Source organism: Paenibacillus naphthalenovorans (genome assembly GCF_900099895.1).
Lineage (GTDB): Bacteria > Bacillota > Bacilli > Paenibacillales > NBRC-103111 > Paenibacillus_G > Paenibacillus_G naphthalenovorans.
This window is the reverse complement of the sequence record NZ_FNDY01000014.1, coordinates 57280-109897: the sequence shown is the minus strand read 5'-3', so window position 1 is coordinate 109897 and position 52618 is coordinate 57280. Positions and strand designations below refer to the sequence as shown.

Below are 52618 nucleotides of genomic sequence, written 5' to 3'. Positions count from 1 at the left end.
GAAAGAACGAAGCAAAGCGCTTACAAGGAAGAGGTTCCTTCGGGGTTCGCGTTCCAGGCATCTTAAATGACTGCCCACGCTAGCTTGACACTGACTGTAGGATTTTGTCATTTGACATAAGGGACGGATTATGGTAATGCCATAACATAGCAAGACTTTCGACGTAAACCGGAGAATTGGGTATAATCCGGGAGGATATGCCGGGAATAAGGAGTATAGGGCAGATGAGCTTTCCTTACCCTAGGAGAAGAGGGATAATCTGGAATAATGCTGGGATATCCGACATGACCCACAGATGAGATCATGTTAGCATTTAAAGTGATCGCGATCAAAAACATTTGGAGGGATGTGGGACAGCTTGAGGCAATGGTTGAACATTCCGCTCATTCTTTTATTGTTTGCGGCAGTGGCAGGATGCGGAACTGTAAATGATGCCGGAGCTCCTGAGGGAGACAGACCGGCTGCCGCCGGAGGCAATAAAGAGGGCACATTAGCCAGAGCGCAAGAACAAGGTTATGTCACAGTAGGATTCGCCAACGAAAAACCTTACGCCTACCAAACGGCGGACGGGGAACTGACCGGTGAAGCGGTAGAGATTGCACGGACCGTATTGAAAAATTTAGGTATTAACGAAATGCGCGGTGAATTGACCGAATTCGGTTCGCTGATCGCCGGCTTGCAGGCCAAACGGTTTGATCTGATTACTGCGGGTATGTTCATTCATCCGGACCGCTGCTCGGCTGTCGCTTTTGCCGATCCGGAGTACAGCATCGGAGAAGCGATTGCCGTCAAAAAAGGGAATCCTTTAGCTTTATACAGCTACAAGGATATTGCCGGGAATAAGAGTGCCCGTGTGGCGGTTATGGCCGGTGCGGTGGAAATCGGGTATTTGGAAGCATCCGGCGTGCCCAGGGATCGCATACTGGTCGTCCCCGATCAGGCAACCGCCATCAGCGCCCTGCAAGCAGGACGCGCGGAAGCGATTACGATGACTGGGCCATCGCTGCAGTCCATGCTGGATACGGCGAATGACAGCAATTTGGAACGGGTGTCCGACTTCCAGCAGCCGATCGTGGACGGCAAAAGTGTCAGAGGATATGGAGCTACCGCTTTCCGGCAGGATGACCAGGAGTTTAAAGACGCATTCAATGCAGAATTGAAGAAGCTGAAGGAGTCGGGCGAGCTTCTGACGATCCTGCAGAAATTCGGATTCACGGAGGATGAGCTTCCGGGCGACATGACGGCCGCGAAGCTGTGCGGTCAATAACATGGATGTTTCCGTAATGAGTATGCTGCCGCAGCTTCTGGAAGGAGCTAAAGTAACGGTCTTGGTAGCTGTGCTTGCCGGATGTCTTGCTTTTGGAGCCGCCGTGACGGCGGGACTCTGCAGGCTGTCCGGATGGCGGACCGTACGGACGGCCGCAGCGGTTTACGTTGAGCTGTTCCGCGGAACCTCGCTCTTGGTGCAGTTATTCTGGCTTTACTTTGCACTGCCGTTCCTGGGGGTGGAGCTTCCGAAGCTGCCGTCGGCCGTGCTTGCCGTCGGGCTCAATTTTGGCGCATACGGGTCGGAGATCGTCCGCAGCGCGATTCTGGCTGTTCCCAAAGGGCAGTGGGAGGCGGCGACTGCACTGAATATGACATCTTATGATCGGATGACGAGAATTATTTTTCCCCAAGCTTTTGTTCGTATGCTGCCCCCATTCGGCAATTTAATGATCGAACTGCTGAAATCGACCTCTCTTGTATATTTCATTACGCTCGCCGATATGACGTATCAGGCGATGCTGCTCCGAAACCAATACTACCCGATGACGCCGTACATTTTTGCGCTGCTGCTTCTGTTTTACTTTGTTTTGGCCTATATTGTGTCCTTATGCACCCGGTGGGCTGAACGAAAAGCGGCGTCGGGGAGGATATAGCCGATGTGGAATTGGGAATATACTCTGCAAATCCTGCCGGAGCTGCTCAGGGCATTAAAGATGACGGTTGCGGCAACGGCAGGGGGATTTGCCTTAGCCTGCGCAGGCGGCCTGGTTCTGGCCCTGGCTGCCAGATCGCGCCGGAAACCGTTGGCTTTGGCGGCAAAGGCCCTGACGGAATTCGTGCGAAATACGCCATTGCTGGTACAAGTGTTTTTCCTGTATTACAGCTTGCCCTTGATAGCGAATATTTCGCTTTCGGCTTTTGCCGTCGGGATCATTGGCTTGGGGCTTCATTACAGCACCTATTTATCCGAAGTGTACCGTTCCGGCATCGAAGCCGTCCCCAAGGGGCAATGGGAAGCGGCGACTGCGCTGAATTTTTCTAAACCGAGAACGTGGTTTTCCATCGTATTGCCCCAAGCCATACCGCCGATCGTGCCGATCATGGGCAATTATTTGATCGTGATGTTCAAAGAAACGCCAGTCCTTTCTGCGATTACGCTGGTGGAGCTCTTGCTTACGGCCAAAAATATCGCTTCGGTTTCGTACCGCGTGTTCGAGCCGTATACGCTGGTCGGCATACTGTTTCTGCTGATCAGTTTTCCGGCCTCTCTGCTGGTCAGGAGACTGGAAATCAGGCTGAATCGTCAAAGAGGACTTTGACGTGAGGCGAGGAACAGGAGATGAAACAAAATGACGGATTATCCTGTAGTAAGATACTTGAACATTCGGAAAAGCTTCGGCGATATCGAGGTGCTTAAAGGAATTGATTTGGATATCGCCCCTGGCGAGAAGGTCGCCCTCATCGGCCCCAGCGGTTCGGGCAAAACGACACTCGGCCGCCTGCTGATGACGTTGGAGGAGCCAACCTCCGGCACGATTGAAGTCAACGGCGAATCGCTTTGGCATATGAAGTCGGGCGGCAGGCAGGTGCGCGCGAATGAGAAGCATCTGCAACAGATGCGCAGCAGCATCGGGATGGTGTTTCAGCATTTCAACCTGTTTCCTCATATGACCGTACTTCGCAATGTAACGGAAGCCCCGATTCGTGTACTGGGACTTGCCAAAGAAGAGGCGCGGGAGCGTGCGGTGCTCATGCTGCGAAAGGTGGGGCTGGAGGAAAAGCTGGACGCCTACCCCGCGCAGCTTTCCGGAGGACAGAAGCAGCGTGTGGCGATCGCGCGGGCTTTGGTTATGCGTCCGAAGGTGATGGTATTTGATGAGGTAACCTCCGCGCTCGACCCTGAGCTGGTAGGCGAGGTGCTTGAAGTCATCAAAGAAATTGCAAGCGAGGGCGAAATGGCGATGCTCCTCATCACCCATGAGATGGAGTTTGCCCGCGATGTGGCCGACCGCGTCGTATTTGCCGCCGACGGCCGGATCGTGGAGGAAGGAACACCCGAAGAGGTGTTTGAACATCCGCAAAGTGAACGTCTTCAAGCTTTTCTCAGGAGGTTTCGTTCAACGGTCAGTGTATGACAAAGGAGGGATCGGATGTCTCATACCGATACGAAAATTATTCGATACCGAAAGCCCCGCAAAGAGGACGGGGGCAAGGTATGGGAGTTGATACGCTCGGCAGGTGCGTTGGACCTCAATTCGGCTTACTGCTATATCATGCTGTGCGATTATTTCCGCGACACCTGTCTTGTGGCGGAGCAGGGCGGGAGGCTGGCGGGCTTCGTATCCGCTTTTCGTCCCTCTGGTCGTGAGGATACGCTATTTGTCTGGCAAATTGCGGTCGCCTCGGAATATCGCGGCCGGGGAATCGGCAAAACGCTTCTTGACAAGCTGTTGGCCCAATGTGGAGAACGCCCCGTTCATTACGTGGAAGCGACGATAAGCCCTTCCAATCAGGCTTCCCGGCAGTTGTTTGGCAGTTTGGCAAGACGGTATAATATCGCTTTCATAGCGAGGAAGGGCTATCCGGCCGAGATTTTCCCGGGCCATGGTTCTCATGAAGAAGAAAGCTTGTATCGCATTGGACCGCTTCAACCTAAACCCGTATCCGTTTAAACCCGAAAAGGAGGAGGATGACGAATGACGCAAACGATGAAAGAAACCGCGGAAATGACATCCCTGCACGTTTTTGAGGAGCTGGAATCGGAGGTGCGGAGCTATTGCAGGAGCTTCCGTACGGTTTTTTCGAAAGCGAGCAATGATAAGCTGTGGGATGTGGCCGGACGGGAATATATTGATTTTTTCGCCGGTGCAGGGGCATTGAATTATGGGCATAACAACGAGCGAATTCGACAAAAGCTGGTTCAGTATTTGCTGGAGGACGGCATTACCCACAGTCTGGACATGGCTACGAAAGCGAAAGAGGACTTTCTTATCCGGTTTCAAGAAGTGATATTGAAGCCGAGAGGCCTGCAATATAAAGTCATGTTTCCGGGACCTACGGGAACCAATGCAGTGGAAAGCGCGATGAAAATCGCCCGTAAAGTCACGGGCCGTGAAACGGTGCTTTGCTTTACGAATGCGTTCCACGGCATGTCGCTGGGATCGCTGTCTGTGACCGGCAACAAGTTTAAGCGCAAGGGGGCCGGCGTGGCTTTAAATCATTCAGTATTTATGCCGTACGACGGCTATTTCGGCGCTGACACTGATACAGTGGCTTATATGGAGAAGCTGCTGGATGATCCGGGCAGCGGCGTTCCTCTTCCGGCGGCCGTTATCGTGGAGACGGTACAAGGCGAGGGCGGACTGAACGTGGCTTCGGTTCCATGGTTGAAACGGCTGGAGAAGCTTTGTGATCAACGGGGTATTTTGCTCATTATCGACGACGTTCAGATGGGCTGCGGCCGGACGGGGACGTTCTTCAGTTTCGATGAGGCGGGGATTCGCCCGGATATCGTTTGTTTATCCAAATCGATCGGCGGCTATGGCCTCCCGATGGCCTTGACACTTATCAAGCCTGAGCTGGATGTATGGGCTCCGGGAGAGCATAACGGCACATTCCGCGGGAACAATTTGGCCTTTATCGCCGCCACGGAGGCTTTGTCGTATTGGGAAACCGATGCATTTTCGGTAGAAGTGATACGCAAGGCGAAACGGGTGCGTACGTTTTTGGAAGAACAGGTGAAGCTGTACCCTCAGCTGCAAGGGGAAGTGCGGGGCAAAGGCTTCATTCAAGGCATTGCCTTTGCGGACGCCAAGAAGGCCGGATTGCTCTGCGAAGCGGCTTTCAAGCGCAGAGTCATCATGGAAACCTCCGGACCGGACAGCGAAGTGGCGAAGCTGATGCCTCCATTGACGATAGATCATGAAGTATTGGATCAAGGGCTGCAGCGGGTCTCCGATAGCATGAAAGAGCTGGCGGCAAGCATTTCGTCTCAAGAGAAGGGAGCGTAAATATATGATTGTAAAATATTTGGAGCAGGTTGTGCATACCCAAGACGACGTCGACACACCGACCTGGAATTCCCGCAGGCTGCTGCTTGAAAAGGACGGCATGGGGTTTTCCATGCATGACACGATCATTAAGGCGGGAACGGAAACGCTGATCTGGTATAAAAATCATGTGGAAGCCGTGTACTGCATTGAAGGCGAAGGAGAAATCGAGGTCATTGGCGGCCAAACGTATCCGATCCGTCCGGGAACGCTTTATGCGCTCGACGGGCATGAAAAACACTACCTTCGGGGGAAGACGGATATGCGGATGGTGTGTGTATTTAATCCTCCTTTAACGGGACGCGAGGTTCATGACAAAGACGGGGTGTATCCGGCATCTGTGGAAGCAGCTGAAGCACGCGGGTAAAGACGAGTACTACAGATTAGAAAAGGAGCTGGTAACGGTGGCTTTTGATGGATCGAATGCTCGTACAAAAGATGGAATAGCGGCGGTACATCCCCGTTCTTACGAAAATGCAGAGGACGCTTATCCTTCCAGAATCAAGCCTGTGGCCGAATTTATTAGCCGTAAGGATCCTGTCGTATATTCAGAGTGGACGCAGGAGAGCCCGATTGCCAGGGAGCAATCCGATTTTTATGAGAAGAACGGGTATTTGTTCCTTGAGGACTTTTTTACGGATGAGGAGGTTGACGTTTGGCGTAAAGAGCTGAAGAGGCTCCAGGAAGCCGGGCGGCATTCGGATAAAGACGAGGTGATTCGAGAACCGGAGAGCAGGGAAGTACGATCGGTGTTTGCGGTGCATCGCGATAACCCGGTATTCCGCAAGCTGTCCGAGCATTCCAAGCTTCTTGGCATCGTTCGTTATTTGCTGGGGAGCGATGTTTACGTGCATCAGTCGCGTATTAATTTCAAGCCCGGCTTTAACGGGAAGGAATTTTACTGGCATTCGGACTTCGAGACATGGCACGTCGAAGACGGTATGCCGAGAATGCGGGCGCTAAGCTGCTCGATAGCGCTTGAAGACAACAGCTACTTTAACGGTCCGCTGATGGTCGTTCCCGGTTCTCATCGTACGTTCGTGACCTGCGTGGGCGAGACGCCGGAAGACCATTACCGAAGCTCTCTCCGGCGCCAGGAATACGGCGTGCCCGACCAGACCAGCCTGACTGAGCTTGTCCGCCAAGGCGGCATTGAGGCTCCGGTCGGCAAAGCAGGTTCGATTCTGCTGTTCGATTGCAACCTGATGCATGGCTCAAGCAGCAACATCTCACCGATGCCGCGCAGCAACGTGTTTCTGGTGTACAACAGCACGGAGAACCGGATCGTCGATCCGTTCTCCGGTCAAAAGCCTCGTCCGGATTATATCGCTGCCCGCTGATCGCCATGCTCCGCTGCCTGACATTTATTTCATGTGCAGAAAGAAATAATCCGGATCTTAGGCTGGGCGCTGACTTGGGGTAACGGTTGACTTTCCGTTAGGACTGTTGGAGGCGTTATTCGGGCTTATCTTGCTCGGGGGGATCCCTCGCCGGCTTTGGATTTTGTGTTCCGGGAAAAACGGCGGTCTTGCTTGCAGCGGACCGGTTTGATTACAGCGTCGATGAATCAAGCGGTTAGCCGACTGGAATGTCCGGGGCTGTCCGAAAGAGTAAAGGATTTTATGCGAAAAAGCTTCCAGAACCACTGTTAAAGTGGAGCTGGCAGCTTTTTTTCTTAAAGATCGAACGAACGGCCAAAGCGGAGAGTGGACAATCATGGCTTTTGGGATAGCACTTGGGGAAATACCTCGTACTAAAAACAGTCCTTCTTCTGCAGCATTCTTCTACAGCAAAATTTGTTCCAGTCTTCCACACCCAAGTTCAGACAATCGACTACCAACTTCCAGATGCATATATCCGGTGAAGAAATATGTCCATTCGATTTGACGGACGCGCGAATTATGAAATGAAAATGGAAGCATCTGCTGTCCGCCCCCCTATGATTTTTGTAGAGATGCATTAGAACTTGTCGATGCTTTTCACTATCGCTTGGATTTGGAGATAAACTTTTAAATGGCTTCTTCTTTATTTAACAATCGCTTCTGATTAGCAGCGAAATCTCGGGCATGGGACTATTCAATCTAGTGGGTATGATCTCCGGAGCCGTCGGGATGGCTGTCGTGGCGCGTGAACTGGACGAACAAATGTTTAGTTTTCCCTTAATTCCGCTTAAATTCCGGCGCTTGGATATACAGCAACCTGCTTTCCCAGTTCGGCGTCATCGCTGCGGTCGGTGTTTCTGTTTATTATTGCAGCTTTGGCAGAGCAAACGGGAGGCTAGTTTTGCAAAAAAAGAGCCCCGTGTACGACACAGGGCCTGCTGATTATCTGTGGCAAAAGAATGATTCGATGCGGCGCAAATCGAGACCGAAGTAAACCCAGTGTCCGAAATTTCCCCGGCCGAACCAACGGAATCCGGCTATGGAGTTGCGTCCGACAAACGTAAGGTAGATCCAGTACTGATCTCCGTTGGTTTGCCAGATATACACAAACCGGAATAGGCAATTCCGGATACCGCCCGGATCAACGGCAAACAATTGTGCCGACTGCTTTTGCGGAGTGAAGGGTGGCGGAGGCGTTTGAGGCGCGCCCGTTTGAGGGGCCCCCGGTTGGCCGACTCCGTAAGGCGAGACCCCGCCCGGGAACCCGCCTGGGAATCCGCCCGGGAATCCACCCGGGAATCCACCCGGCTGTCCGCCCGGGAATCCGCCTGGGAATCCGCCCGGGAATCCGCCCGGCTGTCCGCCCGGGAATCCACCCGGCTGTCCGCCCGGGAATCCGCCTGGGAATCCACCCGGCTGTCCGCCCGGGAATCCGCCCGGGAACCCACCCGGCTGTCCCCCGGGGAATCCGCCCGGCTGTCCACCCGGGAACCCGCCGGGAGTTGCGCTCCGATACGGATCATAATAAGCACCGAAATAAACCATCTGTACATCTCCTTTTCAGTGAAGTAGGCAGACGTTATGTACGAATGCCTATTGACAGTACCAATATATGTTATTGTTACTTAAAGGTGACTAAGAAAAAGGGAGATGCTTGCACCTTTTTATCCGCTCGGGCCTATACCGGGAGGCTCCCGTGTTGTAGGAGGCGCAGGATGGACTTAGCCGCGGCCGTCATAACGGCAGTTCCGGTACAACCGGCTTCAGGCTGCGCCTGGATTACTTGAACGGACGGATACCGCGAATTTCGGCGTACGGGATCAGAGTCCGCGGGATCAGCGTGTCACCGCCAACTTGGATCGCTGCAATTTGCCCGAGCGCGTCCAGCGTGACAGTACCGCTGCCGGACGCGGGAGAGCAGGGTAGAGATGGCTCTGGCCATTACATGAAATGGTTCGGTTCGGTTTCAAACAACCCTAAATACAAAAAAAGCAGATTGCCGCAATGACAACTGCTTCTTGTTTTTAAATACGGGCCTTCCTTGTTTATGCCGCTAAAAGCCAAAGCCATATGCAGGAAGCACATGCGCTTATTGAACATGCGGCCGATGATGGCACGGTGATTTCTGCAGGCTGGGGGAAGCGTGTGATGGGATAGGCGTTCCGCCTCCATAAGAGCTTCGTCTCGTTTTGCGGCGGTATGGCAATCTATATGTATACCCTGTTTATCCTTTACGCGGTTTGCAGGATGAACTTCTCCACAACATGCTTGATTCCGTCATCATTATTGCTCAATGTGACGTAATCGGCAATTTCCTTCAGAGCATCGACGGCATTCCCCATCGCTACGCCGAGCCCGGCTACCTCCAGCATCTCGCGGTCGTTCCAGCTGTCCCCGATCGCGATGACCTGGGATAGCTCCAGGCCGAAATGCTGCGCCAAATGAGATAACGCGTGCCCCTTGGTCCCCTCGGCATGGACGATTTCCAGAAAATGCGGCTTTGACTTCGTCATGTGCACGCTGCCGCCTGCAAGCTCGCGCAATGAAGGGGCAATCCGGTCCAGTACCTCCGAGTCGTCGATAATCAGAAGTTTGGCCGACGGCATGAGGACAAGCTTTTCGAAATCAGGGTATACCGTATACGGAATTTTCGATAGTGCCGCGTACGCCTCGGCTTTCTCGTTGCTTTCTTGCACGTATAACACATCATCCACATAAGTTTGCAGGTGCAGGCCGCGGTCACGGCAGAACTCAAAGATGGCCCGGGCGGCGTCCAAAGGCACGGTACGTTCGTACAATACCTGGCCGTCGAGCGCGTTCTTGACCAACGATCCCATATAGGTAATCAGCGGCACATTCAGCGAGAGCTCAGCTGCCAGCTGCTTGGCGGAAGCATACATGCGGCCGGTGGCCAGCGTGACGATCACCCCTTGGGATACAGCGGCGGACAGTGCTTGTTTGGTTCCCTCCGTAATTTGTTTCTTATCATTAATCAGCGTATCGTCGATATCAATGGCAAGCATTTTGTACATGGATTCTCCACCCCTGTTTTCTCTAATTCCCTCATTATATCCTAAGCCGGGAAGGATGAAAATGGTCCGAAAGAGGTTTACAGCCTATGTTCACATGATCCCTTTCCATGGACAACCTCCGCTGTGAGGCAATGCTGTCGTTTTTAATCCATGCATGTTGACAATACTTTAAATGAAGCGTATATTTATCTTAAATTAAAGACTTTTAAATTTAATATTTTGAGGATGAAGAAAGATGACAAATGGGAACGAGTCCAAACCGGCGAATAACCGGGAGCTTTCGCTAAAATTGCTGGTTGTGCTTTCCAAAGCGTATAAAGTGATTATGGATCGCGCAATGAGAGATATGAAAAAATACGGTCTCTCCGCGACGGAATTTACCGTGCTGGAACTGCTGTATCACAAGGGGAAAATCCCGCTTCAGCAGATCGGTGATAAAATTTTGGTGACCAGCGGAAGCATTACCTACAATATCGATAAGCTGGAAAAGAAAGGATACCTGAAAAGGGTTCCTTGTTCCGAGGATCGCAGAGTGACGTATGCCGTTATCACCGATGCGGGAACCGATTTTATTCGTGAGATTTTTCCGGACCATGCCGACGTGATCGAGTCCATCATGGGGGGACTCACACCGGAGGAAAAAGCAGACGCCATTGTGCTGTTAAAAAAACTGGGGTTGGAAGCCCAGAAGATAGAATAGCCGTTTTTGTTTTACAGAGTCACCATTAACCAAACAGGAGGGTGAAATCACATGCTTCAACAAACCATGGGGATCCATCACATTACCGCTTTTGTTACAGACGCACAGGACAACGTTGACTTTTATGCCGGGGTGCTTGGCCTTAGGCTCGTCAAAAAGACGATCAACTTTGACGCACCGGAAGTATATCATTTGTATTTCGGCAACGAGGTAGGCAGCCCGGGCACCGCGATCACGTTCTTCCCGTGGGCTGGTGCACGGCGCGGGAGGATTGGAGGAGGTCAGGTCGGATTCACCACGTTTGTCGTGCCGCAGGGCGCGCTCGCCTTCTGGGAAGAGCGACTGCAGCAATTTAACATCCCGTTTACCCGGACAGAGAGGTTTTCTGAAGAGTACCTCCAATTTAAGGATAAAGACGGCCTGCAACTGGAGATCGTCGAGCGGGAGGAGGGTCCCCGGAGTCAGTGGGCGTTCGGAGGCGTAACGCCGGACAAAGCCATCAAAGGCTTCGGAGGCGCCGTGCTTTACAGTAACGCGCCTGATAAAACCATGAATGTGCTGCAGCAGGTGATGGGCCTTGAAAAGATAGGTCAAGAAAACGGCTTTGTCCGCTTTAAAGCCATAGGCGATCTGGGCAACGTGATCGACATCAATGCTGCGCCCGTAGGTTCAGGTATTGGCGGGGCCGGTACCGTTCATCATATTGCATGGCGTGCGAAGGATGATGAGGACCACCAATTGTGGAGAACCCGGCTTCTTCAGAACGGGTTTCAGCCGACTCCTGTCGTAGACCGGCAGTATTTCAATGCGATTTATTTCCGCGAAGAAGGGGGAATTCTCTTTGAAATCGCTACGGATCCGCCGGGGTTTGCGCTGGATGAGCCGGTTGACGCCTTAGGCGAAAAGCTGATGCTTCCCGAATGGTATGAACCGCATCGCGTCGCCATCGAACAGGGGCTGCCACCTATTCAAATTCGTGTTTTGGGGGAGGATAAACCATGAAGCATATTTTTCAAAAAGGAACGGACCCCTCATTGCCGACGCTTGTCCTTTTACACGGAACGGGCGGAACCGAAAACGATTTGCTGCCGCTGGCTCAGATCATTGCACCGGCTGCATCCGTATTGAGCGTAAGAGGCAATGTGCTTGAAAACGGCATGCCGAGGTTTTTTAGACGACTTGCGGAGGGCGTATTTGACGAGGAGGATCTGTTGTTCAGGACGAAGGAGCTGAATGATTTTCTGGACCAGGCTGCGGATGAATACGGGCTGGATCGCCACAATATGGTGGCCGTCGGATATTCCAATGGGGCCAATATCGCGGGAAGCCTCTTGTTTCATCACAAGGATTCCTTAAAAGGAGCCGTTCTGCATCATCCGATGGTGCCGCGCCGCGGCGCAGAGTTGCCGGATCTGACGGGCACACCGGTCTTTATCGGGGCAGGCAGGAACGATCCGATCTGTGCTCCGCAGGAAACCGAAGAGCTGCAGCACCTGCTGGAAGGAGCCGGTGCAAGCGTTACCGTACATTGGGAAAACCGGGGCCATCAGCTGACGGGCTCGGAAGTGCAAGCGGCCGCGGATTGGTTCAGTCCATATTTAGTAAAGCAATAATGAACGGGACCATGATGCCGAAAGGAGAATGAACGTGATATCGATCGATCCGCTCAGCCAGAGCGATAGGGAAAACTATAAGTTAATGATCGGGAGCATTATACCCAGACCCGTTGCGTTTGTGACCACCCTTTCCAAGAAGGGGGTGATGAACGCTGCCCCGTTCAGTTATTTTAATATCGTTACATCGAATCCTCCGATGGTATCCGTATCGGTGCAGCGCAATCAGGGTCTGCTTAAAGATACGGCCAGGAATGCGCAGGATACGGGCGCTTTTGTCGTTCATATCAGCGACGAATCCTATATCGAAAAAATTAATCAAACCGCCGCCAGTTTGGGGCCGGAGGAGAGTGAAGTTCAATTAGCCGGGCTTTCACCTGTCCCAAGCGAGAAAATAGCGGTGCCTGGTGTAGCTGAAGCGAAAATCCGCATGGAGTGCGTGCTTGAACGGTCCATTCCTCTCGGCGGATCCGAAGAGAGGCCCGCCTGCGATTTGTTGATTGGCCGCGTCGTATTTTTTCACATTGCCGATGAGCTGGTTCGGAACGGGCAGATCGATCCGGAAGGGCTTAAGCCGGTAAGCCGGCTTGCCGGCAGCAGCTACAGCAAGCTGGGAGACATTTTTTCGCTTGAACGGCCTGTATAAACGGAGGTAAGACTGTAAAAGAGATTGTCTCGGACAACAAGATGCTGGTGGAGAAAAGCCGGTGGAATATGGGAAGCTGGGCATAACAAAGGGATCAAGCACAGCGGATCACCGGGGTCAAAAAAAAGAGACCCGCAAGCTACGGGCCACGGGTCTAAGGGTTATATATAAAAAAAGGGGGGTCACTAATAAGTATAGGCTACTTATATTAAAGAATGATGATAATAAGATTTCAATTCGATTACAATTTCAACCCGTTCGATTCCGCCCCATTGCAACAATTATAAATCTCATTACGTCTAAACATGGAGGTGATCGGTTTATGCGAAAAGGCAGAATGAAATCTGTACTGTGTTTCATCGTCATACCGGCCGTACTTATGGCTTGTTCCCATGATGGGCAGCAAAACAACTTTTCCGCTGAATCCAGTCCCTCCAAAACGGCAGAGGTGCATCCGGGAGGAACGGAGGAGTTGGAAAAAGAGGAAAAACACGAAAAAGAACCTGCCAAGTCCGTTACAGGCTATTTTGATACGACACTGGAAGCAAAACAGGAAGGCGATCGCATGAAGTTCAGCTTTTCTGTCCGCAACACTTCCGGCAAGGACCTGCAAATATCTTACAGCTCCGGCCAAAAGTATGATATTTATGTATATAACGAGGCCAATGAGGAAATATACAGATGGTCCGTCAATAAAGCCTTCACTCAAGCGCTGATCGTCAGTTCATTGAAGAAAGCCGATACGCTCTCATTCACAGAAGTATGGGATCTCAAAGACAACCAAGGGAAACGTGTTCCCAAAGGACGCTATACCATCCAGGTTAGAGTCATGCTGAACCTTGAAGACCGGCATGCTCCATTAAGCATAAATCCCGATGATTTATCGGACAAAATGGAAATGGAATTAAACTAAGAGCGGCGTAAAATGTAGAACACAAGCAAGCGCAGGGTGTAGGCTGTTGACATTCTTTTGCGCTGGAACTATAATGGTTACAACAAGAGGGTGAAACATATGAAAAAAATCAGCAGCCGCTTTTCGATCGCGGTCCACATCTTGTCGCTCGTATCGCTGAGCTCATCGCCGTGCACGTCGGATTTCATCGCCGCAAGCGTAAATACGAATCCGGTCATTATCCGAAGAATCATCGGACAGCTCAAGAATGCCGGCTTGGTTTACGTAAAGGCCGGAACCGGCGGAACTTATCTGCGCAAAGAGCTGGATGAAATCACTTTACTTGATGTCTATAAAGCGGTTGAAGTCGCCGAGAAGGGCGGTCTGTTCAATTTCCACGAGCATCCTAACCCGGTTTGTCCGGTTGGAGCCAATATCGAATCGGTTCTGCGAAAGAATATGATAGAGGCCCAGAATGCCATGGAACAGCGATTGGCTCAAGTGACGTTAAAGCAGCTGGTGACGGAACTTAGCGAGAAAAAAGGCTTTTGACAAGTTCAATGGTCAACTGCCGCCGTTAAAGGTCTGTCTGAAAGGACTCGATGTGAGGGTTTTTAATATGTGCTGTAACCGATCTTGTTCTCTATTTTTTTGCATTCGTTGTAACCAAATTGGTTATAATAAATTCACCCTTAAATTATAATCCAAAGAAGGGAAGGAATGTCTCATGTCTATTTTTATTACCGGCGCTACAGGTGAGCTTGGAGGTCAGGTGATTCAGCACCTGCTCAAAAAGGTACCCGCCAATCAAATCGTTGCTGTTGTCCGTAATGTGGAGAAAGCCTCCGCTCTCGCCAATCTGGGAGTAGAAGTTCGCCATGGGGATTATTCGCAACCGGAATCTCTTCAAAAAGCGTTTGCCGGCGCCGATAAGCTGCTCTTTATTTCCAGCCCCGATTCGGATGACACGCTGCGCATCGTTCAGCATGCGAATGTCGTAAAAGCGGCCAGAGATGCAGGCGTAAAATATATCGCCTATACCGGTTTTGCTTTTGCCGAGGAATCCAATATCCCTCTGGCTCATGTACACCTGGCTACAGAGTATATGATTCGTACGACGAAAATTCCTTATACATTCCTGCGCAACTCTTTATATACGGAAGTGTTCGTGAACCCGGGCTTGGGCGCATCCCTGGAGCAAGGGGCCATCGTTACGAATACGGGAAGCGGAAGACTGAATACGGTAACCCGAGGTGATTTGGCCCTGGCTGCGGCGGAGGTTCTTGCAGGGGAAGGTCATGAGAACAAAACGTATAATCTGGTGTCGAATCAAACGTGGAGCTATGATGAGCTGGCTCAAATCGTCTCCGAAGTGGCCGGTAAGAAAATCGTGCATCAGTCCGTATCCTTTGAGGAGGAGAAAAATATACTCCAGGGCGCCGGTTTTCCTGAACCCGTTGCCGCACTGTTTGCCGGTATCTATCATGCGGTTTCCCAGGGCGAAACGTCCAGAACGTCTGACGATCTCCGGAAGCTGATCGGATCGGAGACTCCTCTGAAAGAAACCGTGAAACAAGCTTTGCAAGGATAATCATTAAAACAAATTACAAAAGATTGCAACAAAAACAGGTCACCGTTCGTCTGACATGGGTGACCTGCTTTTTATTTACCGCTTTTTCATCTCAAAAAATTCACATGCATTCCGCTGATGATAGGTTACATCGCTGACGCCGGACTGGGTCACAATGGACGTATCGGTAAAACGAATGATGATTCCGCCCGAATCTACAATATGGTCATTCTGAAAAACACGTACAGCGACCTGCCGATCCATCGCCTCCTGGAAGTCTTGATCGGTCAGTAATCTTCGTTGAGCCATGAGTTGTATCTCCTTTATTATCAGTATAAAGAATGCCGGACCTTGCGCCGCATGAAATTTTCTATATCATAGATGGAGCTTTGCTGAACTGTCAAGGCAGCTTCATGCGGCGAAGCGTTCAGGAGATGTTTAATCTTACAAATTGACTTTTAGTTAATCCGTCAATTATTCTGTAGGATGGGATGGAATTCGTACCTGCTGTTACAGTTATTTGGATAGGTAGTAAGGAGAGTAAAAATGAAACAAAATAATAACGCAGCTTTGATCATGCTGATGATCAACATGTTTATCGCTATGCTTGGGATAGGATTAATCATTCCCGTATTGCCGGATTTTTTGAAGGCCTTTGACGCCGGAGGCAAGGCGGCGGGCTATCTGGTTGCCGCCATGGGATTGACCCAGTTTTTGTTTTCACCCATTGCGGGGGAATGGTCGGATAAGTATGGCCGAAAGCTGATGATTGTGTCGGGACTCGCGCTTTTCAGTTTTTCCAATTTTTTATTCGCTGTTGCTCACGAGATGTGGCAGCTGTACGTTTCGCGTTTGATCGGAGGCATTGGGGCCGCGGCCATGATTCCCGCTATGCTGGCGTATGTAGCCGACATTACCAGCGAAGAGAGCCGGGGCAAAGGTCTTGGGATGCTGGGCGCCGCGATGTCGCTGGGCTTTGTCATCGGTCCCGGGATCGGCGGTTTTCTTGCCGAGCTTGGCATTCGCGCACCATTCTATGTATCTGCGGCGGTAGGCGGCTTCGCGATGCTGCTTTCCTTGAGCCTGCTTAAGGAGACCCGGTCGGTCGAGCAGCGGCAGGCGGCCAGACTCTCGACGGAAAGAAAAGAGAACATCTGGCGGCAGTTCGGCAAATCGTTCAAAGCGCCGTATTTGATCCTGCTGGTGCTTATTTTCACGCTGACGTTCGGCCTTGCCAATTTTGAAGCGGTCTTCCCGCTGTTCGTGGATCATAAGTACAGCTACACCTCCCGCGATATCGCGGTACTCATTACCGTAGGAGCCTTGATCGGCGCAGTGGTGCAGGCGGTGCTCATCGGAAGGCTGATTAACCGTTTCGGCGAAAAGACATTGATCAACTTGACGTTCTTTTTGTCCGCGTTGACTATGGTGCTGATGCTGCTGTCCGGGAACTTCTGGTACATCCTTGTGCTTACGACTTTGTTTTTTTCCTTCACGTCCATCCTGCGTCCTGCGATCAATACGCTGCTTTCCAAAATGGCGGGGGACGAACAGGGATATGTTGCGGGCATGAACAATGCGTATATGAGCATCGGCAATATTTTCGGTCCGGCCGTGGCCGGCATCCTGTTTGATGTTCATGTCAATTTCCCTTATTTGTTCGGGGCAGTCATTCTGATCATCAGCTTGGCCATGTCTTTAAGCTGGGGAAGAAGAAAAATGAGCGCTGCGGTCAGGTAAAAGAGGGAATTCCACAGCCCTCATGCTTGCGCCGGCATCTATTTTGAATCCAGGAATTGACACGGGAAGCCATTGTAGCATATGATGAATATAATCACATGTGATCATTCGCGTCTTGCTTGCCAGCCCTTGCAAGATCCGTGAATGAAAAGCGGCAGCACCACCCTTATCATGGAATAGAAACGCTGAGAAACTTGTTGAACTCTGATCCACAGAGAATGGAAGCAGGTTTAAGCCAGCACGATCATTCGTCGTTGAATGATCTGCTGGCTTTTTGCGTTTTTTAGCACATCGATAAGGCGGTGCCCGCATCATATCAAACCTACAGGAGGGATTTGGTTTTATGAGTATGTGGGTAAGCCATCGGGACAGGACTTTTGTACAGAAACATCCGGGGTTTGAAATCGTACCCCATCCGGAGCATTCGCGGCTGTATCATATTGAATTGGATAACGGACTTTTGCAAACGTTTTTCTCCTCGTTTCGGGATGTGGGCACGCAAGCGCTGGAGTACGTGCCGTATAAGCGGTTTATATTGGCCGCAAGGCTGGAGGAATTGTTCGGCGCATCGCTCGGGCAGGCTATACGCCATATTCTGCATGACCGCCAGTCCGGCGGGTTCACCATCGGCGTTCAGGGGCAAACCGTCGATCCGGAAGATTATGTTAAATTCGGCACCGCTGTCAGCCACTTGGTTGGAACCCCCAATTTTGACGCCATGACCGGCACCTATTACGCCCGGTTCACCGTCAAGGATACGGACAACAGCGATTCATATTTGCGTCAGGCTTACCGTCTGTTCACTCTTCATACCGACGGGACGTTTGTGGAAGAAGCCACCGATTGGCTGCTGATGATGAAATTTGAGGAGCGCAATGCGGTGGGAGGAGAATCCAGAATTCTGCACCTGGACGATTGGGAAGAGCTGGAGAAGTTCAGCAGCCATCCGCTGGGGTCTTATCCTTTCACTTATAAATCGCCGCCAAGCAAAAATACCAGTATAACGGTGAAGCGAAAAACCTTCTTCAAACAAAACAACGGCATTTGTGTCTGCTTTATCGATCAATTCGTTTATCCCGAAACGATTGATCAAGCCGTCTATCTGCAGGAGTTTTCCGACTCTTTGGAGAATAGTCCCGCTACCATTGCCATGCCTCTGCCTGTAGGACAGCTCATTATGCTGAACAATGGATTTTGGATGCATGGAAGGGCGCCTTTCGAGAAGCATCCTGAGCTGTACCGGGAGCTGATGCGTCAGCGCGGAATTTTCTCGGAAGTATAATTCTTAAAAGAAGCCCTTTTTCCAATGGGTAATTCCTTTACTTCACCATTGGAGAAAGGGCTTTGGGTTGGACACGAAGCATGCTAGGTTTTTCCCTTGAGATGTTCGTACTGCAAATGCAGGTCTTTCAAGGCGGCGGCCAGAGCGTTGGCGGCCCTGCCGCGATAATGATGCTGAAGGACTCTGATCGGTTCTTCTATGCCGTCTTGAAGACTGAAGCCTCTTAACAGGCTACTGACATAATCTCGTCCATGCTCTGTGGCCAACGTGCAGGAGGCTTCCAGAATAACGCCGTATTTTTTGTCGATCTCCGCTGTGATGGTGAGCGAGTCATATACATTTTTGGCGGCCATGCCTGTGGGCAGCTTGGCGTGTCCTGCGATAAACAAAGTGTTTATCGGAATCATGAATGAGTCCCCTCCGCCTCATGAATGGGATTTTCCGATCATTCTCCCTACCCCATGGATTTTCTCCAGGACGAGGATCAGCGCTGCCGAGATAAAAATAACAATACCGGACACGGATGCGATAAGCGGGCTGTAAGCATCCTGCATCTGGGAGAAGACTTCCAGCGGAAGTGTTCGCATACCCGGCGATACCATAAACAGGGATACTGTAACATTATCAAAAGAAGTGAGAAAAGAAAATAGCGCTCCCGATAAAATGGCCGGCCGAATCAAAGGCAGGGTGACCTTCCAGAATACGGTGATGGGCTTGGCGCCCAGGATCATGGCCGCTCTTTCCAGTGTATAGTCGAATCCGCTCAGCCCGGTGATGACGAAGCGGACGACATAAGGCACGCAAATAATGATGTGTGCGATCAAAAAGCCGGTTGACGTACCCGCGAGAAGCATCGGGGTAAAATAAATTAACAACGCGACGCCTAAAACAAGCTGCGGGACCGTCAGAGGAGCCGTCAGCAGCGATACCAGATACGTTTTGCCGGGCATATCATACTTCGCCAATGCGAGAGCGGCCAGCGTACCGAGCATGACCGAGATCAGCGAGGCCAAGAGCGCGAACTTGGTGCTGTTCAGGAACGCCTCAATAAATTCGGGCCGGTCGAGCAGCATCACGTACCACTGGAATGAAAATCCTTGCGGCGGAAAGCTTGGGAAGCTTGCGCGGGTGAAGGAGGCCGGAATGATGACCAGAAGCGGGAGAAGGATATAGACGATGACCAGCACAGTAATCAGCATACGGACTTTTCCGGTTATTTTCATCAACGGAACGCCTCCCTGAATCGTCCTTTTTCAAACATCCGCGTAAACACGGTCACCATGATCAGCGTGATGCCAAGCAGCACGTAGGAGATGGCTGATCCGTAAGTCCAGCGCAGCAAATGTAGAATCTGATCATAGACCACCACAGGCATCATCGGCACGTTGGGCCCCCCCATGAGGGCCGGCGTCACATAAGAGCTCATCGACATGCTGAATACAAGCGCTACTCCGGAAACGATGCCCGGGAGGCTGAGCGGCAGCGTGACCGACAGAAAGGTGCGAAATGGATTGGCGCCCAGAATGGAGCTCGCTTTTTCCAGCGACGGATCGATATTGTACAAGCTGGTCGCAATGGCCAGAATCATGAACGGCAAATAGGCGTTGGACATCCCGATGACGACCCCAATCTCTGAAAACAACAGCTTCAGAGGGGAATCAACGATACGCAGGGAGGTCAGGATTTGGTTTATCGTTCCGTTAGGCATAAGCAGCAAAAACCAGCCGAAATTTCTCACCACAATACTGACTAGCAGCGGCGAGGCTACGAGCAAAGCCAGCAATCCTCTTACGCCCGGCGAGCATTTGGACATCGTTAAGGCTACCGGATAACCGAGAACAAGCGAGACGATCACCGTGTATACGCTGACTTTGATCGTAAGCCAAAGCGAATTCATATAATACGGGTCGGTGAAAAATTTAATATAATTTTGAATGCCGTACGCTGCATGACCTGACGCTTCGTCCACCTCAATAAAACTTAAATAAAAGATATAAAGCATAGGTACGACGAAAAATCCAATGATGAAGAGCAAGAGCGGAGCCAGCATCAGCCATCCGGACACCAGTCTTGCATGTCTTCTGCGTCTTTTCGGCAGATCGGGCGGGGAAGAAGGCTGAGCGCCGGCGTCTACTGCTTGATTAGCATGACGTCCGATGGTTTCCATCCGATCTTCACCTCGCTTCCAATCGTCCAGGCGGGATCAATATCGCTGCATTGCACCTGTAAAGAATCTCCTTGAAATGATGTGAATATTTCCCAGGAAGACCCCAAATAATTCATTTGCGTGATACGCACGGTATGCAGATCGTAATCGGCATCGGAGACCGGACCGATGGCTACTTTCTCCGGCCGGATATAGAGCTTGACTTGATCCCCGATGGAGCATAAACGGTCTGCTCCCATCACATTCCCGGCTTCCACAAGCATTTGTTCTCCATTTTCCCGCTGTACCGTAATGTTATTCGCATCGATATGGACAATAGAACCGTGCATACTATTGGATTTACCAATAAAATTGAACACGAATTCGCTTCTGGGGTTCGCGTAAATTTCAGTGGGCGTTCCCACCTGTTCGACTTTTCCCCGATCCATGATGACGATCCGGTCCGACATCGACAAGGCTTCTTCCTGATCGTGCGTGACGAAAATCGTTGTTACGCCTACCTCCTTCTGCAGACGCTTGATTTCCATCCGCAGCTCCTGGCGTAATTTCGCGTCCAGATTGCTTAACGGCTCGTCAAGCAGCAGCAGCTTAGGCTGGACAACCAGCGCCCGCGCGATCGCTACGCGCTGCCGCTGGCCTCCGGAAAGCTCCCTCGGATAACGCTGCTCGAGCCCCGTCATTTTCACAATCTCCAGTGCGTTCTTAATGCGGCTGCCGCTTTCCGTTTTGTCTACTTTATGCAGCTTCAGACCAAACTCCAAATTTTCGTAAACCGTCATATGCGGAAACAGGGAGTACCCCTGGAACACCATGCCCAGGTCACGCTTATAAGGCGGAACGCCGTTCATCCGCTTTCCTTTAATATACAGTTCGCCCTGATCGGCATCGATGAAGCCGGCGATCAAATTGAGCGTTGTTGTTTTGCCGCAGCCCGAGGGGCCAAGCAGGGTGAGCAATTCACCCTGCTTGACATCGAGATCGACGCCGCCCAATACCACATTGGTGCCGAATTTTTTATAGGCACCGCGAATTTCAACGTCGTTCATCACTTGCTGCATAGTTTACCTCCGTTATTGCTTATTTTTTTACGCTTTTCCCGAGCTCGGGAGTGACTTCCTTCGTCCATCTGTCCATCCAGGCAGCGCGGATTTCGGAAAGCTTTTTGACATCCGGACGATACACTTTGTCCGTGCCTTTGATGCCGATCGATGCCTGGAATTTTTCAGGAATCTCCATTCCTTGCAATACCGGGTAAAAGCCGCTTTCGGAAATAAGCTTTTGCGATTCTTCGGATATCAGATAATTCAAAAATTGAATGGCTTCCGCCTTGTGCGGCGCGTTTTTGACAACCGTCGCGTTAAATGCCTGAAGAGGCGCCCCCTCTTTAGGAATGACCATTTTTAACGGCACGCCGGATTCGGCTAGATCAGCAATGGCATAGCTGCCCATCACGGTGACATCGGCAGCCCCCTGCTGCATGGCAGGCATCATCTGCGTCGAGTTTTTATAGAATGTATCCGAATAGCGAGCCAGTTCTTTCGCCTTTTCCAGTCCCGGCTCCATATTATCCAGGCTGCCGCCGTTGGCGAAGGCCAGATTATACAGTGTGGTGAAGCTCCAATCGTTGGCGATATCGGAATAAGCGGTTTTTCCCTTGTATTCGGCGCGTATTAAATCGTTCCAGGAGGTGATCGGAGCAATGCCGTTTTGCTCGAACGTCTTCGTATTGTATGCGGGCGCAATCACCAGGCCGAAAGCCGGGACGCCCTTGTTGTCTACCGCGACGAACCGGGAATCGAGCAGCTTCATGTTGGGAACGGTCGCTTCGTCAAGCGTCTCGACCAAATCTTTCTCTACGGCACGCTGCACGTCAAGGGGGACATACACCGCCACATCCAATTGCGGCGCATTTTTTTGCAGCTCCACTTTGGACAGAATCTCGCCCGACAAGGCGGAGAGGAAATTGACTTTAATACCGGTCTCTTCTCTGAATTTCGGTGCAATGACGTCGCGGATCGCTTTTTCAATTTTTCCTCCGTTGGCCGCAACCGTAATTTCTTTATTGGAAGCTGGTGCAGGAGCCGCTGATGGCGGATTTGCCTGGTTTGCATCTTTTGAGGAATTCGGAGTAGGAACACCACATCCCGCAAGCGCTGTCAAAACAAAAATGAGTCCAATGCCAAGCCATTTTTTCATAACACGTTCCTCCCGGTTTTTCAATTTGGGTACATGACTTTCTGGATTTGACACTTGTAAAAGCGCTTTCGCAAATCTTGACCGACCCTCCTTACAAAGCTTTATAAAAAATTTTTTTCTTCTTTCAGTAAGGTAAATGAGCAAATTTCATGCCAATGATTTTTCTGCTGAATTCACCGTTTACCCACAGGGGGGGCGGCATTTTTTGCCGTATTTCCTATCGAGAAGCGGCAGTTTCTGCCTATAATGGAGTGAAGCCTCTGATTTGAAGGGAAAAGATGGCTCTTTTCCGCGCCTTTTTAAAATGCTATCTTTTTATATAAGAGTTGTATTCTTGGAAAAGGTGCCCGAAAATGAGAAAGATTATACTTTGTACACTGATTCTGGTATGGTTTCCTGTGATTTCAGGATGGGCGGCGCAAACGGATCTGCCTTTCCAGCAACATGTATTGAGGGTCGGATTCGAGCGTGATCATCCGCCGTTCTCCTACCTGGACGAGAATGGAAGGCCTTCCGGATTTAGTGTTGAGCTACTAGGGACAATTGCTAGGCATGCGGGCCTGGGACTGAGATATGTCGCCATCGAAACGAGCAATCCCGAACCGCTCGATCAGGGAAACATCGATCTGGTATTGGGCATGAAATACAGCGCCGCTCATAACGAGTTAGTCGATTTTTCAGAATCCTACCTTTCGTTATCCGACGCGTTGGTCGTGCCCAAAGAAAATAAGGAAATCTACAATTTGTCGGGACTCAAAGGGAAAACAGTTGCCGTCCAGCGCGGGAGCAGCGCCTATGACATATTGGAGGACATCCGCAACGTCAGAATGAATATCGCCTCCAGTCAAACGAAAGCGCTGGAAATTTTAAAACATCAAAGGGCCGATGCGTTTGTCGGAAATTATGAAGTGATTCGGCATTATTTTACCAAGCATGACCTCTATTCGGATTATGATGTGAGAGTCAATTCGATTCATTCTTATGAATACGCTTTCGCCGTACGCAAAGGAAATTACGAGCTGGTCCGCCGGTTAAATGAAGGAATCAAGCTGGTGCAGCAAAACGGGGAATACCGCCGGATGTATAATCATTGGTTTCCGCCCTTATTCCCGCAGGATACCCTTTGGAGACAAATCGCCTGGCTCCTGGGATCGGTTTCGATTGCGGTATCCATGTTCATGTTGTTTATTTATATGATGAACAAAAGGTTAAAAAGGGAAATCGGACGACATACCAAAAGGCTCAGAAACTATTTGACCTTTCAACAGCAAATTCTCGATACCATCGATAACGGCATTTTCTCCATCAATAAGGATAAAATCATCCGGCTGGCCAACAAGCGTGCGATGGAAATATGGAATTTGAAGACCGATCCTGTGAATACCTGCATTTCCGGTTCTTCTTTATTCAGGGAAATCGAGCGGATTCTCGATCTGCCTCTGGACGAAAAGGGCCACGAGGGGGAATTCGTGTTGATTCAGGAGGGTTCGGACGAGAAGCTGGTCCATTATTACGCGGCCGTGCTCCGCAACGATTTGGACGGAAAGCTTGGATGGATCATCAGCATGCAGGATCGAACGCAGGAAAAAAACCTGCAAAATAAACTGGTCCTTCAGGAAAAGCTCCGGTCTTTAGGTCAACTTATTGCCGGAATCGCTCACGAGCTGCGAAATCCATTGACGTCCATGAAGGTGTTTATCGAGCTGCTTCCTTATAAAATCGATGATCTTCGCTACAGGCAGGAGTTTATGAAGCATGTACCGGCCGAACTCCGCCGGTTGAACCATGTGGTGGAGGATCTGCTGGATTATACGCGAAGTAAGGTTCCCGTGAAAGAGCGGGTGGATTTGCATGAGTTTCTGTCTTCCGTTATGAAGCCGTTTGAAATTCAATACGCCTCTCAGCCGATTCAATGGATCAACGCGGTGGTTCCGGGCATATCGCTTTATTTTGATAAGCAGCAGATGAAGCAAGTGTTCATTAATCTGATTACGAATGCCATCGACGCCATATCGGAGAGCAATGTGAAAGCGATTACGTTCGAAGCCGAAACGGAGGATGGCTGTACGAGCATTCGGATTATCGATACGGGAGCGGGGATCCCGGACGATGAAATGTCCAGGCTGTTCCAGCCCTTTCATACAACCAAAAGGAACGGAGTAGGTCTGGGTTTATATATTTGCTACAATATCCTGTCCGAGCATGGCGGTGATATCGATGTTCAATCCGTTCCCGGCAAGGGGACGACCTTTACATTAAAATTTCCCGGGGGTGAATTTTAATGAATTCCGTCTTGATCATTGATGATGAACCAGCCATTTGTACCTCCCTGATGTTTGCGTTGGAAGACCAGTATCAAGTGTTTACGACGACTTCACCCGATGAAGGCCTGGTTATGATAGGAAAAGAAAATATCGATGTCGTGCTGCTCGATATGCGGATCGAAGGGGTTGACGGCTTGTCGCTGATTCCTAAGCTGCTCGAAATTTCCCCGAAAACTTCCATTATTGTCATGACGGCGTTCGGAACGATCGAAACGTCGGTGAAAGCGATGAAGCTGGGCGCTTACCATTATTTGACCAAGCCGATTAATTTGGATGAGGTCCGCATTTTAATTGAAAAATCGCTGCACATCAACGATTTGAAACAAGAAGTTAGGCGCCTTCGCGAGGTATTGCGGCCGGAATACAGCTATTGCGGCATTATCGGCAAAAGCTCCGCAATGAGAAGCTTGTTTCAACTCATCGCTAAAGTGAAAAACATTGACTCGAACCTGCTGATCACAGGAGAAAGCGGGACGGGCAAAGAGATGGTGGCCAAAGTATGCCATTCAGAAGGAGCGCGGCATAAATATCCTTTCTCCGCTTTGAACTGCGCGGCTATACCGGAAACCCTGCTCGAAAGCGAACTGTTCGGGCATGAGAAGGGAGCCTTCACAGGGGCGTTTCAACGAAAGGAGGGGGTGTTCGAGCAAACGCATGGCGGTACGATTTTTCTCGATGAAATCGGAGAGCTGCCCCTTCACCTGCAGGCCAAATTGCTCAGAGTCATTCAGGAGCGGGAAGTCGTCCCGATCGGTTCCCACCGGCGCAAGCCCGTTGATGTCCGAATCATTGCGGCGACCAATCGGAACTTGGCCGAGGAGGTCAGCAAAGGCGCCTTCCGCGAGGACTTGTATTACCGTTTGAATGTCATCCCTGTCCATGTGCCGCCGCTGCGCGAAAGAATGGAAGATTTGCCGCTGCTGATCCATCATTTTCTTCAAATCTACGGTGTGAAAATGGGCAAAACCGATGTCCGCTTTCATTCCTCGGCCATGGATGTGCTGTACCGCCATTCTTTTCCGGGAAATGTGAGGGAGCTGTCCAATATCATTGAATATGCAGTCGCCTTGGCCAATGACAGCTTGCTTAAAATTCACGATCTTCCTGTTTATTTGCAGGAGAAGGCTTATGAGAGAAAAGACGGCGGCCAACAGGGAGGGGATGGGATCTTCATTCCCTCAAGACTGACGTTAGAGCAGGCCGAACGGGAGTTTATTTTGCATAAGCTGCAAATTTGCAACGGGCATCGCAAAAAAACGGCTGAATCTTTGGATATCAGCGAAAGAGGGCTCAGGGATAAATTATCCAAGTTTTTGCCCTCCAAGGATTAGCCGGAGAAAGCGGGGAATTCATTATGCGGCAAAGATTTTTATGGGTTCTTGCGCTTATGGTTACGGGGCTTTCTCTATTTGTCTATCATACGATTCAGTCTTCGGGCAATCAACCGGATCGGAGCCATTCTGACGAAACCATCGTGACCATTGCGACAGGCAATGCTTCCGGCCCTTACTTTACGATTGGGAGCGCTTTAGCCAAAAGGTATGAAGAGAAGCTCGGGATCAATGCGTCTGTCATAACGACGGGCGGCTCGGTGGAGAACATGGGACTGATGGAAGCGGGAAAGGCGGATATGGCTTTTGCCATGTCGGACGCGGTTACTTTCGCTTACAGCGGAACCGGGGGAATCAAAGAAATGAAAGATTTACAGGCCATGGCAGGGCTGTATTTGAATTGTGTGCAAATCATTACGCTGCATGGCAGTCCCATTCATACCGTCTCCGATTTAAAAGGCAAACGGGTCGGCGTGGGCGCTCCCGAGAGCGGGGTGGAGGTGAATGCGCGCATGCTGCTTGAGGCCCTCGGCATTACGTATCAGGATATTCAGCCCGAATATTTGTCCTATACCGAAGCGGTGGAGCAATTAAAAAATCAAACCATTGATGCCGCCTTCTTTACTTCCGGGCTGCCTAATCCGTCGGTCACCGAGCTGGCCAAATCGAAACCGGTCACGATCGTTCCTATCCCGATGGAGGAAGTAAGGAAACTGAAGGAAACGTACCCGTTTTTTCAGATGACGGAAATTCCTGCGGGCACATACCGGAACGACGTCTCCATTCCTACGGCGGCCACGCTGAATGTGATGCTCGTAAGAAAAGAGCTGGATGAAGAGCTCGTGTATAAGCTGACCAGAGAGTTGTTTGAAAGCTTGACTTATTTACAAAGGGCTCATCAGGCGGCCCATTCCATTGATATTGGGAAGGCGAGGCAAAACCTCCCGATTCCGGTTCACCCCGGCGCGGAGAAATATTATAAAGAAGCTCAGCTGTCGGGCACATTTTCGGAATCGGGGAGGTGACATGCAGCCGGATTGCGCCAAGAGGATGCAGGTTTTATCATCGGTTAAAACGAAGAGGAGAGGACGTTGATCTTATGGATCTCGGATTAAAAGGAAAAATCGGTTTTGGTACTTCCAAATATGATTCTGTCCATACGATTCGTGCAGGGGTCCATGCTCTTGCCAAAAGCTTGGCCACAGAGCTTGCCGGGGATGGGATCTTAGTCAATACGGTGGCTCCCGGACGCATTATGACGGATCGAACAGCCGAGCTGGATCGGATAAAAGCGGAAGACGGAGGCATGATTAAATCTTTATAGACCGTTAATTACTCCTTTGATGTGAGAAAAACACTTGGGATCTTCAAATTCTCAAGTGTTTTTTTAAAAAATTGGCTATGTTAAATCATGTTGTTGATATTTGATAATTGCGAACATTTGTTCTATAATTAAGGTAATATCATTGTCTCGGAGATGATTTACCAAATGGATTTGAAAGAACTAAAAAGGCTTGCCGATGCCTTGGACGATAGCGGAAAGCGAGAGCTTATCTACTTTTTGCAGTCCCGAACCAAAAGGATAGCGACTCCTATACGGGCGATAGACGAAATTCAAGAGCAGAAGCATAAAGATGGGCTTGTTTGTCCGCATTGTAAAAATCACTCTGTAGTGCGGTTCGGGAAGTACGTTGTGAAAACACACTGGAGAGGTTAAACGTCAACGTTACCGTTGTAAGTCCTGTCGTCAAACTTTTAACGACCTTACGAACACACCTCTCCAACGCACACGCAGACCTCATCTTTGGGTTCGATTCATTGAATGCATGATTGAAGGCTTTTCCCTTCGTAAGTGTGCTGAAATACTGCACGAAGAGGTTACGCATGTTACCTTGTTCTACTGGCGACATAAAATCCTTTCCGCTTTGAAGCAAATTCCAACCGAGGCTTTCCAGGGTATCGTCGAAATGGACGAGACTTATTTCTTGTTCTCTGAAAAAGGTAAACGGAACATCGCCGAACGCAAGCCACGTAAACGTGGTGGCAAAGCCAAATATCGTGGCATCAGTAACGACCAAATTTGTGTACTGGTTGCCCGTGATCGTCAGAAAATGACTTATTCTGGGGTTCTTGGGCGAGGGCGGATTCGGACAACCAAGTTGGATGAGGCAATTGGTGATTACTTATCTGATTCAAACGTACTTTGTACCGACTCGTGGAGGGCATTTAGCTCTTATGCGAATTCAAAAGGGTTGGATCATTACCGTTTCAAGTCGGATGGAAAACAACGTGTTAAAGGCGTGTACCATATCCAAAACGTTAACAGCTACCACAGCCGTCTAAAAAGATGGATGGATCGCTTTAATGGCGTTGCAACAAAGTATTTGCAGAATTATTTGGCTTGGTTTCGTTACCTTGACAGTAAGGAATATGAAAATACAGCGTCAAACAAAAAACAAATGTTGGTCAATTCTTGCCTGTTTACTGTGATGGAAACCAACACCAAACTTCGACGTACAGCTTTTTCTTGTTGAACTTGTAGGATAGAAGAACAAATTTCTTTTTTTTACGTCTAACTCATATGTACTTGAATTATTGAGAAATTTCAGAGATTACTCGTTTAAGGGAGCGTACTGTAATATGAAGAAGTTATTTATTGCAATGGTATCCATGTTCCTATTGAGTGCGTGCTCAGAGGCGTCAACAACCAGTATGAAGCCCCCGACTCCTATAATCACCGAATCCACAGGATCAACCACAACAGATAAATCAACAGTTGAATTGTCCTCGCCTACACCCACATCTAACACAATTCAGATAACGGGACCACTCACATTATCCAGGAACGACCTTTTTCAGTATACAAATAAGCATGAATACTTGAGTGTGGTACTTATAAGCGGAAAGTATTTTGAAGATTGGACTCCAAGTCCGTTTATGGGTCGGAATTGGGTGGGTGAATTTCAAATTCAACTTTCAAATGAAAGCGGCGAAGTGACAAGTGCCTTCGATTTAAACGGCTTTAGCAATGGCGATATTGTGTTTAACTCATTCTTTAACATCGAATTTGATGATTACAATGGGGATGGGAATATCGATTTTACGATTGGTCAATATGCTTCGAGTAACGGAGATGTATTTAAACTGTTTACCCTTGATCAGACTGGACGAATAAAAGATTTGCCGATCAAAGGGTATCCCGACATATTCGTGAGCGGTACTGGGCGTTACTCCACAAAGTTAACGAAAACCAAATTGGGTTTCTCATGCTCGTATTATGACAACAGCATCGGAAAAGACGTGAAACAAAGCTTCGTGTGGAACGGAAAAGAATTCGTCAGTGATAAATAGAGGCGTATTTTCACTCGATTTCATACAGTCATTTACCGCCCTTTTAGTGGGGCGGTTTTCCTTTGGTCGAAAAATCAACATTAAAATTAAACATAGCCAAAAAATTAAAAAGAAGCCCTTTTTGCATTTTTTTAATGGGTATTTCATACTTCACTCTTGGAAAAAGGGCTTTGGGTTGGACACGAAGCATGTTCCTACTATTCCTATTAATCCAACTTGACACATTGGATTAATGAGTTTAATATATATTTTCAGAATGCTGACTCGACAACGGGAAGCTCATTGATCCATTTTTTCTTCCCAAAACAACGAAAGATATGGCAACAACTAAAGAGGTGGAAAATTGATGAAGAAAAGTGACAAAACGTTGCATTTGGGAGCGTTTTTGTATGCGGTAGGCCATCATGCCGGAGGATGGCGGTACCCTGACAACGAAATTAGCAGTCTGCTGGATTTGGAGTATTACAAAAAAGTGGCCGGGATCGCCGAGAAAGGAAAATTTGATCTTATTTTTTTTGCGGACAGATTGGCCATTCCTGACCGTTTCGGCAATAATTTCAATAATTCGATCCGTTATTTTGCCTCTTTCCGGCTCGATCCTGTTGCGCTGATCACTGCGCTTTCTGCGGTTACCAGCCGCATCGGCCTCGTCGCCACGGCATCGACCAGCTATAACGAGCCGTTTGCCGTCGCCAGAGCTTATGCCACGATTGATCATTTAAGCAAAGGAAGAGCGGCATGGAATGTTGTGACCTCCACCAATGACGGTGAAGCGAGGAATTTCGGAAGAGATGCTCATTTTGACCATGCCACCCGGTACGAACGCGCCTAGGAATTTATCGAAGTCGTGACCAAGCTGTGGGACAGCTGGGAAGACGGCGCCTTGGTGATCAACAGGGAAGAGGGCGTCTATGGTAATCCGGAGAAAGTGCGTTATGTGAATCATAAAGGGGAATTTTTCCAGGTAAAAGGTCCGTTGAATGTGCCTCGCGCTCCGCAAGGCCGTCCGGTTTTGGTGCAGGCCGGTTCTTCCGAACGCGGCAGGGATTTTGCCGCCCGCTGGGCCGAAGTTATCTTTACGGCGCAGCCTGCGCTGGAAGGAGCGCGCGAATTTTATAAAGACATTAACGGGAGGCTGGCCAAATTCAACCGGGAGCCGGGATCGGTTAAAATCATGCCGGGCGTTATGCCGATCATAGGTGAAACCGAGGCGGAAGCGAAAAGAAAAGAAGAGCTGCTGAGAGAATTGGTTCATCCGCTTGCCGGGCTTTCCCTGCTTTCCGACAGTATGAATCAGGACTTGTCGCAATTTGATTTGGACAAGCCGCTTCCGGAACTGGATACGATGCGGGGTAACCAAAGCCGCCAGAAAATTGTTGCGCAGCTGGCAAAAGAAGAAGGGCTGACGCTGGCGCAGCTGGGTAAACGCTTCGGAGCAAGCCGCTCACACCGTGTGCTCGTCGGAACGCCTGCACAAATCGCCGACAACTTTGAAGAATGGTTGGAAAAAGAAGCGTGCGACGGGTTTAACATCATGTGCCCCTATTTGCCGGGCGGTTTAAACGAGTTTGTTGAATTGGTCGTGCCGGAACTGCAAAGAAGAGGTATCTTCCGTAAGGAGTATACCGGCGTCACCCTGCGGGATCACTTCGGCCTTGAGCGCCCCGATCCGGCCGTTTAGTATTTGACTGCCTGGGATGCAGCGGATGACCTACAGCATGCAGCCCTTTTCAACGGCATTCCATTTATCCCTCCGCTCATCGGGCTGTCCGCTGTATCGGAGGTTTTTGGACTGCTCGGTAATCACAGCATACGGACGATGGAAAAACCCCAAAATACTCACTTTTCGACGGAAGGAGTTTCTATACTATGAAGACAAAGTGGTTAAAATGGTCATTCATTTTTGTAATCATTGCGCTGTTTACGGCGGCTTGCGCCGGCGGCGGTAATAACACAAGTGATGCGGGAAGCAGTAATACAACTCAGGGGGGAGCCGCAGGCGCCGGTGAAAAAGCGGATAAATGGCCGGAAAAGCCGATTTCGATTATCGTCTGGTCCAAAGCCGGTTCCGGCGTGGATGTGATGGGGCGTCAGGCCGCCAAATTCCTGGGAAATCAACTGGGAAAATCGGTTGTCGTCGAGAATATCACGGGCGGCGACGGAGCTTCCGCCATGCAGACCATCCTTTCCAAACCGGCTGACGGATATACGATCGGCGTCAACACGCGGAGCCAAATGATCAGTTTGAACACCGACTTGAAAAACGATTTTAACCTGAATGACTTCCACTTCATTTCCATAAACCAAGGGGATCCTTACGCCTTGGTCGTCCGTCCGGGTACCGGTCTCGATACGTTTGAAAATTTCGTCCAATCCGCTAAAAACAGCGAAAAATTCGCCATTGGCGGATTCGGCGCCAACTCAGCCCACCAGATTTTTGCCTCGGATCTGGCGAAAGCCGCAGGCTACTCCTTTGAATGGATACCTTATGCCGGAGGTTCTGAAGCGGTGACACAGCTTCTCGGCGGACATATCCAGGCAGCCCTTACGAATGTCGGCCAAGTACTCGAATATGTAAAAGCCGGCCAATTGAAGATTATCGCTGTTTCTAGCGCTGAAAAGATGGATGAAATTCCGGACACGCCTACGTTCACCGAATTAGGATTTCCCGAACTGGAATCGTCTCATTGGCGCGGCTTCTATGTGAAAAAGGGCACGCCGAAAGAGATCATTGCCAAATATGATGAATTGTTCAAGGCCTTATCGCAAGATAAAGAGTGGGTGAATTACCTCGATGCCAACGGATTGACCAACGATTTTCGGCCCAGCAGCGAAAGTCATCCGTTCGTGGAAAAAGAATTTGCCGAGATCGGCAAAAAACTGGCGGGGAACTAGGCCTGTGACCGGAGGGATTTTTACATGAACCATCCCACTGGACGACTGGCTGCGTTCGTCGGGAATACCCGTTATGAAGAGCTTCCCGACGATGTGGTCAAGAAGGTAAAAGAATGTTTTCTGGATACGCTCGGCTGTATTCTGGAGGGAAGCAAGGGCGAAGAATTCCAAAAGGCTTTTACGGCCATGAACCTGCTTGGCGAAGGCAGCTCCAGGATTTTCGGAACAGATGAGCGGACTTCCCTGCAGAACAGTGTGCTGCTGCACGCCCTGATGGCTCATGCCACGGAATTTGACGATTCGCACAAGCAGTCCAAAACCCACCCCGGAGCAGTGATTATTCCTGCTGCTCTTGGGGCCGCATGGCTTCACGGAAAAATCAGCGGAAAACAGCTTATCGCTTCCATTGCGGCCGGGTATGAGGTTACCCTTCGGCTGGGGAAAGCGCTCGGGGCGGGCGAGCACAGGCTTAAGGGATGGCATGCGACAGCCACATGCGGCATCTTTGGCGCCGCAGCGGCGGCAGCCTCGATTCTGGGTCTGGATGCGGAACGGATCATGAGCGCCCTCGGTTCGGCGGGAACCCAAGCTGCCGGAATATGGGCATTCACATCGGACGGGTCGATGAGCAAACCGCTCCATGCCGGAAAAGCCGCGCAGGGAGGGCTCATTTCCGCTGTATTGGCGCAAACCGGCTTTACCGGCTCGCGCTACATTCTGGAGGCGGAGGACGGCGGATTTTTCAAAGCTTTTGCTCCTTACAAAACGTCAGATTGGCAGCAAGAACTTCTGCACGGTTTGGAATCTCCCGATGCTTATGAAATCCTGAACGTTGCCTACAAGCCGTACCCATGCTGCCGCACGACACATGGAGCGATTGAAGCCGCGCTTCATATTCAACAGAAACAGAATGTCCCTGTTGAGCAAATCAAGCGCGTTGTGATACGCACGTATGACGTTGCCGTCAAACAATGCGGTTTTTCCGAACCGCTCAATCCGCGGCTGGCTGCTTTCAGCTTCGCTTATGTTGTTGCAGTCGCTTTACGGTCGAAACGGCCGATTGTATCCGCTGATTTTTCCGAACAAGTGTTTCGCGACACGGAAATACTGGAGCTGCACCGCAAGGTGACCGTTGAACGGTCTGAAGAAATGGACGCGCTGTTTCCAAAATTGTGGCCTTGCGAGGTAGAGGTGGAAACCGCAGCGGGCGAAATCTACAAGCATCGCGTCGATATTGCCAAAGGAGATCCGCTGTCTCCGCTCAGTGATGTTGAGCGGGTCGGCAAATTCAGAGGCTGCGCGGACGGCGTTCTGCCGCCATCGCAAATTGACGGCATCGTCGCTGCGGTTAACCATTTGGAGGACATTGAGGATCTTCGGCCGATCACGGAATTATTGATTTCTGCCAAAAAGATTACCTGATCAACTACTAATAGACTAAACTGCTAAGGCGAAAGGGTACTGCGATGAGAAAGATGCAAAAGGGCCTTATATCTGTCTTGGAAACCGGACTGATTGGCGCCATTGGCGCGGTATTGTTTTCTTTGCTGCATATGCCTCTGCCTTGGATGCTCGGTGCACTTACGTCTGTGATGGTTTCGCGGCTTGGAATTCGCCGGACTTTGGCCTGGCCTTCATCCTTTCGCCACATTGCGCTCGCCATACTCGGTTTTATGCTGGGATCTTCATTTTACAGTGTAAATTTGCGCCAAATGGCGGCCCAACTCCCTTATATGGCCGCTTCAACGGTATTCATCTTATCGGTTGCTTTTGTGACAGGCTATTTACTCTACCGCAAGTTGAATTTAAGCCCGATGAACGCGGTATTTGGCTGCATGCCCGGCGGATTGAACCATATTATCGCCCTCAGCGGCGAATCCAAGCAAATCGACCTGACCACTGTTGTGCTGATGCAGACGATCCGTGTTCTTACCGTAACGTTTATTGTGCCGTTTATTGCGCTGCATACGTTGACCGGCTCAGGCGGATCCGGAAACCATTACAGTTTTCCCGGTGAGGGATCGGCTTCTCTTTTTTCGTTTTTATTATTTGCCGTGGTGGCGGCCGCAGGTTTCTTTGTCGGCAAGAGGATCAGGCTCCCGGGAAGCTCATTGACCGGGCCCTTGCTCGCCACCTCCATTGTTGTGCTGTGCGGCGCCACGCCTCCCCGGGTGCCGGATACGGCGGTGCTGCTTACCCAGCTCAGCATCGGCATCCACCTTGGGCTGCAGATGAAGCCGGACTTTCTAAAAGACATGCGCCGGCTGGGCATATATACGGCGGCCAGTAATGTGATCGTCGTTTTATGCTGTTTGGGCTGCGCTTTGCTGCTGTGGTGGGTCACTCCCATCGATCTGACGACAGCCTTTCTAAGCACATCTCCCGGGGGAATCGCGGAAATGGGAGTCACCGCGGCTGTCGCGCGAGCCGATTTGTCAGTCGTCAGCGCATATCAGCTGTTTCGCTTGTTCTTTATCTTTTTTGTGGTGATTCCCGCGGTGCAGTGGTATTTCACCCGTCAGGATCAAAAAAAGGGCATGACAGCGAATAAGGTCAGAGGCACTGACCCCCAATAACAAAATAAATGTCAATTTAAGCAGCCAGTCGTCGAAATGGAATCGGTGACTGGCTGCTTCGTTTTGAATGCGAAATGTGGCTTTTTAATTACATATATGCATTAAAACATTGCAAAAGATCAATTTTACACATCAATTATTCGAGTGTATTCTAAATAGAAAAAATGAATCTGGAAGGATATGAACTCAAGTGGGGATGACATCAAAGATGCAAGCCGATGTTGGTTTAGAACATCGTGCGGGGATATTGGACACGAGGAGCCGGGAATACCTGAAGCGCGGAAGCAAGGAGTATCAGCAGGGCAGTCTGGCTTTATTCGCTGCGGGGGTGGCCACTTATGCGGTGTTGTACTGTGTTCAACCGTTGTTTCCGGTTTACTCCAGGGAATTCGGTTTATCGCCGGCGGCTGTCAGCTTGTCTTTATCCGTCAGTACGGTGCTGCTTGCCGTCTCGCTGCCGTTGGCAGGCTTTTTGTCCGATCGTATCGGGAGAAAATCACTTATGGCGGCTTCACTCTTTGTGTCTTCGTTTTGCTGCTTGTGCACGGCTTTCGTGCCCAATTTTACAAGCCTGCTTATCGTCCGCGCGATTCAGGGGATTGCCCTTGCCGGTCTTCCTGCCGTGGCGATGACTTATCTGGCCGAGGAAATGGAGGCCAAAAGCCTCGGGTTCGCTATGGGATTATATATCAGCGGGAATACGATAGGCGGACTGTTCGGGCGGGTCGCAGTCAGCATGGTAACCGATGTATATACATGGAGAATGGGCATAGGTGTGTTGGCGGTCATCAGTCTGTTGGCGAGTCTGTATTTTTGGCGCAACCTGCCGCCTTCCCGGCACTTTAAACCGCAGCGGACAGAACCCAAAGCCAACCTCCGTCTTTTTGCCGTACAGTTCCGCGACCCCGCACTAATCCTTCTTTTTGTGTTAGGCGCGATTTTGATGGGGAGCTTTGTCACGCTGTACAATTACTTGGGGTTCCGGCTGCTCGAACCGCCTTTTCGTCTGTCGCAAACGCTGGTCGGATGGATCTTCCTTCTATACCTGGTGGGGACATTCAGTTCTTCGTGGATGGGAAGGGCCAGCGACCGCATTGGGCTGCGCATTGTTTTGTGGATTAATGTCCTATTGATGCTGACGGGAATCCTGCTGACACTCTCGGCGCATTTGGCTGTGCTGATCATCGGCGTGGCCGTGTTCACCTTCGGATTTTTTGGCGCGCACTCCACAGCCAGCTCCTGGGTCGGAAGCAGGGCTTCCATAGGAAAAGCGCAGGCCTCTTCTTTGTACCTGCTGTTTTATTATGTAGGGTCGAGTCTGGGCGGATCCATCGGCGGTTTGTTCTGGAGCCGGTTTGAATGGGCGGGGATTGTCGGCATGATTACCGTTATGATTGGCTGCGCCATGCTGGTTTCCTTTGTATTAACCGCTGTTTTGCCCGAGAAATCTAATCTGCATTCTCAAAGTAATGCATGACAAATTGCAGAAACCGTTGGGCCGGGGGAGACAGATACCGCTCCTTCATCCAGGCTGCGCCGATGATCCGGTAGCATTCGGGCGAGCTTACGCTTAACTTGACCAGTTTCCGGTCGGTCAATCCTTTCACATCAGGAATAAGGGCTACACCCAGTCCGGCGGCAACCAGGCCCGCCACGGTGGGAACCTCTTCTCCCTCAAAAGCGATTTTGGGGGCGAAGCCGGCTTCCATGCACAGACGGTCAATGACGTTCCGGAGTCCGTAGCCTTTCTTAAAGGAAACCATTGGCTCGTCGGCAATTTCTTCCAATGAAACGGCTCCGCGGTTTGCCAGCGGGTGATGGGCGGGGACGAAAATAAACAGCTCCTCGCTCCATAATTTTTTCCATTCCACCGAAGGATTGGCTTCATCCGGAGAAGAAAGCAGACAAAGGTCGATCGAGCCTTGAATGAGCTGCTGTAGCAAGGAAGCGGTATTGCTTTGATTCAGCTGAAAGCGAATATTCGGGTAGCTGGCGCGAAACGTAACGATGAGGTCGGGAATGAGATGGGATCCGAGCGTATGGAGAAATCCCAGCATGACTTCCCCGGCTTCTTCATCCAGCATGTTCCGAATTTCATGCTTTCCTTCCTCGTATTCTTTCATGATGCGGTGAACCCGCCTTAAAAACAGCTCTCCGTAGCAGTTCAGCTTGATGGAACGGCCCACCCGGTCAAACAGCGGAACGCCCAGTTCTTCCTCCATCCGGGAGATGGAGCGGCTGAGTGCGGATTGCGAGACGGACAGGAATTGGGCTGCACGCGTCATATGCTCCATTCGGGCTACGGTTTGAAAATATTCAAGCTGCTGCCACTCCAATCGGATCACCTGGCCTTGATCGTTTATTCCCCATGATTATATCACAGCGCGCAGAAAAGAATGTATCCGTCCTTCTTGGGATTTGTGCTGCCGCCGCCGGGTTTGGACGAAGGCGGCAAAACAGCTCCAAAAATAGTATCCCCGATGGAACACTTCCGCTAAGCTTTAGAGTTAGAAAACAATATCGTATCGGTAATTCATTGGCGATTGTTTATGCAGGACGAATTGTTCCAAGGAAGGGGATACCTGTACTGATAAAAGCGACGAATATGGTTCGGCAGACGTTTGTCAACATATACTGCAATTTCTTAAGTCGTGATCAAAAGGGGGACTTATATTTCGTTCGAGCGGATTCCATGGTTCCTAACAACATATTACAATGCGTACATTTCTTTCCTCGAAGAACACATAGATCATCTTGGCCGGCGGGTTGTCTATCATGCTTCCGCATATCATGAGGAAATTTCAGGATTCATGTATGGTAATGAAAATATAGTTAAAAACCTCAACTCGTTATATAATGAGATGTATTCATTCCTCGCGGCCGGCGAAGAAAGTATCTTAAGAGGTGAAGCAATGAGAGCGTATTTGGACCTGCTAAGTGATATACTGGAACAAGGTGTCCGTAAGGATGATCGAACCGGCACAGGCACCATTTCCGTTTTTGGAAGACAAATGAGAATCAATTTAGCTGAAGGATTTCCGCTGCTGACAACCAAAAAACTGCATATTAAATCCATCGTTCATGAACTCCTGTGGTTCTTAAGCGGCAGTACGAATGTCAATTATCTGCGTGAGAATGGCGTCACGATCTGGGATGAATGGGCCGATGAGGAGGGCAATCTTGGTCGTGTCTACGGTGCGCAGTGGCGTACATGGCCGGCGCCGGGAGGGCAGACGATTGATCAAATTACCAAAGTGATTGAACAGATTCGGCATAATCCGGATTCCAGAAGACATCTGGTGAGTGCATGGAATGTTGCAGAAATCGATCAGATGGCTTTGCCGCCGTGTCATTATGCATTTCAATTTTATGTTGCCGATGGCAAACTGTCGTGCATGTTTCAGATGAGATCCGTGGATACCTTCCTGGGACTGCCGTTTAATCTGGCGTCTTATGCTCTGTTAACCCACATGGTGGCTCAGCAATGCGATCTGGAAGTCGGCGATTTGGTGTGGACAGGCGGCGACGTTCATATTTACCTGAATCACCTGGAACAAGTAAAGCTCCAATTAACCAGGGAGCCGCGTCCGCTGCCGAAGCTGAACATTCTGCGCAAGCCGGAGTCCATTTTTGATTACCGATTTGAAGACTTTGAGTTTATCGACTATCACCCGCATCCCGGGATTAAAGCGCCCATAGCGGTCTAATCGCGTGATCAGCCCCGATTTGTCGGGATTTGTGGTGTGGTATCAGGAGGAAGGTTCGAATGACGATATCGTTAATATTTGCGATGGATGAAGCCCGCGGAATCGGCATAGACAATAAACTGCCATGGAGGCTGCCGGCGGATCTGGCGTTCTTCAAGAAAACGACCTTGGGGCATACGATACTGATGGGCCGCAAAACGTATGATTCGATCGGCAAGCCTTTACCGGGACGCCGTAACGTGATTCTGACGAGGGACCCTGAATTTAAGGCTGAGAGCTGTGAAATCGTGCATTCGGCGAAGGAAGCCGTTAAACCTTATGGCCGCGGAGGGGACAAGGCGTCCGAAGAGCTTTTTGTCATCGGAGGCGCGGAGCTGTTCGGCCTGCTGCTGCCGCATGCGGACCGGATGTATATTACCGAAATTGCCCATCGCTTTGAAGCGGACACGTTTTTTCCCGAGATTGACCGTACGCAGTGGCGGGTCGTGTCGCGGGAAAAAGGCATACGGGATGAGAAAAACCCGTATGATTATGAATTTGTCCTCTATGAACGGGTTAGCGGACAAGCAGATACGGAACTCCAACAAGTGGAATGAAGCGGGCCGTTTATGCGCATCTTAAAGGGTGAATCATGTGCACATCCAGTTTACCCGAGAGGAAGATTCCGAACATGACACAGGTCAACCAACATCAAATGCCGATCCGCCACGTCATCGACAATGCGGAGAAAGCCATGCAGAATGCCAAAGACGCAGAGATGGCTGTGCGCCACGCCCAACTGCAATCCGATCCGCATAAGCTGTCCTTCGCCATTGGAGAGATGAAAGCGGCTCAGCATCTTTTGGAGCAAGCGCAAAGCCAGATCGATGCGCAGGATCATGGACACCATCATCAGGAGCTCGCGCAGGTTCAGCATCAGTTGGAGCAAGCGCTGCAAAGCCTGGACGAGGTCGCTTCGAACACGGAGCAGCCAAGACAGATACGCTGAAGAGGTTGGGGAAGAAAAAGGGCGGGACGTCTCTTTCGGATGCCTATCCTTGGGATTGTATTTCCCGTTTCCGAAATAAACAGGAAGTTTGGGAGAGAAGGATGTTATGAATGTGTTGCTAAACCCATCCCGTTCCGCATTTCGGAACGGGATGTTTCGTGTGTTTATCGGCGGCAGCACGCTGTATCGCACCGGAGACTGGATGGATTTTGTCGCGATCAACTGGATTGCGCTGCAGGCCGGCGGGTCTGGGACTTTCCTCGGACTGGTCAATCTTTGCAGGCTGCTGCCGATTTTTCTAGTCAGCCTGCCGGCAGGAACGCTGGCGGACCGGTACGACAGGCGGATGCTGCTGATCTATGCCCAAGCCGGCAGTCTTGTTCTGACCTTGGGGCTTAGCCTGTGGATGGCGATGGACGGACCGCTCTGGTTGTTTTTGGCCCTGATTGCGGCGCGCTCTGTGTTTTCAGCGATGGAGACGCCGGTGACGCATGCCCTGCTGCCCAATCTGGTGCGGGAACAGGAGCGGGGGAGCGCGATCGCCTGGAACAGCGCGGTGCTGAATTTGTCGCGCATCATCGGTCCGGCGGTCGCCGGCGTGATGCTGACGACGATGGCGCCGTCGATCATTCTCTGGATCAATGCCGCGAGCACGCTGGCCATGATCCTTGTCGTGACGGCGGTGAAGCCGCTCCCTTCTGCGGAGGAGCCGGGCAGGGCCGCCATCGTGCAGGATTCAGGCCAGCATGGCGCCCGTGAAGCATGGCGCTATATCCGCTCGGAGCCGGCAGTGCAATCGCTCCTGCTGCTCGCGGTTGCGCCGATGGTTTTCGGCTTCCCTTATACATCCATGCTGCCGCTCTTCACGCAGGAGTTGTTAGGCTTCGGTACGGACAAGCTGGGCCAGCTGCTGTCCGTATCCGGAGCTGGGTCGCTTCTCTGCTCGCTTTGGCTCTCGCTCGGCCGTGAAGCCCGCTGGCCCGGCCGCTGGCTGGTCTTGTCCCTGCTTGGCTTCGGCGTCTCGCTCTGCGGATTCATGGCGGCTCCCGCCTTCGGGTGGGCGGCCGCGGCCATGTTTGCGGCAGGCTTGTTCGGACAAGCCTACCGCACGATGAGCCGCATCGCCATGCAGCAGCAGGTGCCTGACCGGCTGCGCGGGCGCATCATGAGCATCGCGCTCATGGACCGCGGCTTCATCCCGCTGGGCGCACTGCTGATCGGCTTGGTCGCCGATATGGCCGGAGTCCTGACCGCAGGCCTTCTGATGGGAACCGGCTGCGTCGCGATCACCGTGGGCGTGCTGGCTTGGCGCCGTGAGCTTTGGCGGATGTAGCGGCCGATAAATAAAAAGGCGGACACGCCGCCGTGTCCGCCCAATCTGTGGAACCTGTCGTTTTACAGCTTGTTCATCAATACTGCTGCACGTGCTGATAAAGCACAATCAGCGCGAACGTGAGCAGTACGCTGACCAGGGCATACTTCCATTGCTTTAACGAGGAGTTCGCGATGTTTTGTTTGTTGTCCCGTACTGATCTGGTTCGATTGAAATTCATAATTGCCCCCCCTCCGAATGCTCATGATTATGAATTTGGATCCTTCATCTGTCGGAGTTCCTTCAGTGAATAAAATGTGCCCCTCCAATAAATGCCGCCCTGCCGCAGCGTCAGCCATACCGAACGGCTCACGACATAACAAAGCAAACTGACGGTGACGGGAAGCGCAAGCACCTCGATCCCGCCTCCGCCTACGATCGACCGGATCAGCAAAAAGTACACGGTGAGCATCAGAAAGACGGATAAAGCAAACGCTGCAGCTGCCCAGCCGGATGCCAACACGATACCTGCAATCGGAAATAAAAACAACGCCAGCTGCCCGATGACCCCAAGCACTGCGAAGCTGATCCGATAGCCGAAGCCGGAAAATATATTTTTCTCCAGCCCGCGAACAGCCTCGCTCAAGCCGGGGTACCACTCCACCGAGATGTGGCGAACGCCGGAGGCAAGCCTTTGGCGCAGTCGGGCCCGTTTCACCTGCCGCCCGAGCTGGAGGTCGTCGTCCGGCCGCATCGCGATCGCCTCGTGCGTACCGATTCTTTCATATGCCCTTCTTGTAATCAGGTTGAAGGCGCCGACGCCCATACCGTGCCTGTGCTGTAAATCATCGTTCACCCGCCACGGACGAATAAATAAAGACAAGGCAAAAAAGAAATAGTGTACAAACGCCTTGAGCCAAAACCCGCGTGCGATCATCCGCGGAGCGAGCGTTAAGTGATCCGCATGCTGCTCCTGCATATAACGCACCGCATCCGCAACGGTATGCGGATCGAACTGCACGTCCGCATCGGTAAACAGCAGGTACTTGCCCCGGGCCTGCAAATAGCCCTGGTATAAAGCGTGATTTTTGCCCAGCCATCCGGACGGCAGCGAGGTGATATGGATGACCCGCAGCGGGACGGTGATGCCTTCCCGGCTTTCGGACCAGCGGCGAAGCTCGTCCAACCGGCGGCCGGTTGCATCCCGGGAGCGATCGTTGACGGCGATGATTTCAAGCTTCGGATACGTTTGGCCGAGCAGATGCCTGACCGTATCCGCGATAGAGGCTTCCTCCTCTTTGGCAGCGATAATGACGGAAACCAGCGGTGTATCCGGCACGGAAGGCCGGGAGCCCATCAGCCCGGGAGCAGCCGAGATTTTCCTGTTTTCACGCCCGTTCGATTTCTCTATGTTAAACCCGGCATCCCCAGCGGAACGGGGAAGGCTGAACATCCATTTTCGGGATCGAACCGTATCCCACAGCATGAACAACCAGTAACCCAGCGCAACCAGCGCCCACACTTCCATGATCCGCATCGACCAACACCTGCGCTTTCTGCCGAATCTGGATCAAAACACAACAGTTATTTCAAATTATACCACGTGCTTCAGACGGACAACAAATCTTCTGATCTTGAAACGGATTCTTGAACGGACGATAGCCATACGGTATGCTACAAGTGTATCGAATCATCAGCTTGGCGCTTATCTCAACGATCATGATGCAGACGGAAGGGGAAAAAGGATGACTAGTGATCAGGCCGGGCCGATTTATCGCAAAAAACTGAAAGCGGCTGAGCTTCCTAATTTTTTGGATCGCATCCGCGGCGAGGGAGTAGGGGTACACAATTTATTGTTACTGTGTATCGGCACGGATCGCTCGACCGGAGATGCGCTTGGTCCGCTGGTCGGGACCATGCTGCAGGAAGCGGGCTATCCGCATGTGGTCGGAACGCTGGCGTCTCCGTTCGATGCGAGCAATATGCGTGAACGGCTGCGGGAAATACCTCCCGGCCTCAAAATTATCGCCATCGATGCCTGTCTGGGCCAGACGATGTCATTAGGGTGGTATCAGGTGTCCAATCGTCCGATCGAGCCGGGCAAATCGGTGGGCAAACAGCTGCCCCGTGTCGGCGATTATTCCATTGCGGCTATTGTCAATGTGGATCAAGGGCAAAAATATGCCGTATTACAAAGCACTTCATTATATAGGGTGATGACGATGGCGAGGGAAATTGTATCGGCCATTTGCAGCGTATTTCCGCTGGACCCCGAAACAGCAAGAGCAGAGAAAGAAGGCAGCGAATGAGGGATGGCGTAAGACGTCCTGGTGATGCCAAATCCGCAGCGCCTGCGGCAGCAGGCGGCGTTCATTACTCTAAGCGTGCTATGGGCTTGACGCCGCCGGCGGCCGGCCTTAAGCCGTAGCCTTCAAACCGACAATGCCGACGACGATTGCAAGAACGAATCCAAGCCGAAGCAAGTCGCGGGGCTCCCCGAGAAACAGCATGCCGAAGACTACGGTGCCCACTGCGCCGATTCCTGTCCATACCGCGTAAGCCGTTCCGATCGGCAGGGTCTTGAGAGCCATCGACAGAAAGTAAAAGCTTACGATCATGGCAGTGACGGTTATGACGCTGGGCCAAAGCCTCGTCCATCCGTTAGTTGATTTTAGTCCCATTGCCCATACGATCTCCATTAATCCGGCGATAAACAAATAAATCCATGCCATGGTCTATCCTGTCCTTTCTTTGAGTGAATAAGCTATGAAGTGGTAATGCCCTTCCAATAGATTCTCCAAACCGTATCGAGCCGATGCTCCCAATCCTCGCTTTTGTAATAAAACTGTTGAATGAACGAACCGTCAAGCAAGCAGTAATAGGAGGCGATTAAATCCTCGGGACGTTCACGCCGCAGCAGGCCGGAATCCATGCCTTCATTAAAAAGAGCCGTCAATAATCCGTTGAGCTGATCTTCTGAAGCAGAAAACCGCTCGCGCAGCGTTTCCTGCAAAGCTGCCGGCGGGAACAGCATCACTCTTTTGAGGAAGGTCATGTGCTCTTCGCTCAGCAAATACGACCGGCAAGCGTCATGGATGACTCTATACAGCTGTTCTTCTATGGTTCGCCCCTTCAGGCTCTCGATTAGAGCCGCCATTCGGGCGGTGTGTTCAGCCAGACAATCCTCGAATACGGCAAGGAATAAATCTTCTTTGCTTCTGAAATGAGCATAGAGCGACGGCGTTTTGATTCCGACTTCCTTGGCGATTTCCGACAAGGGAACGGCATCGTACCCATTCCTGGCAAAAAGACGAAGGGCGGCCGATTTGATTTTTTGCACTGACATGCTTTCTTCCCTCCTTTTCCTAACTAACGATAATTAGGCACTGCTGATTATAAATTCTTTTGCCTGAAAAAGCAAGCCGCCGCTTGAAAGCCGCTCCTTGAAAAAGTTCACATAAACGGGTTCGTCCGCATATATAATGGGTATTACTCTTTAATTCAGCTTGTTGTGCGAATAGCCCAACGCACATGGAAAGGAGCGCATGCTTATGCGTCAAATCAGACATATCAACTTGGCCGATGAGAACAGCCGCGTCTACTGCTGCTTGCGCAATAAAATCGTTAAGCTCGATGAAGAGCAAAAGAAAGGGTTTTGCGCAAGCTGCCGAATGTATGCGGGAGATGCGGGAGGACAGGGTGTGGAATGCGTCTGGGGGGACATGCGCCCCGTGAGCGATCCATACGTGGTGAATAATCCGGGAGCGGAGCTGCTCAGCAACCAAAAGAAGCAAATCGGGAATACCGATTACCTGTCCACATGCGCCGCTTTTGCCGGATAAAAACGCCTATATTGGTGTCCTTTCAAAGATGCCAGACCTTTAATGGACCTCTGTCAATAGATTGGACACATAAAAAGACAGTTCTATTTGTACCGGGCTCTTCACACCACCGGGTATTTGTCCGCATATACTGGGCATAATCTTATGATACGCCGGGAGTGTGAGACGATGGAACAAATCGATACGGAGAAGCGTGAAGGAAGAGAAAGGATTATTACCAGAAGGCTGATAAAACCGCGGCTGAACGTTCATTATCCTCAGGTGATGGGGCTGAAGAACGGGTTGGTGCGCCGCATGATCAACAACTCGATTTTGGATGCGGTGTACGATCTCATCCGGCTGCAGGGCTACGTAAAGGACCCGGCCAAGACTTTGACGGGCGGATATCAGGTCAAGCTGCACCGAAACGGATTGCTCAGCCTGCTGTACGATAATTACGGTTATGCGCAGGGAGCGGCTCACGGAATGACCTATCAAAGCTCGCAGACATTTAATTTGGAGGACGGCAGCGAATACCGGCTGGAGGATTTGTTTAAGCCCGGAAGCAATTACGTCGACCGTTTGTCTGATATCATCAGGCGCGAGTTTAAGTCCCGTGATATCCCGATGCTTACGGAGTTTAAGGCCATAGACAGGAATCAGTCCTTTTATTTAACCGATCAAGCGGTCGGCATTTACTTTCAGCTGTATGAATATACGCCTTACGTGTACGGTTTTCCGACGTTTGAAATCCCCTTTCGGGATCTCATGGACATTATCGATCCGAACGGACCGATCGGCAGATTATTAAATGCGCAAACGGAACCGGCCCCTGCATAGGGAGCCGGGTTTTGTTGTTTTTGCGGGCAGCCGACTCGCGGCAAGTTTATCGATGTTTTGAAAAATATGGTCATTTGAATAGAAATTTACTGTTTGTGGAAAAGTAAACATACAAATCAAATTTAACTAAAAAGAAGGAGATCTAAGGTGCTTACTTTTTTACTTATAGCCGCGCTTATCGTTTGTGTAGTGGCCCTCATCTGGTCATTGATAGCCATACGCAATCAACAACATAAAGAATTAGACAAAGGCATGAATGAAACGACGATCAAACATCCGATTCTGGCAAACCCGATATTAATTGCGAATATATTATTTCCAATCATACTTGCATTGGGAGCAATATTAGTCATGTATTTAACTCGGTAAATGGAGGATAGGTATGGACAAAAACAAGTATTATGTATCGGTGCAGGCGGGGACAATCATGGCCAACCAAGGCGATGCGGCTTACGAATTCGAAATAGAAGCCACACCGGAGGAAATTGTCAAACTTCAAGAACTGTTCGAGGATCAATATTACATAGAAAATGACAATTTTCTTCGGACCCATGCGGCCGGTGTTCCTTATCATTACGATGCATCGAATGATGCGTATGACATGGGCTTGCACGATATTTATTCATTGATCTATGAATTAGGTACCCCGGAAACCAAGAAGCATATCGAAAGCATGCAAATATTATAATGAAAACAGCCGAATATAGAATGGAAAAGCACCGGTGAGAAGCTTCTTCCATTTACACGCGCAGGCCCTAGACGATAAACTGTAGAGGGCTTTTTGTGGTTTATCTGCTTAAAGGTTGAGTTTATAATGGCGTCCCATTACTATAAATATAACGAGGGCAGCTGTACATAAAAAAGAGATAACGGGGAGGCCGTGATGAAAAACACAGCGATAGTAGCCGGAGCGACGGGATTGGTCGGCCGCGAGCTGGTCAGACTTCTTTTGTCGGACCTTGAGTATGACAAGGTCATCGCTTTGGTCAGACGTCCGATCGAGCTGAATCATGAAAAGCTGATCCAGCGAATGACCGATTGGGAAGAGGGACCGCTTGAGCAGGCTATAAAGGATGATCTGAACGGTTCTCATGTATTTTGCGCTTTGGGCACAACCATACGGAAGGCCAAAACCAAAGAGCAATTCCGTAAAGTAGATTTCGATTATCCTGTACAGCTTGGACGACTGGCCAAAAAGTACGGTGCTTCGTCGTTTTTGATCGTCTCCGCCATGGGAGCCTCCAAGGATTCCCTGTTCTTCTACAGCCAGGTGAAGGGAGAAGTGGAAGAAAGCCTCAAGGACCTGGATTTACCTTCATTACATATCTTCAGACCCTCGCTTTTGCTGGGGCAGCGGGATGAGTTTCGATTCGGTGAAAAAATGGCGGAGATCCTCGGCGGCTTGTTTTCATTCCTAATGATCGGAGGCTTGCGACAATATAAACCTATTACCGGGACCGCGGTGGCACAAGGAATGATACAAGCGGCTAAGAAGGGAAGTAAAGGAATGCGAATCTATCGTTCCGATCAAATTAAAATCTTGTAATGTTAGAATCAACACAGGGATCGGCCGCGGCAGGTCCCTGGTTGGATTCCGGGATCACTTGAAACAGGCGGATACTATTTTCTATAATAAGTAGGATAGATTTCCAATTTATATAAAGGAGTTTTCAATGGAACGGTTAATCCTTGAATTCATTCATTTCCTGAAGAGGCTGTCTTATTCCGGTCTCGTTATCGCCCTTACCTTTGAATTTGTGCCGGCTGAGCTCGTGCTTCCTTTAGCAGGCTACTGGGTCTTTCAAGGGGACTTTCAATTGCTTCCGACGATCCTGGCCGGAACGATTGGCGGAACCACCGGACCTCTCACCTTATATCTGCTGGGGAGATATGGCGGCAGGCCGTTTATTGAAAAATATGGAAAGTATTTCTTTATCCGTTCCCGGCAGCTGCAGGCCTCGGATCGTTTTTTTGAAAAGTATGGCGGCGGAGTGGCTTTCTTCGGACGATTTTTGCCGGGGGTACGAACGTTCATTTCAATCCCCTGCGGTATAGCCAAAATGAATGTGCTTAAATTTTCGGCGTATACCTTTTTGGCCATGCTCCCGATTACTTCCCTGTATGTGTACCTGGGATACAAGCTGGGCCCGCAGTGGGAGCACGTAGCTCCATTGGCCAAGCAGTACTTGACGCCCATTGCCCTTGCGGTCTTGGCGGGAATACTTATTTACGCTGTGATCAAACGTAAGCTCAGGCTGGTTTAAAAATAACTGTTCTCCTTGTATGAAACATATCGTTCCCCTCATTCGCCGGCGGTCTGCGTGATTTGCTTGCCATAAGCAAAGCAGACCGCTTTTCTGGCATTGGCAAAATTTTTTTATATTGACGATCTATTTTCGTAAATGTATAATGATTCCATAGCACATGTTGTAAGCGCATCCAAACTAATATTCTAGAATTTCATTACTTTTTTGAAAGGGGTGGTAATAAAGTGTTTCCTTCATCATAGAGAACCTTATCATTTAAAATTCACAGGTCAGATCAGCAGTTTGTTGGTTCCTTAACCAACGTGGCTTCTTTGGTGGGCGCACTGAAACAGCATTATCAAGAGAAGGGAGCGATTAATCAAATGGCGATTCAAAAAAATGTAGGCGAAGATGTTTGTTTATCGGACGGGACAAAGATAAGAGAATTGCTGGATCTGGAGGAAGGGTATATTTCATCACGAGTGATCGGTGATCCTGAAATTCATCAGATGGAAATCGAAAGGATTTTTTCTAAAGTATGGGTTCCGATTGCTCATGAATCTGAGATACCGAATAAAGGCGACTATGTATTAAGGTATATTGGGAACGAAGAGGTGATTGTCTCACGTTCGGAGGGCGGTGTTGTCAACGTCGTACTGAACGCATGTACTCACAGAGGATCACCTGTATGCCGTTCAGAAATGGGGAACTCTTCCCATTTTAGATGTCCATACCATGGCTTTACTTTTAAACAGAATGGAGATCTCATCGGAGTTCCTGCACATAAGGAGGCCTTCGGTGATGCCTTTGATAAAACCCAATACAGTCTGGTAAAGGCGAGAGCTGCCACATATGCAGGGCTTATCTTTGGCACCTTTAATGATTCGGCTCCTCCGTTAGAGGAGCAGCTAGGAAGCATGAAATGGTACCTGGATATGATGTTAAGCCATACCCATGGGGGAATGGAAGTCATCGGAGTACCGCAGCGTTGGACCGTAAAATCGAACTGGAAGCTGGGAGCCGACAACTTTGTTGGGGATGCTTACCATACCTTCATGACCCATCAATCGGCTGTCCAATTAAAAATTGTTCCGAGTGGGGATCCGAAGTTCGCGTTTTACGGGGTTCATGTATCTTGTGAGAATGGAAATGGTCTTGGACTGATTGGTGCACCGCCCGAATATGAACTTCCGCCTTTTTACGGTGTTCCCCAAAATATCGTCGAACAGATTGAACAGAAATTAACACCCGAACATCAAAAAGCGTTTAGCCGGCTTGCTTATATCCATGGGAACATTTACCCGAACATGTCGTTTGGATATTTCTCTTGGGCAACAGAAGCAGGAAAGAATCCAGGTTCATATTTGACATTAAGACAGTGGGTGCCGAAAGGACCGCATGAGATGGAGGTCTTTTCATGGGTCCTTGTCGAAAAAGAAGCGCCGGATTGGTGGAAAGAGCTTGCAAGAGAGACGTATGTCCGAACATTTGGTTCGAGTGGCATGCTGGAACAAGATGACACAGAAATGTGGAAAAACATTACTCGGGCTACGAAAGGATATATTGCCTCATCGAAATTAAAATTTATTTATCGTATGGGGATTGATCGCAAACCCGAACAAGGGGATTGGCCGGGTCCTGGAACGGTTTATCAGGGAGATTACAGCGAGGCGAACCAATTAAACATTTGGCGCCAATGGCATAAATTATTAACCGAGAACAATGAATAAGCACAGCCAAAACATGCAGAGGAGGAGAGTACATGCTTTCGACAAGCATCAAAATTGGAAATCCTGTTTATTTTGAAATCCTGGAATTTATGCAAGCTGAAGCAGAGGTACTGGATAGTGGGGATTTTAGAAAATGGTTAGACATGCTGGATCAAGAGATCAAGTACGTAATGCCTGTAAGGACGACTCGCGAGCGAATACACGGGGAAGGATTTATAGGAAATATGAATCACTTTGAGGAAAACTATGCTTCCTTAAAAAAACGGGTTGAGCGAGTTGAGACGGAATTTGCTTGGGCAGAAGATCCGCCTTCTCGTACAAGAAGGTTTATCACTAATGTACGGATCGAGCAGTCGGCTGAAGATGAATTTAAGGTAAAAAGCTACCTTCTTCTAACCCGTAGTCGTGGCAATGAATCGGATTACAATCTTATTACCTGCGTTCGTAACGATACCCTGACGCGGACAGGGCAGGAATGTAAATTAAAAACAAGAGAAATATTGATCGATCAGACGACACTGGGTATGGACAATTTAGGGGTCTTTTTCTAAGGATTCATTGTTCAGCAGGGTTTCTGAAATTAAAATTAAATAACCTACCGGGAGGAATCCGAAGTTGACAAAGCGCTTAGCAAACAAAGTTGCGTTTATTACTGGGGCAGCAGGAGGCATGGGGAGAGCAGCTGCCGTTGTTTTTGCCCGTGAAGGAGCGAAAGTGGCAGTCATCGATTTGGATGCAAAAGAAATCGAAAAAACCGCCAGTCTAGTGACTGAAGCAGGCGGCGAAGCCATCGCAATTCAATGCGACGTTTCCGATGAAGAGCAAGTGAAGCAAGCGATTCAAAAAACGATCGATACTTTTGGGAAGCTAACTACGGTTTATAATAATGCAGGGATTGCTCATAAGAACTTTATGATTGCTGTAGAAGAAATAAGTGCGGAAGAATGGGATAAAATCCAGAATATAAACACAAAAGGTATGTTCCTTGTGGTGAAGCATAGTATTCCTGAACTTTTACGAGCCAACGGTGGAACGATTATCAATAAAGCATCGACTGCTGCCTTAATCAACAGCCCAGGCGGTCCTTCCTATTCCGCTTCAAAGGGGGCCATTATCTCGTTTACTCGTCAAGTCGCTGCATCGTATGCGAAAAAAGGAATCCGTGTCAATGCCATTGCTCCAGGGTATGTGATTACGCCGATGACAAAGGCCATGGAAGAAGTGTTACCTGAGTTAGATAAAGTGGCTTCCGAAGCAACGCCCCTTGGTCGAGGAGCGCAGCCGGAAGAGATTGCGAATATTGCTCTCTTTTTGGCGTCTGACGAATCATCGTTTGTCACAGGCTCGGTGATTGTCGCCGACGGAGGATTGACGATCGTTTAGAACTCAGTTATGAAGGGGAGTGTTTCTATGTGGCTGGTTCAATTAGGCATAAAAAAACCAATGGATCAAATCAATCCAAAATGGTTTGAAGAACATGAAAACCGCAATCAACAATTACGCGCAAAGGGAGTCATCCTGGCAAGCGGTCCGTTTGTCGATGGAAGCGGTGGATGTATTGTTTATAACTGTTCACAAGAGGAATTTATGTCCATTATCCAAGCCGATCCCTTGGTTATCCATGACGTTGTTGACTATGATTATAAGGATTGGAATGCTGCTTTATCAGCAAAAATTCAATCATAGAATGAAAGTAAGGAGGGGGAAAATGTCATCGGAACCACAAATCATCGTCGGCAATGAGTTTACCCAAGTGATTGTTAAAAAGGTATATACAAGAAACGGGGAGAGGCTGGAAATTACTTCACCAAAGTTACATCATTCGATTCAACTGGATCCTCTGGCCCTTGAAAGTTTGACCTGGCAGGAACCTGAAGTATTTACGGAATTTTTATCCAAGCCATTCGGCAAATAATGTTTTTTGATGAAAGAAGTAGTACACCATCGGTGAAAATATTGGGATTAAGAGGCCTATTGTTCAGTGAAAATATCACTTTTATGATATGATGCGATGGGGTGACAGGGAGCCTTTAGCGCTGAGTGAGAAGGCTCCGAAGCCACTTTGAAGGCGGACACCTTGGCCAAACGGCCTGCTTAGCCGCCCCTCCATGTAAACCCCTCCGGGCTTTCTTCATTTCGGCTTCGGACTATAACCGCACATTTTTTATAAAATGAGGTGACATTTTTTACCTTATGTGATACCATTGAACTAAGATACTAGTATCTAAATAATGAAATGAGGTGAAGGCAATGGGGGAAAAAGTTGCGATATGGACACAATTGGCAGGACTGCCGTTGAAGCAGTACTATCTGGATGTGGATGGAATCCGGACAAGGGTCATGGAAGCCGGCGAAGGAGAACAAACGCTAATTTTCGTTCATGGTACGGGGGGCCATTTGGAAGCGTATTCGCGGAACTTTGCAGGACTTGCAGAAGAATTTAGAGTCATCGCTTACGATATGGTAGGTCATGGCTTCAGTGATAAACCGGACCGTCCTTATACGATTGATTATTTAAGCGATCATCTGGTCGGATTGGTAAAAGCCCTGCATTTGCAAAAGGTGAGCTTGTCGGGTGAATCGCTCGGCGGATGGGTCGCTGCCTGGACGGCGGCTTATCATCCTGAGCTTATCGATAAATTAATCCTCAACACGCCTGGTAACATTACGAATAAACCGCAGGTCATGGAGCAGGTGAAAAATTCAACCATCAAGGCGGTGGAAGAAGCCACTTACGATAATGTGCGTGCCCGCCTGGAATGGTTATTCTACGATAAAAGCTTTGTAACCGATGAACTGGTGAGTATCCGCTATAAAATATACAAACAGCCGGAATTTAAAAGAGCTGTCTATCATATCGTAGCTGTTCAGGATTGGGAAATAAGAAAGAATTACGTATGGAGCCCGGAATGGTGTAACCGAATTACCTGTCCGACCTTACTTTTATGGACGGACAATG

Annotated in this window: 56 protein-coding genes and 2 pseudogenes (1 of these 58 cut by a window edge); 45 read left to right on the top strand and 13 right to left on the bottom strand. The window is 50.0% G+C overall.

Features of this window, described 5'->3' with window-relative positions; translation table 11 throughout:
* Nucleotides 1-406 precede the first annotated feature (406 nt).
* From ehuB to thpD, 8 genes are read left to right on the top strand one after another with little or no spacing between them, the layout of a single operon-like run.
* Nucleotides 407-1267 carry an ectoine/hydroxyectoine ABC transporter substrate-binding protein EhuB gene (ehuB, locus tag BLT35_RS15145; RefSeq protein ID WP_430016617.1) on the top strand — a complete coding sequence of 287 codons (861 nt, stop codon included), beginning with the start codon at nt 407-409 and terminating at the stop codon, nt 1265-1267.
* 1 nt (nt 1268) lies between these two features.
* The gene (gene ehuC / locus BLT35_RS15140) at nt 1269-1922 is read left to right on the top strand and encodes an ectoine/hydroxyectoine ABC transporter permease subunit EhuC (protein ID WP_074728757.1); all 654 of its coding nucleotides are present in this window, start codon (nt 1269-1271) and stop codon (nt 1920-1922) included.
* Nucleotides 1923-1925: 3 nt separating this feature from the next.
* Complete coding sequence (gene ehuD, locus BLT35_RS15135) at nt 1926-2588, top strand: ectoine/hydroxyectoine ABC transporter permease subunit EhuD (protein WP_054817565.1); 663 nt, start codon at nt 1926-1928, stop codon at nt 2586-2588.
* 30 nt (nt 2589-2618) lie between these two features.
* The gene (gene ehuA / locus BLT35_RS15130; RefSeq protein ID WP_074728754.1) at nt 2619-3404 is read left to right on the top strand and encodes an ectoine/hydroxyectoine ABC transporter ATP-binding protein EhuA; all 786 of its coding nucleotides are present in this window, start codon (nt 2619-2621) and stop codon (nt 3402-3404) included.
* Between the two features lie 15 nt (nt 3405-3419).
* On the top strand, nt 3420-3941 hold the full coding sequence (ectA, locus tag BLT35_RS15125) for a diaminobutyrate acetyltransferase (RefSeq protein WP_074728752.1): 522 nt from the start codon (nt 3420-3422) through the stop codon (nt 3939-3941).
* Between the two features lie 24 nt (nt 3942-3965).
* A complete protein-coding gene (gene ectB, locus BLT35_RS15120; protein ID WP_254611490.1) occupies nt 3966-5279 on the top strand; it encodes a diaminobutyrate--2-oxoglutarate transaminase in 1314 nt (437 codons plus the stop codon).
* A 4-nt stretch (nt 5280-5283) separates the two neighbouring features.
* Nucleotides 5284-5685 carry an ectoine synthase gene (locus BLT35_RS15115; RefSeq protein WP_074728749.1) on the top strand — a complete coding sequence of 134 codons (402 nt, stop codon included), beginning with the start codon at nt 5284-5286 and terminating at the stop codon, nt 5683-5685.
* Complete coding sequence (thpD, locus tag BLT35_RS15110) at nt 5630-6658, top strand: ectoine hydroxylase (protein WP_083351309.1); 1029 nt, start codon at nt 5630-5632, stop codon at nt 6656-6658. The genes BLT35_RS15115 and thpD overlap by 56 nt, the downstream gene beginning before the upstream one ends.
* Nucleotides 6659-7642: 984 nt before the next feature.
* Here thpD and BLT35_RS27565 read toward each other — a convergent pair.
* Together BLT35_RS27565 and BLT35_RS15095 are read right to left on the bottom strand one after the other, a co-directional pair.
* Nucleotides 7643-8245, bottom strand: a complete 603-nt coding sequence (locus BLT35_RS27565; protein ID WP_074728747.1) for a hypothetical protein — start codon at nt 8243-8245, stop codon at nt 7643-7645.
* Between the two features lie 686 nt (nt 8246-8931).
* Entirely contained in the window at nt 8932-9732 is an 801-nt protein-coding gene (locus tag BLT35_RS15095; protein ID WP_062409731.1) for a Cof-type HAD-IIB family hydrolase, read from the bottom strand.
* Nucleotides 9733-9967: 235 nt separating this feature from the next.
* On the opposite strand from BLT35_RS15095, the gene BLT35_RS15090 reads away from it, so the two are divergent.
* From BLT35_RS15090 to BLT35_RS15060, 7 genes are all read left to right on the top strand, one after another.
* Entirely contained in the window at nt 9968-10432 is a 465-nt protein-coding gene (locus BLT35_RS15090) for a MarR family winged helix-turn-helix transcriptional regulator (protein WP_074728742.1), read from the top strand.
* Between the two features lie 51 nt (nt 10433-10483).
* Nucleotides 10484-11434 carry a ring-cleaving dioxygenase gene (locus BLT35_RS15085; RefSeq protein WP_074728740.1) on the top strand — a complete coding sequence of 317 codons (951 nt, stop codon included), beginning with the start codon at nt 10484-10486 and terminating at the stop codon, nt 11432-11434.
* The gene (locus tag BLT35_RS15080; RefSeq protein WP_062409728.1) at nt 11431-12045 is read left to right on the top strand and encodes an alpha/beta hydrolase; all 615 of its coding nucleotides are present in this window, start codon (nt 11431-11433) and stop codon (nt 12043-12045) included. The genes BLT35_RS15085 and BLT35_RS15080 overlap by 4 nt, the downstream gene beginning before the upstream one ends.
* 34 nt (nt 12046-12079) lie before the next feature.
* Nucleotides 12080-12691, top strand: coding sequence for a flavin reductase family protein (locus tag BLT35_RS15075; RefSeq protein WP_074728769.1), 612 nt, complete (start codon nt 12080-12082; stop codon nt 12689-12691).
* A gap of 337 nt (nt 12692-13028) precedes the next feature.
* On the top strand, nt 13029-13604 hold the full coding sequence (locus tag BLT35_RS15070; RefSeq protein ID WP_175471998.1) for a BsuPI-related putative proteinase inhibitor: 576 nt from the start codon (nt 13029-13031) through the stop codon (nt 13602-13604).
* Between the two features lie 99 nt (nt 13605-13703).
* On the top strand, nt 13704-14135 hold the full coding sequence (locus BLT35_RS15065; protein ID WP_054818476.1) for an Rrf2 family transcriptional regulator: 432 nt from the start codon (nt 13704-13706) through the stop codon (nt 14133-14135).
* A 175-nt stretch (nt 14136-14310) separates the two neighbouring features.
* Complete coding sequence (locus BLT35_RS15060; RefSeq protein WP_074728736.1) at nt 14311-15174, top strand: SDR family oxidoreductase; 864 nt, start codon at nt 14311-14313, stop codon at nt 15172-15174.
* A gap of 75 nt (nt 15175-15249) precedes the next feature.
* On the opposite strand, the gene BLT35_RS15055 is transcribed toward BLT35_RS15060, so the two are convergent.
* Nucleotides 15250-15462 (bottom strand): hypothetical protein, encoded by a 213-nt coding sequence (locus BLT35_RS15055; RefSeq protein ID WP_062409724.1) that lies wholly within the window; start codon nt 15460-15462, stop codon nt 15250-15252.
* A gap of 237 nt (nt 15463-15699) precedes the next feature.
* On the opposite strand from BLT35_RS15055, the gene BLT35_RS15050 reads away from it, so the two are divergent.
* The gene (locus BLT35_RS15050) at nt 15700-16893 is read left to right on the top strand and encodes an MFS transporter (RefSeq protein WP_062409723.1); all 1194 of its coding nucleotides are present in this window, start codon (nt 15700-15702) and stop codon (nt 16891-16893) included.
* 343 nt (nt 16894-17236) lie between these two features.
* The gene (glaH, locus tag BLT35_RS15045) at nt 17237-18175 is read left to right on the top strand and encodes a glutarate dioxygenase GlaH (protein WP_074728734.1); all 939 of its coding nucleotides are present in this window, start codon (nt 17237-17239) and stop codon (nt 18173-18175) included.
* Nucleotides 18176-18258: 83 nt separating this feature from the next.
* On the opposite strand, the gene BLT35_RS15040 is transcribed toward glaH, so the two are convergent.
* From BLT35_RS15040 to BLT35_RS15020, 5 genes are all read right to left on the bottom strand, one after another.
* Nucleotides 18259-18582, bottom strand: a complete 324-nt coding sequence (locus BLT35_RS15040; RefSeq protein ID WP_171005908.1) for a DUF3870 domain-containing protein — start codon at nt 18580-18582, stop codon at nt 18259-18261.
* Between the two features lie 18 nt (nt 18583-18600).
* Complete coding sequence (locus BLT35_RS15035) at nt 18601-19398, bottom strand: ABC transporter permease (RefSeq protein ID WP_062409721.1); 798 nt, start codon at nt 19396-19398, stop codon at nt 18601-18603.
* On the bottom strand, nt 19398-20225 hold the full coding sequence (locus tag BLT35_RS15030; protein ID WP_235594361.1) for an ABC transporter permease: 828 nt from the start codon (nt 20223-20225) through the stop codon (nt 19398-19400). Before BLT35_RS15030 ends, BLT35_RS15035 begins: the two co-directional genes overlap by 1 nt.
* An 80-nt stretch (nt 20226-20305) precedes the next feature.
* Nucleotides 20306-21400, bottom strand: coding sequence for an ABC transporter ATP-binding protein (locus tag BLT35_RS15025; protein WP_054818479.1), 1095 nt, complete (start codon nt 21398-21400; stop codon nt 20306-20308).
* A 19-nt stretch (nt 21401-21419) separates the two neighbouring features.
* Nucleotides 21420-22538, bottom strand: a complete 1119-nt coding sequence (locus BLT35_RS15020; protein ID WP_062409720.1) for an ABC transporter substrate-binding protein — start codon at nt 22536-22538, stop codon at nt 21420-21422.
* A 353-nt stretch (nt 22539-22891) separates the two neighbouring features.
* Between BLT35_RS15020 and BLT35_RS15015 the strand changes: the two genes are divergently transcribed.
* From BLT35_RS15015 to BLT35_RS14965, 11 genes and pseudogenes are all read left to right on the top strand, one after another.
* Nucleotides 22892-24820: a transporter substrate-binding domain-containing protein gene (locus BLT35_RS15015; RefSeq protein WP_074728732.1), complete on the top strand. Its 1929-nt coding sequence runs from the start codon at nt 22892-22894 to the stop codon at nt 24818-24820.
* Nucleotides 24820-26193 carry a sigma-54-dependent transcriptional regulator gene (locus BLT35_RS15010; RefSeq protein WP_062409718.1) on the top strand — a complete coding sequence of 458 codons (1374 nt, stop codon included), beginning with the start codon at nt 24820-24822 and terminating at the stop codon, nt 26191-26193. Before BLT35_RS15015 ends, BLT35_RS15010 begins: the two co-directional genes overlap by 1 nt.
* A 23-nt stretch (nt 26194-26216) precedes the next feature.
* Nucleotides 26217-27218: a TAXI family TRAP transporter solute-binding subunit gene (locus BLT35_RS15005; RefSeq protein WP_062409717.1), complete on the top strand. Its 1002-nt coding sequence runs from the start codon at nt 26217-26219 to the stop codon at nt 27216-27218.
* A gap of 74 nt (nt 27219-27292) precedes the next feature.
* Nucleotides 27293-27517: an SDR family oxidoreductase gene (locus BLT35_RS15000; RefSeq protein WP_054818483.1), complete on the top strand. Its 225-nt coding sequence runs from the start codon at nt 27293-27295 to the stop codon at nt 27515-27517.
* 165 nt (nt 27518-27682) lie between these two features.
* Nucleotides 27683-28727, top strand: a pseudogene (locus BLT35_RS14995) (IS1595 family transposase).
* Between the two features lie 346 nt (nt 28728-29073).
* Nucleotides 29074-29544 (top strand): hypothetical protein, encoded by a 471-nt coding sequence (locus BLT35_RS14990; RefSeq protein ID WP_175471997.1) that lies wholly within the window; start codon nt 29074-29076, stop codon nt 29542-29544.
* 346 nt (nt 29545-29890) lie between these two features.
* Nucleotides 29891-31225 (top strand): annotated as a pseudogene (locus BLT35_RS14985) (LLM class flavin-dependent oxidoreductase).
* A gap of 188 nt (nt 31226-31413) precedes the next feature.
* Nucleotides 31414-32439 (top strand): tripartite tricarboxylate transporter substrate binding protein, encoded by a 1026-nt coding sequence (locus tag BLT35_RS14980; protein WP_062409713.1) that lies wholly within the window; start codon nt 31414-31416, stop codon nt 32437-32439.
* Nucleotides 32440-32463: 24 nt separating this feature from the next.
* Nucleotides 32464-33861, top strand: a complete 1398-nt coding sequence (locus tag BLT35_RS14975) for an MmgE/PrpD family protein (protein WP_074728730.1) — start codon at nt 32464-32466, stop codon at nt 33859-33861.
* 44 nt (nt 33862-33905) lie between these two features.
* Complete coding sequence (locus BLT35_RS14970) at nt 33906-35015, top strand: AbrB family transcriptional regulator (protein ID WP_074728728.1); 1110 nt, start codon at nt 33906-33908, stop codon at nt 35013-35015.
* 208 nt (nt 35016-35223) lie between these two features.
* Complete coding sequence (locus tag BLT35_RS14965; protein ID WP_062409710.1) at nt 35224-36492, top strand: MFS transporter; 1269 nt, start codon at nt 35224-35226, stop codon at nt 36490-36492.
* Here the strand turns inward: BLT35_RS14965 and BLT35_RS14960 are convergent.
* Nucleotides 36464-37351, bottom strand: a complete 888-nt coding sequence (locus BLT35_RS14960; protein ID WP_074728726.1) for a LysR family transcriptional regulator — start codon at nt 37349-37351, stop codon at nt 36464-36466. The genes BLT35_RS14965 and BLT35_RS14960 overlap by 29 nt on opposite strands.
* 576 nt (nt 37352-37927) lie before the next feature.
* Here BLT35_RS14960 and thyA point away from each other — a divergent pair.
* The 4 genes from thyA (at nt 37928) to BLT35_RS14940 (ending at nt 41043) form a co-directional block, all read left to right on the top strand.
* A complete protein-coding gene (gene thyA, locus BLT35_RS14955) occupies nt 37928-38722 on the top strand; it encodes a thymidylate synthase (RefSeq protein ID WP_062409708.1) in 795 nt (264 codons plus the stop codon).
* 59 nt (nt 38723-38781) lie between these two features.
* Nucleotides 38782-39318 carry a dihydrofolate reductase gene (locus BLT35_RS14950; RefSeq protein ID WP_062409707.1) on the top strand — a complete coding sequence of 179 codons (537 nt, stop codon included), beginning with the start codon at nt 38782-38784 and terminating at the stop codon, nt 39316-39318.
* A 74-nt stretch (nt 39319-39392) separates the two neighbouring features.
* Nucleotides 39393-39710 carry a hypothetical protein gene (locus BLT35_RS14945; RefSeq protein WP_054818494.1) on the top strand — a complete coding sequence of 106 codons (318 nt, stop codon included), beginning with the start codon at nt 39393-39395 and terminating at the stop codon, nt 39708-39710.
* Between the two features lie 106 nt (nt 39711-39816).
* The gene (locus BLT35_RS14940) at nt 39817-41043 is read left to right on the top strand and encodes an MFS transporter (RefSeq protein WP_074728723.1); all 1227 of its coding nucleotides are present in this window, start codon (nt 39817-39819) and stop codon (nt 41041-41043) included.
* Between the two features lie 76 nt (nt 41044-41119).
* On the opposite strand, the gene BLT35_RS27015 is transcribed toward BLT35_RS14940, so the two are convergent.
* Together BLT35_RS27015 and BLT35_RS14935 are read right to left on the bottom strand one after the other, a co-directional pair.
* On the bottom strand, nt 41120-41263 hold the full coding sequence (locus BLT35_RS27015; RefSeq protein WP_171005907.1) for a hypothetical protein: 144 nt from the start codon (nt 41261-41263) through the stop codon (nt 41120-41122).
* Nucleotides 41264-41290: 27 nt separating this feature from the next.
* A complete protein-coding gene (locus BLT35_RS14935) occupies nt 41291-42550 on the bottom strand; it encodes a glycosyltransferase family 2 protein (protein WP_254777571.1) in 1260 nt (419 codons plus the stop codon).
* Nucleotides 42551-42767: 217 nt separating this feature from the next.
* Between BLT35_RS14935 and yyaC the strand changes: the two genes are divergently transcribed.
* Nucleotides 42768-43331 carry a spore protease YyaC gene (gene yyaC, locus BLT35_RS14930; RefSeq protein WP_074728719.1) on the top strand — a complete coding sequence of 188 codons (564 nt, stop codon included), beginning with the start codon at nt 42768-42770 and terminating at the stop codon, nt 43329-43331.
* The gene (locus tag BLT35_RS27820) at nt 43328-43450 is read left to right on the top strand and encodes a hypothetical protein (protein WP_256830920.1); all 123 of its coding nucleotides are present in this window, start codon (nt 43328-43330) and stop codon (nt 43448-43450) included. Before yyaC ends, BLT35_RS27820 begins: the two co-directional genes overlap by 4 nt.
* Here the strand turns inward: BLT35_RS27820 and sugE are convergent.
* Together sugE and BLT35_RS14920 are read right to left on the bottom strand one after the other, a co-directional pair.
* Nucleotides 43440-43754 (bottom strand): quaternary ammonium compound efflux SMR transporter SugE, encoded by a 315-nt coding sequence (gene sugE / locus BLT35_RS14925; protein WP_054818497.1) that lies wholly within the window; start codon nt 43752-43754, stop codon nt 43440-43442. The two genes, BLT35_RS27820 and sugE, sit on opposite strands and share 11 nt — an antisense overlap.
* A gap of 32 nt (nt 43755-43786) precedes the next feature.
* A complete protein-coding gene (locus BLT35_RS14920; protein WP_054818498.1) occupies nt 43787-44368 on the bottom strand; it encodes a TetR/AcrR family transcriptional regulator in 582 nt (193 codons plus the stop codon).
* Between the two features lie 205 nt (nt 44369-44573).
* Here BLT35_RS14920 and BLT35_RS14915 point away from each other — a divergent pair, with 205 nt between their 5' ends.
* The 11 genes from BLT35_RS14915 to BLT35_RS14860 all read left to right on the top strand — a co-directional run.
* Nucleotides 44574-44864, top strand: coding sequence for a hypothetical protein (locus BLT35_RS14915; protein ID WP_054818499.1), 291 nt, complete (start codon nt 44574-44576; stop codon nt 44862-44864).
* Between the two features lie 168 nt (nt 44865-45032).
* Nucleotides 45033-45683 carry a DUF3298 and DUF4163 domain-containing protein gene (locus BLT35_RS14910; protein WP_074728717.1) on the top strand — a complete coding sequence of 217 codons (651 nt, stop codon included), beginning with the start codon at nt 45033-45035 and terminating at the stop codon, nt 45681-45683.
* A gap of 382 nt (nt 45684-46065) precedes the next feature.
* Nucleotides 46066-46371: a hypothetical protein gene (locus BLT35_RS14900; protein WP_054818501.1), complete on the top strand. Its 306-nt coding sequence runs from the start codon at nt 46066-46068 to the stop codon at nt 46369-46371.
* A 195-nt stretch (nt 46372-46566) separates the two neighbouring features.
* Nucleotides 46567-47229 (top strand): NAD(P)H-binding protein, encoded by a 663-nt coding sequence (locus BLT35_RS14895; RefSeq protein WP_074728715.1) that lies wholly within the window; start codon nt 46567-46569, stop codon nt 47227-47229.
* Nucleotides 47230-47356: 127 nt separating this feature from the next.
* The gene (locus BLT35_RS14890; RefSeq protein ID WP_062409700.1) at nt 47357-47947 is read left to right on the top strand and encodes a DedA family protein; all 591 of its coding nucleotides are present in this window, start codon (nt 47357-47359) and stop codon (nt 47945-47947) included.
* A gap of 305 nt (nt 47948-48252) precedes the next feature.
* Entirely contained in the window at nt 48253-49659 is a 1407-nt protein-coding gene (locus BLT35_RS14885; RefSeq protein WP_175471996.1) for an aromatic ring-hydroxylating oxygenase subunit alpha, read from the top strand.
* A gap of 32 nt (nt 49660-49691) precedes the next feature.
* The gene (locus BLT35_RS14880) at nt 49692-50210 is read left to right on the top strand and encodes an aromatic-ring-hydroxylating dioxygenase subunit beta (protein WP_054818504.1); all 519 of its coding nucleotides are present in this window, start codon (nt 49692-49694) and stop codon (nt 50208-50210) included.
* Nucleotides 50211-50274: 64 nt separating this feature from the next.
* The gene (locus tag BLT35_RS14875) at nt 50275-51042 is read left to right on the top strand and encodes an SDR family NAD(P)-dependent oxidoreductase (protein WP_074728712.1); all 768 of its coding nucleotides are present in this window, start codon (nt 50275-50277) and stop codon (nt 51040-51042) included.
* 27 nt (nt 51043-51069) lie between these two features.
* Nucleotides 51070-51345, top strand: coding sequence for a YciI family protein (locus BLT35_RS14870; RefSeq protein WP_062409697.1), 276 nt, complete (start codon nt 51070-51072; stop codon nt 51343-51345).
* Nucleotides 51346-51367: 22 nt separating this feature from the next.
* Complete coding sequence (locus tag BLT35_RS14865; RefSeq protein WP_054818523.1) at nt 51368-51574, top strand: hypothetical protein; 207 nt, start codon at nt 51368-51370, stop codon at nt 51572-51574.
* 335 nt (nt 51575-51909) lie between these two features.
* Nucleotides 51910-52618, top strand: the 5' portion of a protein-coding gene (locus tag BLT35_RS14860) for an alpha/beta fold hydrolase (RefSeq protein WP_054818507.1). 158 nt of this gene lie beyond the right edge of the window; 709 of the gene's 867 nt are visible here — the first part of the coding sequence; its start codon is at nt 51910-51912; its stop codon lies beyond the right edge, outside the window.

Excerpts from the sequence above, each read along its gene's own strand:
- BLT35_RS14980 (WP_062409713.1), top strand. The coding sequence starts at position 31,414 with ATGAAGACAAAGTGGTTAAAATGGTCATTCATTTTTGTAATCATTGCG.
- thyA (WP_062409708.1), top strand. The coding sequence starts at position 37,928 with ATGAGAGCGTATTTGGACCTGCTAAGTGATATACTGGAACAAGGTGTC.
- BLT35_RS14975 (WP_074728730.1), top strand. The coding sequence starts at position 32,464 with ATGAACCATCCCACTGGACGACTGGCTGCGTTCGTCGGGAATACCCGT.
- BLT35_RS15040 (WP_171005908.1), bottom strand. The coding sequence starts at position 18,582 with ATGATTCCGATAAACACTTTGTTTATCGCAGGACACGCCAAGCTGCCC.
- BLT35_RS15115 (WP_074728749.1), top strand. The coding sequence starts at position 5,284 with ATGATTGTAAAATATTTGGAGCAGGTTGTGCATACCCAAGACGACGTC.
- BLT35_RS14880 (WP_054818504.1), top strand. The coding sequence starts at position 49,692 with ATGCTTTCGACAAGCATCAAAATTGGAAATCCTGTTTATTTTGAAATC.
- BLT35_RS15065 (WP_054818476.1), top strand. The coding sequence starts at position 13,704 with ATGAAAAAAATCAGCAGCCGCTTTTCGATCGCGGTCCACATCTTGTCG.
- BLT35_RS15055 (WP_062409724.1), bottom strand. The coding sequence starts at position 15,462 with ATGGCTCAACGAAGATTACTGACCGATCAAGACTTCCAGGAGGCGATG.
- BLT35_RS14940 (WP_074728723.1), top strand. The coding sequence starts at position 39,817 with ATGAATGTGTTGCTAAACCCATCCCGTTCCGCATTTCGGAACGGGATG.
- ehuA (WP_074728754.1), top strand. The coding sequence starts at position 2,619 with ATGACGGATTATCCTGTAGTAAGATACTTGAACATTCGGAAAAGCTTC.
- BLT35_RS14865 (WP_054818523.1), top strand. The coding sequence starts at position 51,368 with ATGTCATCGGAACCACAAATCATCGTCGGCAATGAGTTTACCCAAGTG.
- sugE (WP_054818497.1), bottom strand. The coding sequence starts at position 43,754 with ATGGCATGGATTTATTTGTTTATCGCCGGATTAATGGAGATCGTATGG.
- ehuD (WP_054817565.1), top strand. The coding sequence starts at position 1,926 with ATGTGGAATTGGGAATATACTCTGCAAATCCTGCCGGAGCTGCTCAGG.
- BLT35_RS27015 (WP_171005907.1), bottom strand. The coding sequence starts at position 41,263 with ATGAATTTCAATCGAACCAGATCAGTACGGGACAACAAACAAAACATC.
- BLT35_RS14945 (WP_054818494.1), top strand. The coding sequence starts at position 39,393 with ATGACACAGGTCAACCAACATCAAATGCCGATCCGCCACGTCATCGAC.
- yyaC (WP_074728719.1), top strand. The coding sequence starts at position 42,768 with ATGACTAGTGATCAGGCCGGGCCGATTTATCGCAAAAAACTGAAAGCG.
- BLT35_RS14970 (WP_074728728.1), top strand. The coding sequence starts at position 33,906 with ATGAGAAAGATGCAAAAGGGCCTTATATCTGTCTTGGAAACCGGACTG.
- BLT35_RS27820 (WP_256830920.1), top strand. The coding sequence starts at position 43,328 with ATGAGGGATGGCGTAAGACGTCCTGGTGATGCCAAATCCGCAGCGCCT.
- BLT35_RS14920 (WP_054818498.1), bottom strand. The coding sequence starts at position 44,368 with ATGTCAGTGCAAAAAATCAAATCGGCCGCCCTTCGTCTTTTTGCCAGG.
- glaH (WP_074728734.1), top strand. The coding sequence starts at position 17,237 with ATGAGTATGTGGGTAAGCCATCGGGACAGGACTTTTGTACAGAAACAT.
- thpD (WP_083351309.1), top strand. The coding sequence starts at position 5,630 with ATGACAAAGACGGGGTGTATCCGGCATCTGTGGAAGCAGCTGAAGCAC.
- BLT35_RS15020 (WP_062409720.1), bottom strand. The coding sequence starts at position 22,538 with ATGAAAAAATGGCTTGGCATTGGACTCATTTTTGTTTTGACAGCGCTT.
- BLT35_RS15025 (WP_054818479.1), bottom strand. The coding sequence starts at position 21,400 with ATGCAGCAAGTGATGAACGACGTTGAAATTCGCGGTGCCTATAAAAAA.
- BLT35_RS14935 (WP_254777571.1), bottom strand. The coding sequence starts at position 42,550 with ATGGAAGTGTGGGCGCTGGTTGCGCTGGGTTACTGGTTGTTCATGCTG.
- BLT35_RS15080 (WP_062409728.1), top strand. The coding sequence starts at position 11,431 with ATGAAGCATATTTTTCAAAAAGGAACGGACCCCTCATTGCCGACGCTT.
- BLT35_RS14915 (WP_054818499.1), top strand. The coding sequence starts at position 44,574 with ATGCGTCAAATCAGACATATCAACTTGGCCGATGAGAACAGCCGCGTC.
- ectB (WP_254611490.1), top strand. The coding sequence starts at position 3,966 with ATGACGCAAACGATGAAAGAAACCGCGGAAATGACATCCCTGCACGTT.
- BLT35_RS14900 (WP_054818501.1), top strand. The coding sequence starts at position 46,066 with ATGGACAAAAACAAGTATTATGTATCGGTGCAGGCGGGGACAATCATG.
- BLT35_RS14950 (WP_062409707.1), top strand. The coding sequence starts at position 38,782 with ATGACGATATCGTTAATATTTGCGATGGATGAAGCCCGCGGAATCGGC.
- BLT35_RS15015 (WP_074728732.1), top strand. The coding sequence starts at position 22,892 with ATGAGAAAGATTATACTTTGTACACTGATTCTGGTATGGTTTCCTGTG.
- BLT35_RS14890 (WP_062409700.1), top strand. The coding sequence starts at position 47,357 with ATGGAACGGTTAATCCTTGAATTCATTCATTTCCTGAAGAGGCTGTCT.
- BLT35_RS14965 (WP_062409710.1), top strand. The coding sequence starts at position 35,224 with ATGCAAGCCGATGTTGGTTTAGAACATCGTGCGGGGATATTGGACACG.
- BLT35_RS14910 (WP_074728717.1), top strand. The coding sequence starts at position 45,033 with ATGGAACAAATCGATACGGAGAAGCGTGAAGGAAGAGAAAGGATTATT.
- BLT35_RS27565 (WP_074728747.1), bottom strand. The coding sequence starts at position 8,245 with ATGGTTTATTTCGGTGCTTATTATGATCCGTATCGGAGCGCAACTCCC.
- BLT35_RS15050 (WP_062409723.1), top strand. The coding sequence starts at position 15,700 with ATGAAACAAAATAATAACGCAGCTTTGATCATGCTGATGATCAACATG.
- BLT35_RS15000 (WP_054818483.1), top strand. The coding sequence starts at position 27,293 with ATGGATCTCGGATTAAAAGGAAAAATCGGTTTTGGTACTTCCAAATAT.
- BLT35_RS14895 (WP_074728715.1), top strand. The coding sequence starts at position 46,567 with ATGAAAAACACAGCGATAGTAGCCGGAGCGACGGGATTGGTCGGCCGC.
- BLT35_RS15090 (WP_074728742.1), top strand. The coding sequence starts at position 9,968 with ATGACAAATGGGAACGAGTCCAAACCGGCGAATAACCGGGAGCTTTCG.
- BLT35_RS15030 (WP_235594361.1), bottom strand. The coding sequence starts at position 20,225 with ATGCTGGCTCCGCTCTTGCTCTTCATCATTGGATTTTTCGTCGTACCT.
- ehuC (WP_074728757.1), top strand. The coding sequence starts at position 1,269 with ATGGATGTTTCCGTAATGAGTATGCTGCCGCAGCTTCTGGAAGGAGCT.
- ectA (WP_074728752.1), top strand. The coding sequence starts at position 3,420 with ATGTCTCATACCGATACGAAAATTATTCGATACCGAAAGCCCCGCAAA.
- BLT35_RS15005 (WP_062409717.1), top strand. The coding sequence starts at position 26,217 with ATGCGGCAAAGATTTTTATGGGTTCTTGCGCTTATGGTTACGGGGCTT.
- BLT35_RS15085 (WP_074728740.1), top strand. The coding sequence starts at position 10,484 with ATGCTTCAACAAACCATGGGGATCCATCACATTACCGCTTTTGTTACA.
- BLT35_RS15060 (WP_074728736.1), top strand. The coding sequence starts at position 14,311 with ATGTCTATTTTTATTACCGGCGCTACAGGTGAGCTTGGAGGTCAGGTG.
- BLT35_RS14870 (WP_062409697.1), top strand. The coding sequence starts at position 51,070 with ATGTGGCTGGTTCAATTAGGCATAAAAAAACCAATGGATCAAATCAAT.
- BLT35_RS15035 (WP_062409721.1), bottom strand. The coding sequence starts at position 19,398 with ATGAAAATAACCGGAAAAGTCCGTATGCTGATTACTGTGCTGGTCATC.
- BLT35_RS15070 (WP_175471998.1), top strand. The coding sequence starts at position 13,029 with ATGAAATCTGTACTGTGTTTCATCGTCATACCGGCCGTACTTATGGCT.
- BLT35_RS15010 (WP_062409718.1), top strand. The coding sequence starts at position 24,820 with ATGAATTCCGTCTTGATCATTGATGATGAACCAGCCATTTGTACCTCC.
- BLT35_RS15095 (WP_062409731.1), bottom strand. The coding sequence starts at position 9,732 with ATGTACAAAATGCTTGCCATTGATATCGACGATACGCTGATTAATGAT.